Consider the following 56,788-nt stretch of genomic DNA (forward strand, 5'->3'; position numbering starts at 1 on the left):
TGGTTGTTGCGCACCACCACTTCCTTGCTGTCGATCAGTCGCCGCGCCGCCCGCCGCCAGGCCAGGCGTCGCGCCAGCCGCGGTGGCGCCGCCGCCGGTGCCGGCGCATCCGTTGATGGAACGCGCCGCCCGCGACACCGCGCAGCTGCGCAGCGACTTCAACGAGCTGCGCTCGATGCTGGAAGTGCAGCTGTCCAGCCTCGCCTGGAACGACATGGAGCGGCGCCAGCCGCTGCGCGCGCGCATCCTGCGCGAACTGACCCGGCTCGGCATCGAGGCCGGCGTCGCGCGCACCCTGGTGGACGAACTGCCCGAACAGATCAGCGCCGACCAGGCCCGCTACCTGCCGCTGGGCATGCTCAGCCGCAGCCTGGCAGTGAGCGGCCGCCAGCTATGCGCCGACGAACGCAGCGTCACCGCGCTGGTCGGCCCCACCGGCGTGGGCAAGACCACGACCATCGCGAAACTCGCCGCGAGGGCGGTGATGCGCCATGGCGCCCCCCAGGTGGCGCTGGTCAGCACCGACCACTACCGCATCGGCGCGGCCGCGCAGCTGGAGCATTACGGGCGCCTGCTGGGCGTGCAGGTCTACCCGGCCTACGATGCGCGCAGCCTGGGCAAGGTGCTGGAGATGCTGCAGGGCCGCCACACCGTGCTGATCGACACCGCCGGCATGGCCGGCTGCGACCCGCGGCTGGCGCAGCAACTGGAGATCCTCGCCGGCGCCGGCGAACTGCGTTCCTGCCTGGTGCTGGCCGCCAATGCGCAGGTGGCCTCGCTGGAAGAGGCGGTGGACGCTTATCATGCGCTGAAGCCGCATGCCTGCATCCTCACCAAGCTGGACGAGGCGCCGCGGCTGGGCGGCGCGCTGTCGGTGCTGATCCACCACCGGCTGCCGCTGGACTATGTGACCGACGGGCAGCGCGTGCCCGAGGACATCGCCACGGCCGACGCGCGCGAACTGGTGTGCCGCGCCGCGCGCTCGGCCAAGGCGAGCGCGAACCCTGACGACGATACGATGGCCGAACGCTTCGGCCTTGCCATGGCTGAAGCATGAATGGAGTGTCCGCGATGAACCAGGCTTGGGGGCTGCAACAGTTGTTGACCGCGATGGTCGTGCCGCCATCGCCGGCGACGGCGGCTGCATCCGGCCACCAGGCCGATGGCTTGCTGGCGGCAGTTCCGCCGACGCGGAGGTCGTGCCGCACGATCGCGGTGGCCGGCGGCAAGGGCGGCGTGGGCAAGAGCACCGTGGCGGTGAACCTGGGCGTGGCGCTGGCCGGTGCCGGCCACGAGACGATCCTGCTGGACGCCGACACCGGCCTGGCGAACGTGGACGTGCTGCTCGGCCTTTCGCCCCCGCAGCACATCGGCCACATGCTAGACGGCGAATGCACGTTGGAGTCGCTGCTGACGCCCGCGCCGGGCGGCCTGCAGATCGTGCCTTCCGGTTCCGGTGCGCGCCGGCTGGCGCAACTGGACAACAACCAGCTGGCGGCTATCATCCGCGCCTTCGACGACTTGCCGCAGCCGCCCGAATACCTGCTGGTGGACACCGCCGCGGGCCTGTCAGACAGTGTGACGATGTTCGCCGCTGCGGCGGCCGAGGTGATCCTGGTGGTGTGCGACGAACCCGCTTCCCTGACGGACGCCTACGGATTGGCCAAGGTACTCAGCCGCGACTTCGGCGTGCGCCGCCTGCGCATGGTCGCCAACATGGTGCGCAACGAGGGCGATGCGCGGCTGCTGCACCAGAAGCTGGCCCGGGTCAGCGACCGCTTCCTCGACGTGGCCATGGAGTTCAGCGGCTGGATCCCCCACGACGAACGTCTACGCCAGGCGATCAAGCGCCAGGCTGCCGTGGTAGAAATGTGGCCGTCGAGTCCGTCGGCCAGGGCATTCAAGAAACTGGCCGAGTCGGTCGATAAATGGATCGAGCCCGGTCGCGCGGGTCTCGATCGCATCTCCTTCTTCGGTGGCCGGGATGGTCCGGCCGGGGGAAAACCGGGATGAGCGCGACTTCGGAATATCTACAACTCTCCCGCGAAAGTGCCGACGAGCTCGTTCGTCGGCACGCGCCGTTGGTACGGCGGATCGCCTATCACCTGATGGGGCGGTTGCCGGCCAGCGTCGACGTGGGCGACCTGATCCAGGCGGGGATGATCGGTTTGCTCGAGGCAGCGCGCCATTTTGCCAACGACAAGGGAGCCAGCTTCGAGACGTTTGCGGGCATCCGCATCCGTGGTGCGATGCTGGACGAGCTGCGGCGCGCCGACTGGACGCCGCGCTCGGTGCACCGCAAGACCCGCGAAGTGGCCGAGACCATCCGCCAGATCGAGGCCGAGACCGGCGCCGAGGCGGATGGCGCCGAGGTGATCCGCCGGCTCGGCATCAGCGCGGAGGAGTACCACCAGGTGCTCGCCGATGCGCTTTCCTCGCGCCTGCTCAGCCTCACCTCGTCGGACGACGGCGAGGAAACCGGCGTGCTCGACGTGGCGGACGAGAACAGCCTGGCCCCCGACGAGGGCATCGAGCACAGCGGCATGCGCGAGGCGCTGATCGAGGCCATCGTCGACCTGCCCGAGCGTGAGCAGCTGGTGATGTCGCTGTACTACGAGCAGGAATTGAACCTCAAGGAAATCGGCGCCGTGCTCGGCGTGAGCGAGTCGCGCGTGTGCCAGATCCACGGCCAGGCCGTGATCCGGCTGCGCGGCAAGCTCTCCGGCTGGCGCACCTGAGCGCCGTCACCCCGCATAACCCCAGGCACAACGCAAAGCACGCGGAGCATTCGTTTGGACAAGAACATGAAAATCCTGGTGGTGGACGATTTCTCCACCATGCGGCGCATCGTCAGGAACCTGCTGGTGGAGCTGGGCTTCACCAACACCCTGATCCAGGAAGCCGACGACGGCAACAACGCGCTCACCATGCTGCGCGGCCAGCCGTTCGACCTGGTGGTGACCGACTGGAACATGCCCAACATGACCGGCATCGACCTGCTGCGCGCGATCCGCGCCGAGCCCGCGCTGAAGGGCCTGCCGGTGCTGATGGTGACGGCCGAGAACAACCGCGACCAGATCATCGCCGCCGCCCAGGCCGGCGTGAACGGCTACGTGGTCAAACCCTTCACTGCGGCCACCTTGCAGGAGAAGCTCACCAAGATCTTCGAGCGGATCGCCGCCAGCGGAGCGAAAGCATGAGCACCTTGATCCCACTGGCCGCCGACGAGAACCTGCCGTCCGAGCTGCGCGACCTGCTGAACAGCCCGGAAGGCCCGGCCTTCGAGCATGCCCTGGACAGCATGGTGCGCCAGCGCGAGCAGCACCTGTTCCGCGCGCTGGGCCACCTGGCCCGCGAACTGCACGATGCCGTGCGCCGCCTCGGCGGCGAACTGGCGCAGGAAGGCGTGCCCGGCATCGTCGCCGACGCACGCCAGCACCTGCAGGACGTGCTGGAAATGAGCGCCAACGCCGCCAACCGCAGCATCGACTTCGCCGAGCGCCTGCGGCCGCAGGCCGATTCGCTGGCGCAGCGCGCCGACGACGTGCTCAAGCGCGCGGCGAACGACGAGCTGGCCGCCGGGCTGGCGCGCGAGGCGGCCGGCTTCGCCGAGAGCTGCCGCGCCGGCCTCGCCGACATGGTGGTGGCGCAGTCCTGGCAGGACCTCACCGGCCAGCGCGTCAAGAAGGTGTCCGCCTTCATCGGCACGGTCGAGACCTCGCTGCTGGAACTGGTGCGCCTCACCGGCGCGCTGGCCGGCGCCGAGGCGCCGGTCGACGTGGCCAAGGTGACCAGCCAGGAGGACGCCGACCGGCTGCTCAGCGAATTCGGCTTCTAAGGGACTTGGCGCAGTGAACGCGGATTTCGACAACGAGCTGCGCCAGGACTTCCTCGTCGAAGCGGGCGAACTCGTCGAGCGTCTCGGCGAGCAACTGGTGGGGCTGGAAGCGGCGCCGGGCGACGGCGACCTGCTGAACGCCGTGTTCCGCGCCTTCCACACCGTGAAGGGCGGCGCCGGCTTCCTCGCGCTGGAACCGATGGTGCAGCTGTGCCACAACGCCGAGGACCTGCTCAACCAGGCGCGCAACGGCAACCTGACGCTGGACGCCAGCTACATGGACGCCCTGCTGCAGACGCTGGACCGGCTGGTCGAGATGATGGCCGCGCTGGGCGCGGGCACGCCGCTGGCCATGCCGCCGCCGGAACTGCTCAAGGCGCTGCTGCCGCGCGGCGTCGCCGCACCCGTTCCCGCGCCTGCGCCGGCTCCCGTGCCGGCACCGGCCCCTGCGCCTGCCGGCGGCGCCATCGACGACAGCGAGTTCGAGGCGCTGCTCGACAGCCTGTACGGCACGGCGGCGCCCGGCACCATCGAGCCGGCTGCGATGCCGTCGGCGGCCGCGCCTGCGCCGGTCGCTGCAGGCACCATCGACGATGATGAATTCGAGGCGCTGCTGGATGCGCTGCACGGCACCGCCGGGCAACCCGGCGTGGCGGCACCCGCGCCTGCGGCCACGGAGCCAGCGCCGGCGCCGGCTCCGGTCGCAGTGGCGCCCGTGCAGGCCGCCGCGCCTGCTGCGCGCCAGGCCGCGCCGCCGACGGCCGAAACCACCGTACGCGTGGATACCGCGCGGCTGGACGTGCTGGTCAACCATGCCGGCGAACTGGTGCTGGCGCGCAACCGCCTGCTCAGCCTCGCCGCGCGCCATGGCAGCGAGGCGCTGGCCGCGGCGGCCGGCGAACTGGATCGCATCACCGACGAGCTGCAAGGCGCGGTGATGGGCATGCGCATGCAGCCGGTGGGGCGCCTGTTCCAGCGCTTCCCGCGCATCGTGCGCGACCTCGCCCGCCAGCTCGGCAAGGAGGTGGAGCTGGTGCTGGAAGGCGAGGGCACCGACCTCGACCGCAGCCTGGTCGAGGCCCTGGCCGATCCGTTGATCCACTTGCTGCGCAACGCACTGGACCATGGCGTGGAGATGCCCGCCGACCGCGAGCGCGCCGGCAAGGCACGCAAGGGGCGCGTGGTGCTGGCGGCCAGCCAGCGCGGCGAGCGCATCGTCATCACCGTGTCCGACGACGGCCGCGGCATGGATGCGGAGATCCTCAAGCGCAAGGCGGTGGAGAAGGGCGTGATCGACGCGGCGCAGGCCGCGCGGCTGTCCGAGGCCGAGTGCTACGAGCTGATCTTCCGCCCCGGCTTTTCCACCGCCGCCACGGTCTCGGACATCTCCGGCCGCGGCGTCGGCATGGACGTGGTGAAGACCCGCATCACCGAACTGGGCGGCACGCTGGCGGTGCATTCGCGCCTCGGCCATGGCAGCGAGCTCGAGCTCGCGGTGCCGCTCACGCTGGCGGTGGTGCGCGTGCTGATGGTGCGCGTGGGCAGCCGCCTGCTCTCCCTGCCGCTGGGCAACGTGGAGGAGGTGTTCGAACTGGCCGCCGGCCAGGACTGCCTGCTCGACGGGCGCCTGGTGGCCCGCCACCGCGGCCGCGCGCTGCCGCTGGTCGACATGGTCGACTGGGCCGGCGTGGCAGGCGAGCCCGTGCGCCACGTGGCGGTGCTGCACATCGGCCACCAGCGGCTGGGCTGCCTGGTGCACGAGGTGCTCGGCCGCGAGGACGTCATCGTCAAGCCGCTGGGCCACCTGTTCGCCGGCGTGCCCGGCGTGGCCGGCGCCACCGTCACCGGCGACGGCCGGCTGGCGCTGGTGATGGACCTGGCCGGCCTGGCCGACAGCGCCGCGCAGCCTTCCGTTCCCCTGGCGCAGGCCGGCTGAACCGCATGGACCTGATCAGCATCATCGGCACGCTGCTGGCCTTCCTGGTCATCATCGTCGGCACCATCCTCAAGGGTTCCACCGTCGATGCGCTGTGGAACCCCGCGGCCTGCGTGATCGTGTTCGCCGGCACCGCCGCCGCGCTGATGGTGCAGAACCAGGGCAAGGTGCTCAAGCACGCGCTGAAGATGATGTCGATGATCTTCAAGCCGCCGATGCACCGGCCGGAGGACCTCATCAGCCGCGTGGTGGGCTGGAGCGAAATCTCGCGCCGGCAGGGCCTGCTGGGGCTGGAGCCGCAGATCGAAGCCGAGCCCGACCCGTTCATCAGGAAGGGCCTGCAGATGCTGGTCGACGGCAGCGAGCCCGAGGCGATCCGCAGCGTGCTGGAGGTGGACATGGACACCCGCGAGGCCACCGACCTGGCCGCCTCCAAGGTGTACGAAAGCGCCGGCATCTTCTCGCCCACCCTGGGCATCATCGGCGCGGTGATGGGCCTGATGGCGGTGATGCAGAACCTGACCGATCCCAGCAAGCTCGGCCACGGCATCGCCGCCGCCTTCGTGGCGACGATCTACGGCGTGGCGCTGGCCAACCTGTTCATGCTGCCGATGGCTGCGCGGTTGAAGGGCCTGATCGGCAAGCAGAGCAGGATGCGCGAGATCCTGATCGAGGGACTGGTGTCGATCGCGCAGGGCGACAACCCGCGCCAGATCGAGGCGCGCCTGCAGGGTTACGTGTCGTGAGCCGACGGCACAAGCACGAGGATCACGTCAACCACGAGGCCTGGGCGATTCCCTATGCCGACCTGATGACCCTGCTGCTGGCCTTCTTCGTGGTGATGTACGCCGTCTCGGTGGTCAACGAGGGCAAGTTCCGCGTGATGTCCGAGTCGCTGATCGAGGCGTTCAACGGCTCCAGCCATGCGATCGCGCCGCTGCCGCCGACCAAGGTGCGTCCGCACAACGTCGACCCGTCCATCGCCACCCCGGAAGGGCAGGCGGGCGCGATGGTGCCGATTGCCGTGCCGATCCCGCCGCATCCGGTGGCGGTGCAGGGCGGCGACGGGCACAACATCGGCAAGGGCGTCGACGCCGGCAAGGGAGCCGGGGCGGCGACCCTCGGGCTGATCGAGTCCAGGGTGCGCAAGGCGCTGCAGCCGCTGATCGACAGCAAGGAAGTGGTGGTGCGCAACAACCAGCACTGGCTGGAGATCGAGATCCGCACCGACATCCTGTTCCCCAGCGGCGTGGCGCAGCTGTCCGTGCCGGCACAGGGCGTGCTGAACAACCTGGCGGCGGTGCTGGCCGGCTTCACCAATTCGCTGCGCATCGAGGGCTTCACCGACAACGTGCCGATCAGCACCGCGCTGTTCCCCTCGAACTGGGAGCTTTCGGCGGCGCGCGCCGGCAGCGTGGCGCGGCTGTTCGTGGACGCCGGCATCGCCCCGGACAGGCTGGGCATCGTCGGCTGGGGCGAGACGCATTCGGTGGGCGACAACGGCACCGCGGACGGCCGCAACGCCAACCGCCGCGTGCTGGTGGTGGTGATGGGCGAAAACTCGGCCCCGCAACGCGAACAGAGCGCCCTCGGCACGCTCGACCGACAGCCCGGCGTCGCTGCGGCGTCATCGGTGGGCAGCCTGCCCACCGTGCAGGTCGTCGAGCCCATGCCTGCGCCGGCGGGCGCGGCATTGCCGCAGGGTGCGGCCAAGGGTGCTGTGCAGCCGCAGGGCGTGCCCGCCAGGGATGCCACCGTTCCGGCGGACGGCCCGGCCACCCATGCCGGGCCGCGCGCAGGTGGTGCATCCACGCCGGCGCCGCCGGCCGGAGCCGTGCCATGATCCGGTGCCCAGCCCATGGAGACAACGCATGAATGCCCCGGTCGCAGGCCTGCTGTCGGAAGACCGCCAATGGCTGTCCTTCCGCATCGGCGCGCAGGTCTATGCCGCGCGGCTGGCGGACGTCAGCGAGGTGATCCGCGACGACGAGCTGACGCCGGTGCCGGGTTCCGCCACCGACCTGCTCGGCGTGCGCCACCTGCGCGGGCACATCGTGCCGGTGATGGACGGGCGCCGCCGGCTCGGCTTGCCGGAGCAGCCTGCCGCCGACCCGCATGCGGTGCGCATCGTGATGCTGTCGCATGCCGGGCAGTTGCTGGGCCTCAAGGTCGATGCGGTGGGCGAGCTGCTGAGCAGCGAAGGGTTGGACATCGCGCCGCCGCCGCCCGGGCGGGCCTGCCGCGACGATGATCCGGTCTGCGGCGTGATGTCGTGGCGGGACGGCTTCGTGGCCCTGCTCGACGCACGCCGCCTGTACCGGCTGGATGGGGGCGACGGCGATGTGGCTTGAGCTGGGCGTGCCCGCGTTGCTGCTGCTGGCGACAGGCCAGACGATCCTGCTGGTGAAGCTGTGGCGGCAGTCGCGCAGCCTGCAGCAGCGCGTCGACGCGCTGTGGCAGAACGCGGCCGGCGCCAGCACCGACGTGCCGACCTCGATGCTGGTGACGGTGCTGGGCCGGGTCGAACGCAAGCTCGGCCAGGTGGAGCGCCCGGTCTTGCCCGAGCGTTCCTGGGAGCTGGCCAAGCAGCTCGCGCGCGAAGGTGCCGACGTGGAACAGCTGGTGGCGTGCTGCGGGCTGTCGCGTGACGAAGCGCAGCTGATCCTCGCCATGCGCGCCTCGCTGGTGTGAGGCGGGCAAGCCGCGTGGTCCTGTCGCGGATTTCCTGAGCGCCTGTTCGAAACTCCTGCCCGCCCATGCCGGGAGCTGCACCGTCGCTCCCACGGGTGTTCCGCGCGCCTCGTCTTGTCCGCCCGGTGCCGGAACGACGGGCATGCAAGCCCGCGGTTCCAGATGCGGCCGTTCTGGAGGAGGCGTCGGCGGGAAGTCGATGCAAGCAGGCGGGCGCGGCCAGCCAGGCTTCGGGAGGATCCTCACTCAGCCCTGCGGTTCTTCCACCGCGTCGTAGACCGCGGCCAGCACCGAGGCCGCCGCGGCGTAGAGCAGCACCGGCACGTCGTCGCGCAGGCGCAGGCCGGCCAGCAGGGCGGCGATCTGCGGGTCGGGATGCAGCGGCAGGCCGAGGGCCTGTGCGCGTGCGCGCATGGCCTCCAGCGATTCGGGCGGTATCGCGCGGGACTCGCTGCTGCCGCCGCCGGACAGGCGCAGGGTCACCTTGCGGGCGGGTGGGAGGGCCGGCGGCGTGTTCATGCGGTGGCCTGCAGCAGCACGGCGCTGTAGCGGTTCGGCGGATCGGGCAGGCCGAGCTGGCAGCTCAGCTGGTCGAGCAGCAGGCCGCAGGCGGCCAGCCGGTGGCGCAGGGCGGTGAACTGGCTTTCCAGCCGCTGCACGGTGGCGGGCAGTGAGGCCCACAGGCGCACCGACAGGCGCGGTTCGCGCAATTGCAGCTCGCCCTGCACGGCGCCCAGCGTGGGCAGGTCGAGCGCGAAGCCCAGGTTCCAGCCGCGACTGCCGTCGCTGGCGTCATTGGCGTATTCCAGCTGCAGCTGCAGCACGTCGCGACCGTGCTCGCCCTGCAGCGGAATCTCGATCATCCACGCCGGCACCGGCCCGTTGCCCGATTCCAGCTGCGCCACCTCGATCCGCGCCAATGCGGCGCGCACGTCGCCCTGCAGGCGGTCCAGCAGGGGCTGCACGTTGTCGTCCAGCAGCGCCGGCGGCAGCTCGGCGCGTGGCTGCGCCTGCAGGCCGCGCTGCAGCAGCGGCGGCGGGGTGTCGCTGCGGCTGCTGTTCGGCACCGCCGGTGCGCGCGGGGCGGCGGCGTAGGCGCCCTCGTATTCGAGCGGGGCGTCGCCAGGATTGTTCGGAGCCGTATCGACACGGTCGAGCAGCACGCCGGCCAGGCGCAGCAAGGCTGCCTTCCAGTCGTCCTGCATCGGCGACGAGGTGAAGCTGTGCGGATCGGCGAGCAGGGATTCGAGGAACAGCCCGCTGCGTTCGATCGCCATGCGCAGGCCTTCGCCGCTGGCGATCTCAGCCGGGCTGTGCATGGCCTGCTCCAGCATGGCGAGCGCGCCGCGCAGGTCGGGCGGCAGCAGGCGCAGCACCGGCCGCTCCGCCAGCGCATCGAGCGTGGCCAGCAGGGGGGCGTAGCCATTCTGCTGCGGCAGGCTTTCGCGCAGGGCGCGCTGCATGGTGGCATCGATGGATTGCTGACCGACCATTTCCAGCTGCGGCAGGGAGCCCAGGCTCAGTATGCGTACCTGGAACTGCGAAGGCAGTTGCCCGCCCGCCACGTCCGTTTCCACCGTGATGTTGCCGATCTGCACCACCTGCATGCCCTGCGGGCTCACGCCCAGCGGCCGCGCCAGCAGCACGCTGCCGATGCGCCAACTCTGCGCCGCGCTGCCTGCGGCAGCACCGGCCCAGGTCAGGGCGGCAAGACTGGTCGGCTGGATGTTCAAGGCGGTTCCTACGGCTGGGATTGCAGGCGCGGTAAGGGTTGTCCCGTTGGGAATCGGCTGTCTGCGCAAAAACTTGAAGCCAGGCTTTTGTGATCCTGTTCACAAAACAAAGGGGCGCCTCGCGCCACCCCGGATGATCGCGAACGGGCTTTTGCCCCTAAAGCATGCCTGCTGGCGGTCGATAAGCCCACTTGTCAGCGCCATCAGGCGCGAGCGGAGCGAAAGGCATGGCCGGCAAGCGGGCTGCGAAGCGGGATGGGGCACCGGGCGACATGGTCACGGTGGTATTGCCGGTGGACTGCCGCATAGGCGCCCAGGCCGCATTGCAGGCCGAATTGTCGGAGGCGCTGCAAGGCTGCGCGGTGGAGCTCGACGGCAGCCAGGTGGAGCGCGTGGACACGGCCGCGCTGCAATTGCTGATGCTGTTCCGGCGCGCGTCCGACGCGCGTGGCGGCACGCTGTCCTGGCGCGCCGGCAGCACGGTTTTGAACGACGCGGCCAGCCTGCTTGGGTTGTCGCGGATTCTGGAACTGCCGGCCGTCGGGCCGGCTTAACGAGGTGGGAGCATGGCAAAGATCCTGGCGGTAGACGATTCGGCTTCGATGCGCGGCATGGTGGCCTTCACCCTGCGTGGCGCGGGCCACGAGGTGACCGAGGCCGAGAACGGCCAGCTGGCGCTGGACGCGGCCGCTGCGGGTGCGTTCGACCTGGTGCTGGCCGACGTCAACATGCCGGTGATGGACGGCATCAGCATGGTGCGCGCACTGCGCGCGAAGCCCGAGTACAAGGGCGTGCCGATCCTGATGCTCACCACCGAGTCGAACACCGAGAAGAAGATGGAAGGCAAGGCCGCCGGCGCCACCGGCTGGCTGGTCAAGCCGTTCGACCCCGAACAGCTGCTGGCGACCGTCAAGCGCGTGCTGGGCTGAGGAAAAGACACATGGGCGCGGTCGACCTGTCTCAGTTCCACAAGACCTTCTTCGAGGAAAGCCTGGAAGGCCTCGACGCGATGGAAGCGGCATTGCTGGCACTGGACTCGGGCTCGACCGACCACGAGCTGGTGCACACCATCTTCCGTGCGGCGCATTCCATCAAGGGTGGTGCGGCGACGTTCGGCTTCGCCGACGTGGCCGCGTTCACCCACGTGGCCGAATCGCTGCTGGAGGAAGTGCGCAGCGAGCGTCGCGCGGTGGACGCCGGCCTGACCGACCTGTTGCTGCGTTCGGTCGATTGCCTGCGCGCCATGCTCGACCGCACCGCCAAGGGCCAGCCCGCGGCCGACGCGGGCAGCGAGGCCCTGCGCGCCGAGTTGACGGCGTTGGTCGAAGGCGAGGCGGCGGCAACGCCCGCGGCCGCGAAGGACAGTGCCGCGCCGGTCGCCGGCTGGGAGATCCGTTTCGTCGCGCTGCCGCACCTGCTGCAGACCGGCAACGATCCGTTGCGCCTGTTCCGCGAGCTGCAGCAACTCGGCACGCTGGAAGTGGTGCGCGCCTTCGTCACCGACGCCGCACCCGCGGATTTCGCCGCGCTCGATCCCGGCCAGTGCTACATGGGCTGGGAGCTTCGCCTGCACGGCGCGGTGGCGCGCGGCGACCTCGACGCCGTGTTCGAGTGGCTGGATGGCGACTGCGAGCTGTCGATCGCCCCGCTGGCCGCGGCGCCAGTGGCGCAGGCCGCGCCGGCAGCCGCGCCTGCACCCATCGCCGCTGCGGCGACTCCCGCGACTCCCGCAGCGGTGCCCGTGCGCGAAGCCACCGCTTCCAGTGGTGGCGGCGAGGGTGGCTCGATCCGCGTGGGCATCGACAAGGTCGATGCGCTGATCGACATGATGGGCGAACTGGTCATCACCCAGTCCATGCTCAACAGCATCGGCGAGAACTTCGACCTGTCGCAGCTCGAACGGCTGCGCGAGGGCCTGGCCCAGCTCGAGCGCAACACGCGCGAGCTGCAGGACAGCGTGATGCGCATCCGCATGCTGCCGATCGGTTCCGTGTTCAACCGCTTCCCGCGGCTGGTGCGCGACCTCGAGCGCAAGCTGGGCAAGCAGGTGAAGCTGGAGCTGCAGGGCGAGCAGACCGAGCTGGACAAGACGGTGCTGGAGAAGATCGGCGACCCGCTGGTGCACCTGGTGCGCAACGCCATCGACCACGGCCTGGAGATGCCCGAGCAGCGCCGCGCCGCGGGCAAGTCCGAGGCCGGCACGCTCACGCTGGACGCACACCACGAAGGCGGCAACATCGTGGTGCGCATCAGCGACGACGGCGCCGGGCTCAACCGCGAGCGCATCCTGGCCAAGGGCATCGAACGCGGCCTGGTCAAGCCCGGCCAGTCGCTCAGCGACGACGAAGTGGCCGAGCTGATCTTCCAGCCCGGCTTCTCCACCGCGGCGCAGGCCACCGACCTGTCCGGCCGCGGCGTGGGCATGGACGTCGTGCGCCGCAACGTGCGCGACCTCGGCGGCAGCGTGGGCGTGAAGAGCGTGGCCGGCAAGGGCAGCACCTTCACCATCGCCCTGCCGTTGACGCTGGCCATCATCGACGGCCTGGTCACCGCAGTGGGCGAGGAACGCTACATCGTGCCGCTGATCTCCATCGTCGAATCGCTGCGCCTGCCGGCCGACGCCGTGCGCAGGATCGCCGGCGGCGGCGAGGTGTTCCAGTTCCGCGGCGAATACCTGCCGGTCATCCGCCTGCATCGTGCCTTCGGCTGCGCCGACGCCATCGCCGAGGTGGAGCGCGGCATCGTGGTGGTGGTGGAGGACGAAGGCCAGCGCGTCGGCCTGCTGGTCGACGAACTGGTGGGCCAGCAGCAGGCCGTCATCAAGTCGCTGGAAAAGCATTACGAGCGGGTGCAGGGCGTGTCCGGCGCCACCATCGTCAGCGACGGCTCGGTGGCTTTGATCGTCGACGTGGGTGGGGTGGTGCGCCTGGGCCGGCGCAGCAAGGCGGCCTGATCGCCGGCCGGTGGCCGGCATGCGGAAGGGGGAAGCCGAATGTTGTCCACGAAGTGGTCGTTCCACCGCCTGAGCGTCAACGCACGGACGGTGCTGGTGGTCGTGGTGGTGGTGGCCGGCCTGCTCGGCCTCACCGTGATGAACGCGTGGCATAGCCGCAGCAACCAGATGGCCGGCCTGCAGAACCTGTTGCGCAGCCAGATCGAGTCTGCGGTGTCGGTGGCGCAGGGCTTCCACGAACGCGCGCAGAAGGGAGAGTTCAGCGAGGCCGAGGCCGAGAAACGCGCGCTGGCGCAGATCCACGACATGCGCTGGAGCGGCGGCACCGGCTACATCTTCGTGTTCGCCGACGACTACACCCTGCTGATGCATCCGGTGCTGGCGGACCAGGTGGGCAAGAACGTGCACGACACGGCCGACAAGAACGGCGTGTTCATCTACCAGGCCATCCACGACATCGACGAGCGCGATGGCGGCGGCGTCACCTACTACGACTGGCCGAAACCGCCAGGCATGAAGGTGGTGGGCAAGATGGCCTACTCGCAGCCGTTCAAGCCGTGGAGCATGCATATCGGCGCGGGCGCCTACTTCGACGACATCGACGCGCAGTTCCACCGCGAGCTGCTGCTGGACCTGCTGTGGGCGGGCCTGGTGGGCGCGCTGGTGATCGCGCTGGTGTGGTTGTCGATGAACAGCATCCGGCGGAGCATCGGCGGCGAGCCGTCGTTCGCGGTGCGGATGACCGGGCGGATGGCGGACGGCGACCTGTCGCTGGACGGCGCGGAGAAGCTGGAGCTGGCGCCGGGCAGCATGATGCACGCGATGCAGCGTCTGCACGTGAAGCTGGTGGAGGTGATCGGCCAGGTGCAGCAGGGCTCGCAGGTGGTGAGCGGGGCGGCGCAGGAGATCGCGAAGGGCAACGACGACCTGAGCCAGCGCACGCAGGAGCAGGCGTCGAGCCTGGAGGAGACCGCGGCGTCGATGGAGGAGATGACGGCGACGGTGAAGCAGAACGCGGAGAACGCGAGCCACGCGAACCAGCTGGCGAGCGGGGCGCGGGAGCAGGCGGAGCGCGGCGGCAAGGTGGCGTCGGAGGCGGTGTCGGCGATGGCGGAGATCACGGCGTCGAGCCGGAAGATCGCGGACATCGTGGGGCTGATCGACGAGATCGCGTTCCAGACCAACCTGCTGTCGCTGAACGCGGCGGTGGAGGCGGCGCGTGCGGGCGAGCAGGGCCGCGGCTTCGCGGTGGTGGCGAGCGAGGTGCGCAGCCTGTCGCAGCGCAGCGCGGCGGCGGCGAAGGAAATCAAGGCGTTGATCGGCGAGAGCGTGGAGCGGGTGGAGGCGGGCGGGGCGCTGGTGGAGCAGACCGGGACGGCGCTGTCGGAAATCGTGGAGAGCGTGCGCAAGGTGACCGACATCGTGGCGGAGATCGCGGCGGCGAGCCAGGAGCAGTCGTCGGGGATCGACCAGGTGAACCGGGCGGTGATGCAGATGGACGAGGTGACGCAGCAGAACGCGGCGCTGGTGGAGCAGGCGGCGGCGGCGGCGCAGGCGATGCAGGAGCAGGCGGCGTCGCTGCGGCGGCAGACGGCGTTCTTCCGGCTGGACGGGAGCCCGGCCGTGGCGGCGGTGGAGACGCAGGCGGTCCGGCCGGTGCCGGTGGCGCGCAAGGCGTCGGCCTCGCGCGAGCTGGCGCGCCCGGCCCGACCGGCCCCGACGGCCGCACCCGCCGACGGCGGCTGGACCGAGTTCTGAAACGGTTGCCGGCGCGCCCGATGCCGGGGCGGCGCGGTCGGCAGTCATGCGATGACGTGAGGTTGCAGCGGTGGATAGCAAGAAGTGGTCGTTCGGTCGCCTGAGCCTGCGTGCCCGCGTGGTCGTCGTGATCGTGGTGGTGCTGGCCGGCCTGACCGCGCTTACCGTGATGAACGCCTGGCAGAGCCGGTCGATGCAGATGGCGGACCTGGAGCATCGGCTGCAGGGCCAGATCGAGTCCGCGGCGGAAATAGCGCAGGCCTACCACGCACGCGCGGGCAAGGGCGAGTTCGACGAGGCCGAAGCCCGGAAGCGGGCGCTGGCGCAGATCGGCAACATGCGCTGGGACAAGGGTAGCGGCTACGTCTTCGTGTTCGGTACGGACCTGGTGATGCGCATGCACCCGTTGCGCCCGGACTGGACCGGCAAGGACATCAGCGCCGAGACCGACGCCAAGGGCATGCCGCACTACCGGATGATGTCGGAGGCCGACGTCAGGGACGGCCACGACCTGCTCCGCTACACGCAGAAAATGCCCGATGGCGGCAGCAAGGACAAGATCACCTATTCGCAGTTGTTCAAGCCGTGGGGCCTGAACCTGGCGGCCGGCGCCTATTTCGACGACATCGACGCGAAGTTCCGCCACGACCTGCTGGTGAACCTGGCCTGGGCGGGCCTGCTCGGCGCGCTGGTGATCGCGCTGGTGTGGCTGTCGATGAGCAGCATCCGGCGCAGCATCGGCGGCGAGCCGTCGTTCGCGGTGCGGATGACCGGGCGGATGGCGGACGGCGACCTGTCGCTGGACGGCGCGGAGAAGCTGGAGCTGGCGCCGGGCAGCATGATGCACGCGATGCAGCGGCTGCACGTGAAGCTGGTGGAGGTGATCGGGCAGGTGCAGCGGGGCTCGCAGGTGGTGAGCGGGGCGGCGCAGGAGATCGCGAAGGGCAACGACGACCTGAGCCAGCGCACGCAGGAGCAGGCGTCGAGCCTGGAGGAGACCGCGGCGTCGATGGAGGAGATGACGGCGACGGTGAAGCAGAACGCGGAGAACGCGAGCCACGCGAACCAGCTGGCGAGCGGGGCGCGGGAGCAGGCGGAGCGCGGCGGCAAGGTGGCGTCGGAGGCGGTGTCGGCGATGGCGGAGATCACGGCGTCGAGCCGGAAGATCGCGGACATCGTGGGGCTGATCGACGAGATCGCGTTCCAGACCAACCTGCTGTCGCTGAACGCGGCGGTGGAGGCGGCGCGTGCGGGCGAGCAGGGCCGCGGCTTCGCGGTGGTGGCGAGCGAGGTGCGCAGCCTGTCGCAGCGCAGCGCGGCGGCGGCGAAGGAAATCAAGGCGTTGATCGGCGAGAGCGTGGAGCGGGTGGAGGCGGGCGGGGCGCTGGTGGAGCAGACCGGGACGGCGCTGTCGGAAATCGTGGAGAGCGTGCGCAAGGTGACCGACATCGTGGCGGAGATCGCGGCGGCGAGCCAGGAGCAGTCGTCGGGGATCGACCAGGTGAACCGGGCGGTGATGCAGATGGACGAGGTGACGCAGCAGAACGCGGCGCTGGTGGAACAGGCGGCGGCGGCGGCGCAGGCGATGCAGGAGCAGGCGGCGTCGTTGCGGCGGCAGACGGCGTTCTTCCGGCTGGACGGGAGCCCGGCCGTGGCGGCGGTGGAGACGCAGGCGGTCCGGCCGGTGCCGGTGGCGCGCAAGGCATCGACCTCGCGCGAGCTGGCGCGCCCGGCCCGACCGGCCCCGACGGCCGCACCCGCCGACGGCGGCTGGACCGAGTTCTGACCCGGAGCGCGCGCCTGCGCGCTCAAGAGTTCCCCGGATCGGCCGATACCTTCCTCGCGTCCGGTGTCTCGGGACGACCATCACGAGGTAGACGATCCATGTACGAAGACAAGGCGGACACGGCGCCGACCGTGCAGCAGCTCACCTTCAGCCTGGCCGGCGAGGAGTACGGCGTCGAGATCCTGTCGGTGCGCGAGATCCGCGGCTGGTCGCGCGTCACCCGCATCCCGCAGGCTCCCGATTACCTGCTCGGCGTGCTGAACCTGCGCGGCGCGGTGGTGCCGGTGATGGACCTGCGCCTGCGCTTCGGGCTCGAGCGCGAAAGCTACGGCGACAGCACGGTGATGATCGTGGTGGCCGTGGCCGAGCGCCTGTTCGGCATCGTGGTCGATGCGGTGTCCGACGTGGTGGACGTCGACCCGGCCTCGATCAAGCCGGTGCCCGACATGGGCTCCATCGTCGATACCCGCTACCTGAAGGGCCTCGCCACCCATGCGGAGCGCATGGTGATGCTGCTGGACGTGGAGAAGCTCATGCGTCCCGAGGATGTTGAAACGCTGGACGCCGCGCTGCCGGAAGTCCGCGACGTCGAAGTTGCCGCCTGACACTGGAATGCTGATGAACATCAAGAAATTCGTTGCGGGTATCCGTTTCTCGAAGCTGAAGGACCTTTCCGTCAAGGGCCGCCTGGTCGGCATGGTCGGCCTGCTGTCGGCCATGCTGGTGGTGGGCGCAGGAGTGGGCCTGAGCGTCATGGCCTGGCAGAAGGAAGGCATGCGCATGAGCTACGAGAACGGCATGGTGCCCGTGAGCCTGATGGCGGAGCTGCGCGTCAGGTCATTGATGAACTTCATCGTGCTGGGCGAGGCGGCCACCGTGATCGGCAAGCCCGACCAGGTGAAGCAGAAGCTCGCCGAGTTCGACGCCAACGAGAAGGTCTTCCCGGAGCTGGCCAAGAAGCTGGCCGCCGTGCAGATGAGCGCGGACGTCGCCAAGCAGTACAAGGCCTTGAACGCCACCGAGGCGGACTACGCGAGCAGCCTGAACGACGTCCGCAGCGCCCTGGCGCAGGGCGACGACGGCGCGCACGACCTGCTGGAAATGGAGGTGCGCCCGGCCATGATGATGCGCATGGACCAGCTCAACAAGCTGATCAAGGCCCAGGTCGACGAGGTGAAGCAGGCGTACGACAACCAGTCGGCCCGCTACAGCAAGGTGCGCGCGCTGGTGCTGGCCGGCATGATCGCCGGCCTGCTCATCGCGGCCCTGGTGGCGGTCCTGCTGATCCGTTCGATCACCGGCGCGCTGAAGCGGCTGATGGAGGTGGCCAGCGCCATCGCCGAGGGCCGGCTGGGCCATGACATCAAGGTGCAGCGGCACGACGAACTGGGCAACCTGCTCGAAGCCTTCCGGGCGATGGACGAACGCCTCAGCGCCATCGTGGGCGAGGTGCGCCAGGGCTCCGATGCGGTCAACAGCGCGGCGCAGGAGATCGCGCGCGGCAACGACGACCTCAGCCAGCGCACGCAGGAACAGGCCTCCAGCCTCGAGGAAACCGCTTCGTCGATGGAGGAGATGACCTCCACCGTGAAGCAGAACGCGGAGAATGCCAGCCATGCCAACCAGCTGGCGCGCGGCGCGCGCGAGCAGGCCGAGCAGGGCGGCGAAGTCGCCGGCAAGGCGATCGCCGCGATGCGCGAGATCGACGCCTCCAGCCGCAAGATCGGCGAGATCGTGGGGCTGATCCAGGACATCGCCTTCCAGACCAACCTGCTGGCGCTGAACGCCGCGGTGGAAGCCGCACGCGCCGGCGAACAGGGTCGCGGCTTCGCGGTGGTGGCCAGCGAGGTGCGCAACCTGGCGCAGCGCAGCGCCAGCGCGGCGAAGGAGATCAAGGGCCTGATCGCCGAGAGCGCGGAGAAGGTGCGCGGCGGCTCGGAACTGGTCGACCAGTCCGGCAAGGCGCTGGCCGAGATCGTCGAAAGCGTGAAGAAGGTCACCGACATCGTGGCCGAGATCGCCGCGGCCAGCAACGAACAGTCCGCCGGCATCGACCAGGTCAACAACGCCGTGATGCAGATGGACGAGATGACCCAGCAGAACGCGGCCCTGGTCGAGCAGGCCTCGGCCGCCGCCCGCGCGATGCAGGAGCAGGCCGAGGACCTCACGGCGCAGGTGGGCTTCTTCCAGTTGCGGGGCCGCTCCGCGGCGGCGCACGCGAAGCCGGCGCAGGCGAAGGCGGAAGTGGCCAAGGCCACCGAGGCGGTGTTCGCCGCCGTGCGCAAGGCCCCGCCGCCGCGCGCCATCGCCGCCGAATCCGACTCGGGCGCCTGGAAGGAGTTCTGAGTATGGCCGCCGTCGCCAGCGCGTCCGGCAACAAGGCGCCGTCCGGCGACGACGCGGTCCTGCTGGGCGACGCCGAGTTCCGCTTTCTGCGCGACTTCGTGTACGAGCACCTGGGCATCTCGCTGGGCGAGCACAAGCGCCAGCTGGTGCAGGGGCGACTGGCGCGGCGCCTGCGCGCGCTGCGCCTGCCCGACTACGCCGCGTATTGCGAGCTGTTGCGCCACGACCCGACCGGCGAGCTGGGCGAGCTGGCCAGCGTCATCAGCACCAACGTCACCTCGTTCTTCCGCGAGCCGCACCACTACGAGCTGCTGGAAAAGCAGCTGCTGCCGCAGTGGATCAAGAAGAAGCGCGCCGAGGGCGGCCGCCTGCGGATCTGGTCGGCCGGCTGCTCCACCGGCGAAGAGCCCTACGCCATGGCGATGGTGCTGGCCGAGGCGCTGGAGCAGAACGGCGCCTCCAGCATGGATGCCAGGATCCTCGCCACCGACCTGTCGCCGCAGGCGCTGGAGCAGGCGCGCAACGGCGTGTACGCGCTGGACAAGCTCGGCGGCATCAGCGAAGAGCGCCGCCGCCGCTGGATGATGCGCGGCGCCGGCGAGTACGAGGGCTATGCCTGCGTGCACCCGCGCCTGCGCGAGATGGTGACGGTGCAGCCGCTGAACCTGCTGCACGACTGGCCGATGCGCGGGCCGTTCGACGCGATCTTCTGCCGCAACGTGGTGATCTACTTCGACCAGCCCACCAAGCAGAAGCTGTTCAGCCGCTATGCCGCGCTGTTGCCGGCGGGCGGCTACCTGTTTCTTGGCCACTCCGAGTCGCTGCACGGCATCAACGAGGACTTCGAACTGGTTGGCCGCACGGCCTACAGGAAGCGCGGCTGATGAGCACGCACCACCACCATCACCACTCTTCCATCCAGCGTCGGATCGAACGCCGCGTCGCGCCGGTGGAGACCAAGGCCCCGCCCGGCTACGAACACCTGAAGCGGTTCTGGGACCCGGTGCAGGGCTGCATGACCGTCAAGGTGCTGCCGGGCGAGTTCTACGTGAGCGCGCAGGAAGAGATGGTGAGCACCGTGCTCGGCTCCTGCGTGTCGGCCTGCATCCACGACCCGGTGCGCGGCATCGGCGGCATGAACCACTTCATGCTGCCCGAGTCCAAGGGCGGCAGCGACAGCTGGGCCTCCACCGTGGGCCGCGCGGCGCGCTACGGCTCGGACGCGATGGAGCACCTCATCAACGACCTGCTGAAGGCGGGCGCGCAGCGCGCCGACCTCACCGTCAAGCTGTTCGGCGGCGGGCGCGTGCTGGCGCAGATGAGCGACGTGGGCCAGCGCAACATCGAGTTCGTGCGCCGCTACATCACCACCGAGAAGCTCAAGGTGGTGGCCGAGGACCTGGGCGACATCTATCCGCGCCAGGTGCAGTTTTTCCCGCAGAGCGGCAAGGCGCGCGTGCGCCAGCTGCGCCGCACCGACGACGTGAAGCTGGTGGCCGGCGAGCGCACCTACCTCAAGCAGTTGGCGAACGATCCGATAAAGGGCGAGGTCGAGCTGTTCTGACGCCGGTGTCCGGTGCGGGGGTTCGCATAGCCAGGGTGAGCAATGGAAAGAGTGCGCGTACTTGTAGTCGACGATTCCGCATTGGTGCGCAAGCTGATGTCGACCATGCTTACCTGCGATCCGGAGATCGAGGTGGTGGGCACGGCGCCCGACCCTTACATCGCCCGCGAGAAGATCAAGCAGCTGAATCCCGACGTGCTCACGCTGGACGTCGAGATGCCGCGCATGGACGGGCTCACCTTCCTGGAAAACCTGATGCGGCTGCGGCCGATGCCGGTGGTGATGGTGTCCACCCTCACCACCGCCGGCGCCGACGTCACCCTGCGCGCGCTGGAGCTGGGCGCGGTGGACTTCTACGCCAAGCCGAACACCGACCTCGCCGCCAGCTTCGGCGACAGCGCGCAGGAGCTGTGCGCCAAGGTCAAGCACGCGGCGCTGGCCAGGCCCAGGGCGCGCACCGCGGTGCGCCCGCTGGAAGTGGCGCCGCGCCTGTCGGCCGACGCGGTGCTGCCGCGCTCGCAGGTGCCGGGCAGCCGCGGCGGCAGCCCGATCATCGCCATCGGCGCCTCCACCGGCGGCACCGAGGCGGTGCGCGTGGTGCTGGAAATGATGCCGCCTGACGCGCCGCCGATCCTGGTGACCCAGCACATCCCGGCCGCCTTCAGCGGACCGTTCGCCGCGCGCATGGACCGCTGCTCGGCGATGCGCGTATGCGAGGCGCAGGACGGGCAGCCGATCCAGCAGGGCACGGCCTACATCGCGCCGGGCAGCCACCACCTGCTGGCGATGTGGGACGGCGCCAGGTTCGTGTGCCGCCTGCACGACGGCCCGCCGGTGAACCGGCACCGTCCCAGCGTCGACGTGCTGTTCCGCTCGCTGGCGGCCACCGCCGGCGCCTCCACCATCGCCGCCCTGCTCACCGGCATGGGCGACGACGGCGCGCGCGGCCTGCTCGAACTGCGCCAGGCCGGCGCCGCCACCCTGGTGCAGGACGAACCCAGTTCGGTGGTGTGGGGCATGCCCGGCGCCGCCTGGAAGCTCGGCGCCGCGCCGGAAATGCTGCCGCTCGACCACATCGCGGGCCGCCTGCTCGCGCTGGCGCACCACACCCACCACGGCGCCAAGGGCGCCTGAGCCGGACCACGGACCATGCCATTCACTCCCGCCCAATTTTTCCGACGCCCGCTGGCCGGCTGGATCGCCAGCGCCGTCGCCCTGTTGCTGACCCTGCTGTGGCACCCCGCCTGGCTGGCGCCGCTGCTGGTGCTGGCCGTCACCGCGGCATGGTTCGCGGCGACGCGCGGCGAGGAACCGTCGGCGGCCATGCCGGCCGCCGCCCCTGCCGTGGCTGCGCCCGGCGCGAGCGCGGAGCCGGTGCGCGCGGCGATGGAGGACGTGCGCAGCGCGCTGGTCGACGAGCTCGGCCACGCCACCCGCGAGCTGCACCAGGGCCTGGACCTGCTGCGCGACGCGGTGTCCGAACTGGGCGGCGGCTTCGACGGCCTGTCCAGCAAGACCGCGCTGCAGCAGTCGCTGCTCAAGCAGATCATCGACGTGCAGGACGGCGGCGTGTCGGTGCAGGACTTCGCCGCCCGCACCGGCGACCTGCTGGAGCACTTCGTGGGCATGATCGTGCAGATGTCGCGCGAGAGCCTGCGCATCGTCTACCGCATCGACGGCATGGCGAAGGAAATGGACGCGGTGTTCGGCCTGCTGAAGAACGTCAACACCATCGCCGAGGAAACCAACCTGCTGGCGCTGAACGCCGCGATCGAGGCGGCGCGCGCGGGCGAATCCGGCCGCGGCTTCGCGGTGGTGGCTGGCGAGATCCGCAACCTGGCCAGCAACTCCAACCAGCTCAACGAGCGCATCGGCGGCCACGTCGAGCGCGCCCGCGCCGCGATGGAGCAGCTGCGCGGCCTGATCGGCGCGATGGCCTCGCAGGACCTCAACGTGGCGCTGTCGGCCAAGGGCGGCATCGACGCGATGACGGCGCACGTCACCGAGAGCGACGCGCGCACCAGCAAGGTGGCCGACCAGGTGGTCGAGATCAGCCGCGGCCTGACCAGCGACGTCTCCACCACGGTGCGCTCGTTGCAGTTCGAGGACATCCTGCGCCAGCTGATCGGCCAGACCCGCGAGCGCCTGGTGGACCTGCAGGAAATCACCAGCGAATGCACGCGCGACATCGAGGAGCTGGCCTGCACCCCGCTCGAGGCGGAGGCGCTGGAAGAACGTGCCCAGCGCGTGCGCAGCCGCCTGGCGATCCAGCGCGAGAAGGCGCGCCTGCGCTCGCGCGGCCCGGCGCTGCAGAACTCGATGGACGCCGGCGAGATCGAACTTTTCTGACCTTATGCGCCGGGAAAGTGCTCCTGCACTTTCCCGGCTCGCCCAAGTCCGGTACGTGCCCGGACTTGGCTCCGACAAATCAGGCACGTTGTGCCTGATTTGCGTGCGATCCATCCATGGATCGCATTCCTGACCCGGAGAACATTTCAAATGAGCCTGATGGTCCACCATGACGCCGAGCTCGACTGCCTCACCCTGCAGCTGGGCGAGCGCTTCGACTTCAGCATCCATCGCGACTTCCACGACGCCTGCCTCGGCGACGGCAAGCGCGCGCGCAGCTACGTGATCGACCTGGGCGAGGTCACCGGCATGGACAGCTCCGCGCTCGGCATGCTGCTGCTGCTGCGCGAGCACGCCGGCGCCGACCGCGCCGACATCCGCATCGTCAATGCCTCGGGCGAGCTGCGCAGCACCCTGCGCGTCGCCGGCTTCGACAAGTTGTTCGTGCTGCACTGAACGCAGGCGCGCCTGCACGCGGGTGCGCCCGCTGATGCGGTCGTTAAAGTTTTCCAGGGGCGGCCGATACAGGGGCATAGCGTTTTCCCCTCAGTCCCCCTGGAGTTTTTCATGAAAGCTTTTGTCGTCGCCGCTGCCCTGCTGCTGGCCCCGTTGGCTGCCCATGCCGCTTGCTCGGCCACCGACTTCGCGATCAAGGACTTCAAGCCGGTGCCCGCGGGCTCCCGCATGAGCCTGCGCGGCACGCTGGTCAACAACTGCGCCACGGCCGCTGCCGCGCAGATCCGCATCGACGGCAAGGATGAGACGGGCAAGGTGCTGCAGACCAAGCAGGCGTGGCCGGCGGGCACCTCCAACATCGCTCCCGGCGATTCGGTGAACTTCGACCTGGGCCGCATGTTCCGCCCCGATCCCCTGATGACCACGTTCACCGTCACCGTGGCGGACGTGCGCGCCTGGTAAGTCGCGGAACTTCCGCGGCGAAGGACGGCGGCGCGGCGGAAACGCCACGCCGCCGTTTTGTTGTCGGCGGCGGGCAGGCCGCAAGAGCCTGTTCATAGCCCCCCCGGCGCGGACCATGCGGGGACCTTGGGCAGGTTCTAAGCTTCGTGCGGCTTCCCGTGCATGAGGTGCCCCGTGGCAAAGCGATACATCCTGGCGCTGGACCAGGGCACCACCAGCACCCGGGCGATGCTGGTCGACGCGGCCGGCCGCGTGGCGGGCATGGCGCAGCGCGAGTTCGCCCAGGTCTATCCGCAGCCAGGCTGGGTGGAGCACGACCCGCGCGAGATCCTCGCCAGCGTGCAGGCCACCGTGGCCGAGCTGCTCACGCGCCTGCAGGTCGAGCCGGGCGACCTGGCCGGCATCGGCATCGCCAACCAGCGCGAGACCACGGTGGTATGGGACCGCCACAGCGGCCAGCCGATCCACAACGCCATCGTGTGGCAGTCGCGGCAGAGCGTGGCCATCTGCGAACGGCTGCAGGCGGACGGCTGCACGCCCATGGTGCAGGCCAGGACCGGCCTGCTGATCGACGCGTATTTCTCCGCCAGCAAGATCCGCTGGCTGCTCGACCATGTCGAGGGCGCCCAGGCGCGCGCCGAGCGCGGCGAGCTGCTGTTCGGCACGATGGAAAGCTGGCTGGTGTGGAACCTGACCGGCGGGCGCCTGCACGTCACCGACGCCAGCAATGCCGCGCGCACCCTGCTGTACGACATCCATCGTCGCGAATGGGACGACGGGCTGCTGCGCCTGTTCAAGGTGCCGCGCGCGATGCTGCCGCGGGTCTGCCCGTGCAGCGGGCATGTCGGCGACACTGATCCGGCGCGCTTCTTCGGCGCCGCGGTTGCCATCGGCGGCCTCGCCGGCGACCAGCAGGCGGCGTTGTTCGGCCAGGCCTGCTTCGAGCCCGGCATGGCGAAGAACACCTACGGCACCGGCTGCTTCATGCTGATGCACACGGGCGGGCAGGCGGTGCCGTCGCGCCATGGCCTGCTGACCACCATCGCGTGGGAGATCGACGGCAAGGTGGAATACGCGCTGGAGGGCAGCATCTTCGTCGCCGGCGCGGTGGTGCAGTGGCTGCGCGACGGCCTGCGCCTGCTCGAACGCGCCGCCGATTCGCAGGCGCTGGCCGAAGGCGTGGCCTCCAGCGACGGCGTCTACCTGGTGCCGGCCTTCGTGGGCCTGGGGGCGCCGTACTGGCGCAGCGAGGTGCGCGGCGCGATGTTCGGCATCACCCGCGGCACGCGCCGCGAGCACGTCGTGCGCGCGGCGCTGGAATCCATGGCCTACCAGTCGCGCGACGTGCTCGCGGCGATGGAGGCGGACGCGGGCATTCCGCTGAAGGAGTTGCGCGCCGACGGCGGCGCCAGCGCCAACGATTTCCTGGCGCAGTTCCAGAGCGACATGCTGGGCGTGCCGCTGCTGCGGCCCGGCGTGCAGGAAACCACGGCGCTGGGCGCGGCGTATCTCGCCGGACTGGCGCTGGGATTCTGGGAGGACCGCGCGCAGGTCGCGCGGCTGTGGCAGTTGGACCGCCGCTTCGAGCCGGGCATGCCCGTGGCGGAACGCGAGCGGCGCTATCGCGGCTGGCAGGCGGCGGTGCAGGCCGCCTGCGCCTTCACGCCGATGTAGGAGCGCCCCCTGTGCGCGATGGCCTTGTGCGCCGATCGAAGCGTCAGAGCTTTCGCGCACATGGTGCGCTCCTTACGGAAGGTCCTGGTCAGTCCAGCGAATAGCCGAACTGTTCCTTGAACTCGGCGGCGAACTGCGCGTAGTCGAAGTGCTGGTTCTGCGTGCCGGGATGCTCCACCTTCAGCGCGCCCATCAGCGAGGCCATGCGGCCCACGGTGGGCCAGTCCTTGCCGCGCATGATGCCGAAGATCAGGCCGGCGCGGTACGCGTCGCCGCAGCCGGTGGGGTCGACGACCTGGCGCTCGTGCGCCGGCGGGATCTCGTGCGTGGTGTCGCCAGCGTGGATCAGCGAGCCGCGCGGCCCCAGCGTGACGATGTAGGCCTTCACCCGGCTGGCGATCTCGCCGGCGCTCCAGCCGGTGCGCGTCTGCAGCAGCTGCGACTCGTAGTCGTTGACGATCACGTAGGTCGCCTTCCCGATCATCGCGCGGAACTCGTCGCCGCTGAACAGCGGCATCGCCTGGCCCGGGTCGAAGATGAAGGGCACGCCGCGCGCGGCGAACTCGTCGACGTGCTGCAGCATCGCCTCGCGGCCGTCGGGCGCCACGATGCCGAAGTCGATGTCGGGGATCTCGCGCACGTGGTTGTCGTGCGCGCTGGACATCGCGCCGGGGTGGAAGGCGGTGATCTGGTTGTTGTCCAGGTCGGTGGTGATGAAGCACTGCGGGGTGAACTGGTCGTCGAACACGCGCACGCAATCCAGCGGGATGCCGCACTTCTCCATGTGCGCGCGGTACGGCGCGAAATCCTGGCCCACCGCCGCCACCGGCAGCGGGTCGCCGCCCAGCAGCTTGAGGTTGTAGGCGATGTTGCCTGCGCAGCCGCCGAACTCGCGGCGCATCCGCGGCACCAGGAAGGACACATTCAGGATGTGCATCTGGTCGGGCAGGATGTGGTTCTTGAATTGATCCTGGAACACCATGATGGTGTCGTAGGCCAGCGATCCGCAGATGACGGCAGACATGGTTGCGTGATTGCCCCAAGCGTGGTGGAGGCTGCGCGAGGCGCGGCCGACGAACCCGGATCCGTGGATCCGGCCAAAGGTCCGCATCGTATCGTGAACGGGCGTTCATGGCGACTGCGCAAACCTGACGCGAAATCTCCGGAATGTGCGGAAAACGGCGATGTGGAAGGCTTTTTTAACGTCTTTCCGGTTGCGCCCGTGGGTGACGCTGACTAGACTGGTGAGCTTATTTTTTACTCAGGCCGGCGCGCGGCGGACCTCATGTTCAAGAAGTTTCGCGGAATCTTTTCCAACGACGTTTCGATCGACCTCGGCACCGCCAACACGCTGATCTACGTGCGCGGCCAGGGCATCGTGCTGAACGAGCCTTCGGTGGTGGCGGTGCGCCAGGACCGCGGCCCGGGCGGCCCGCGCGCGATCGCGGCGGTGGGCGGCGAAGCCAAGCGCATGCTGGGCCGCACACCGGGCAACATCGCCACCGTGCGCCCGATGAAGGACGGCGTGATCGCCGACTTCACCATGACCGAGGCGATGCTGCAGTACTTCATCAAGCGCGTGCACAAGTCGCGCCTGTTGCGCCCCAGCCCGCGCGTGCTGGTGTGCGTGCCCTGCGGCTCCACCCAGGTGGAGCGCCGCGCCATCAAGGAGTCGGCCGAAGGCGCCGGCGCCCGCGACGTGTTCCTGATCGAGGAGCCGATGGCCGCCGCGATCGGCGCCGGCATCCCGGTGCACGAGGCGCGCGGCGCGATGGTGCTGGACATCGGCGGCGGCACCTCGGAAGTGGCGGTGATCTCGCTCAACGGCATCGTCTACTCGCAGTCCGTGCGCGTGGGCGGCGACCGCTTCGACGAGGCCATCATCAACTACGTGCGCCGCAACCACGGCACCCTGATCGGCGAGTCCACCGCCGAGCGCATCAAGCTGGAGATCGGCTGCGCCTTCCCGCAGACCAACGTGAAGGAGATCGAGATCTCCGGCCGCAACCTCGCCGAGGGCGTGCCGCGCATGTTCACGATCAACTCCAACGAGATCCTCGAGGCGCTGCACGAGCCGCTGGCCGGCATCGTGGCCGCGGTGAAGTCGGCGCTGGAGCAGACCCCGCCGGAGCTGTGCTCCGACGTGGCCGAGCGCGGCATCGTGCTCACCGGCGGCGGCGCGCTGCTGCGCGACCTGGACCGCCTGATCTCCGAGGAGACCGGCCTGCACGTGCAGGTGGCGGACGACCCGCTCACCTGCGTGGCGCGCGGCGGCGGCAAGGCGCTGGAGCTGATCGACCAGCACGGCAGCGATTTCTTCGCCCCAGAGTGAGGTTGACTCGTCGTGGCGCGTCCGCGCGATGAGTCCTCGCCCCTGTTCGCCGGCAACGCCGCAGGCACCCTGCGGCTGATCGTCTACCTGGCCCTGGCCCTGGTGCTGATGGTGCTCGACCACCGCAACGGCTGGCTGTGGCGTGTGCGCAGCATGGCCTCGATGGTGGTGGAGCCGATGTACCGCCTGGCCGACCTGCCCAGCGCCGGCATGCGCACGCTCAGCGTGGCGTTCGCCGACCGCAAACGGCTCACCGAGCAGAACCAGCGCCTGCGCGAGGACCTGCTGCTGGCCAACGCGCGGCTCAACCGCATGGCCGGCGTGGCCGAGCAGAACCAGCACCTCAAGGAACTGCTGGACACCCAGCGCAGCCTCGACATCAACGTGCAGCTGGCGCGCGTGGTCGGCGTGGACCTGGGCGCCTGGCAGCAGCGGCTGGTGCTGAACCTCGGGGCGCGCGACGGCGTGAAGCCGGGCCAGCCGGTGATCGACGCGCACGGCGTGATGGGGCAGGTGGTCGAGGTGCTGCCGCGGACCTCGGTGGTGATGCTGGTGACCGATCCGGCGCACGCGATCCCGGTGGTGGTGGACCGTTCCGGCCTGCGCACCGTGGCCTATGGCGCCCGCGACGGCAGCGGCCTGGTGCTGCCCAACATCCCGCTGGCCGCCGACGTGCAGCCGGGCGACCGGTTGCTCACCTCCGGCCTGGGCGGGCGCTTCCCGCCGGGCTTCCCGGTGGGCAAGGTGGTGGCGGTGGCGCCGGGCGTTTCCGGCATGTTCCGGGTGGCACAGGTGCAGCCGGCGGCCGACATCGACCGCAGCGAGGACGTGCTGCTGCTGCACGACCAGGCCGAACCCGACGGCCCGCCCGTGCCGGTGGTTCCGGCCGGTCCGCCCGCCACGCTGGCGCCCGCGCCGGGTGCGGCGAACGGCGGCGCGCCCACGGCGGCGGCCTCCGCGAGCGCCGTGCGGCCGACCCTGCCGCGCGCCACTGCCAACCTGCCGGCCGCGGCCTCCGCCACCGCGCCTGCCGCGGCCGGGAGCACGCGATGAACCGCCAGCGCCTGTCCGCCTGGTGGTTCGCCGGCACGTTGCTGTTCGCGCTGCTCTCGATGCTGGTGCCGCTGCCGGCGCCGCTGGAGCCGTTCAAGCCGTACTGGCCCGCGTTGGTGCTGCTGTACTGGACGCTGGAGTCGGAGGACCGGGTCAGCCTGGGCCTGGCCTTCGTGCTCGGCCTGGGCGCCGACCTGTTCGATGGCGTGCTGCTGGGCGAGCAGGCGCTGCGCCTGTGCGCGCTGGTGTTCATCGTGCTGCGCTTCCGCTCGCGGCTGCGCTTCTTCCCGATGTGGCAGCAGGCGCTGGCGGTGCTGGCGCTGCTGGTGAACGACCGCATCCTGCTGCTGGTGGTGCGCCTGCTGTCCGGTGCGACGATGCCGCCGGCCAGCTGGTGGATCGCCCCGTTCGTGGGCGCCGCGCTGTGGCCGTTCCTGTTCCTGCTGCTGGACGACCTGCGCATGCGCTTGCGCCTGCAGTGAGCATGCGATGAAGCTGCGGCGCGCGATCAAGGATTCACGCAGCGAACTCGAGCTGTTCCGCCGCCGTGCGCTGGCGGGCTTCGCGCTGATCCTGCTGGGCCTCGCCGGCCTGGTGGTCCGTTACGCGACCCTGCAGGTGTCGCGCTACGACGAATTCGCCGCGCGTTCGGAGAACAATCGCGTCAAGCCCATCGCGATCCCGCCCGCGCGCGGCCTGATCTTCGACCGCAACGGCGTGCTGCTGGCCAACAACGTGCCCGCGTTCCGGCTCGAGGTGGTGCCCGAGCAGGTGACCGACATGCAGGCCATGCTGGAACGGCTCGGCCAGGTCATCCCGCTCGGCCAGGACGACCTCGACGCCTTCCGCAAGCAGCTCAAACAGAGCCGCCGCTTCGAGAGCGTGCCGCTGAAGATGCGCCTCAGCGAGGACGAGATCGACCGCTTCGCGGTGAACCGCTGGCGCTTCCCCGGCGTGGACGTGGTGCCTTACCAGAACCGCCGCTATCCGCTGGGCGAACTGTTCGCGCACGTGATCGGCTACGTCGCGCGCATCGACGCGGACGACCTCGACCGGCTCGACCCGGCGAGCTACAAGGGCACCACCCATGTGGGCCGCATCGGCGTCGAGCGCTCCTACGAGGACATGCTGCACGGCACGCCGGGTTACGAACTGGTGGAAGTGAACGCGGACGGCCGCACCCAGCGCGTGTTGCAGACGCATCCGGCCATCGCCGGCAAGAACATCTACCTCAGCATCGACGCGCGCATCCAGAAGGCCGCCGAGCAGGCGCTGGCTGGCCAGGTCGGTTCGGCGGTGGCGATCGATCCGCGCAACGGACAGGTGCTGGCGATGGTCAGCGTGCCGAGCTTCGATCCCAACCTGTTCGTCGATGGCATCAGCCAAGTCGATTACCGCAGCTTGAACACCGCGCCGGACAAGCCGCTGCTCAACCGCGCCCTGCGCGGCGTGTACCCGCCCGGCTCCACGGTGAAACCCTTCCTGGCGCTGGGCGGCCTGGAACTGGGCCTGCGCACGCCGGCGGACAGCGTGCTTTCCACCGGCACGTTCTGCGTCCCCGGCACCACGTTCTGCCGGCGCGACGACCGCCGCGGCGGCTTCGGCACGGTGAACCTGCGCATGGCCATCATGTGGTCGGTGAACACCTACTTCTACAAGCTCGCGCTGGACATGGGCATCGACCGCTACGACGACTGGATGAGCCGCTTCGGCTTCGGCCAGCCCAGCGGCATCGACCTCAACGGCGAATCCAGCGGCATCCTGCCTTCGCGCGCATGGAAGACCAGGCGTTACAAGACGCCGTGGTTCCCCGGCGAAACCATCATCGCGGGCATCGGGCAGGGCTACTGGACGGTGACGCCGATGCAGCTGGCGCACGCCTTGTCCATCCTCGCCGGGCACGGCGTGCCGTACGCGCCGCGGCTGGTGATGGCCACGCAGACCGACGTGGATGCGCCGAAGCAGCCGCTGCCCAATCCGCCCAGCGGCCCCTCCGTCATCAAGAGTCCCGCCGACTGGCAGGCCGTGGTGGACGGCATGCAGATGGTGGTGAACGACCCGCGCGGCACCGGCTACGGGCTGGGCAAGGGCTTCCCGTACACCATCGCCGGCAAGAGCGGCACCGCCGAGATCTACTCGCGCCACACCGACGCGTACAACGAGAACACCAACCTCGCCTACCTCGCCAGCCGCCATCGCGCGTGGTTCGAGATGTTCGCGCCGGCGGAGGAGCCGCGCATCGCGGTGGTGGTGTCGCTGGAGAATGGCGCCTGGGGCGCCTCGTCGGCCGGCCCCATCGCGCGCAAGATCCTCGACGCGTGGCTGGCCACCCAGCCGGACGCGCCGCCGGACACGCCGCTGCAGCCGGGCAGCCTGTCCTCCCCCGATGTGGTGTCGAGGGCGCCGCCGAACGCGCCGGCATCAGGCGCGTCGGCGCCCGACGCGGCGACGGATGCAACGCCGGACGCGCCGCAGGACGAACCCGCGAACGCGTCGTCGCAGGAGAACCCGCCATGATCGAGATGCTGCATGTGCGGATGAAGCGCCTGCTGCGCCGCGTGCTGACGCGGCCGCGCATCGACCTGCCGCTGGCGGCGGGCCTGCTGCTGCTGGCGGTGGCGGGACTCTGCACGCTCTACAGCGCGGCCGCCGGCGATGGCGGCACGACCAGCGGTCAGGTGGTCGGGCAGGCCATGCGCTTCGTGCTGGGTTTCGTGCTGATGCTGCTGATCTCGCGCATCCCGCCCTCGGTCCTGCGCAACTGGACGCCGTGGCTCTACGCCGGCAGCACCCTGCTGCTGGTGGTGGTGTCGGTGCTGGGCGAGGGCCGCGGCGCCGACCGCTGGCTGAACCTCGGCGTGATGCGCTTCCAGCCGTCCGAACTGGCCAAGCTCACCATGCCGATGATGGTGGCGTGGTACCTGCACCCGCGCCAGTTGCCGCCGCGCTGGAAGGACATCGCGATGGTCGGCGTGCTGATCGCGGTTCCCGCCTACCTGATCGGCAAGCAGCCGGACCTGGGGACGGCCCTGCTGGTGGCGGCGGCCGGCAGCTTCGCGCTGTTCCTCTCGGGCATGGCGTGGTGGCGCATCGGCCTGCTGCTGGCGGCCGCGGCCGGCATGGCGCCGGTCGCCTGGCACTTCATGCACGGGTACCAGCGCGGCCGCATCCTCACCATGCTCAACCCGGAATCCGACCCGCTCGGCAACGGCTGGCACATCATCCAGTCGCAGATCGCGGTGGGTTCCGGCGGCGCGTTCGGCAAGGGCTGGATGCACAGCTCGCAGGCGCAGCTGGATTTCCTGCCCGAGCACACCACCGACTTCATCTTCGCGGTGTTCTCCGAGGAGTTCGGCCTGCTCGGCGTGTGCCTGATGATGGTGCTGTACGCCTTCATCATCGGCCGCTGCCTGTGGATCGCGATGGAGGCGCGCGAGACCTACTCGCGCCTGCTCGCCGGCGCGATCGGCATGAGCCTGTTCGTCTACGTGTTCGTCAATGGCGGCATGGTCTCCGGCATGCTGCCGGTGGTCGGCGTGCCGATGCCGATGGTGAGCTACGGCGGCACCTCGGCGGTAACCCTGCTGGTGGGCTTCGGCATGCTGATGTCGATCCATGCGCACCGCAAAAGGCACGACTGAATCGCCGCCCACGCGTTTTCGCTTTTCCGTAAGATCGGGCTCGATCGTGAGCCGTTCGGCGGTGAATCATTGAGCCGGGTGAATCGCCCTTCACCGTTGTGCCATGCCGTGCCCGGGCTGGGCGCAGGTGCATGCTAGGCTTGCGGCGACTGCATACCTTGTGAGCCTTGCCGCTTCATGATCCCTGTTTTCGCATCGCGCTCGATTCGCCCCATCATCGCGGCGCTGGGCTTGTTCCTGTTGATGGCGGCCGTGCCGGTATTCGCCGAAACGCATCCCGGCCAGTCCGCGCTGGTGCAGGAGGTGGTGCGCGACACCGGCAAGGATCCGGCCATGCTCAACGCGCTGCTCGACCAGGCGCAGATGCAGCAGAGCATCCTCGACGCGATGAACCGGCCGGCGGAGTCCAAGCCGTGGAGCGCGTACCGGCCGATCTTCCTCACCCAGAAGCGCATCGACGACGGTGTGGCGTTCTATCGCGCGAACCGCGCCTTGCTGGAGCGCATCGGCCGGCAGTACGGCGTGGAGCCGCAGTACCTCGTGGCGATCATCGGCGTGGAGACGTTCTACGGGCGCATCACCGGCAAGTACAAGGTGCTCGATGCGCTGGTGACGCTGGGTTTCTACTACCCGAAGCGCGCGCCCTATTTCCGTCAGCAGCTGAAGACCTTGCTGGAGCTGCCGGACAACCACCTCGCCGGCCCGCTGGACACGCTCACCGGCTCCTATGCCGGCGCGCAGGGCTGGGGCCAATTCATGCCCGACAGCATCCGCGACTTCGCGGTGGACGAGGACGGCGACGGCCGCATCGACCTGCAGAATTCGCTGCCCGACATCCTCGCCAGCGTGGCGAACTACTTCGCCAGGCACGGCTGGATCGCCGGCGGCCCGGTGGCGGCGCGCGCGCAGCCGGATGGCGCGGCCAGGCCGCTGGGCGACTGGCAGGCGAAGCCGCAGTGGCCGCTGGAGCAATTGGAAGCCTGGGGCTATGCGCCGCTCCAGCACCTGGACCCGGGCGAGCCGACCAGCCTGCTGACGCTGGCCGGCGCGGGCGGGCCGGAGACGTGGTTCACCTTCAACAATTTCCAGGTGATCACCACCTACAACCGCAGCCCGATGTACGCGATGGCGGTGGACCAGCTGGCGCAGGCGATCATGGATGGCGTGCACGACGCGGACAACGCGGGCAGCGCGCAATGAGGTTGTGGCACGGCCTGTCGTTGCCGGCGGCGGTGCTGATCCTGACGGCTTGCGGCGGCCGGCCGGCCACGCGGCCGGTGACGTCGCCGACAGCGACATCAACATCGACGACTGGCGGCACGGCGTCGTCGTCCGGCACCGCCGCGCATCGCGGCTGGTTCCATCGCGGCGACGACACCAGCCTGCCGCAGGACCAGCGCTACGGCGACAGCAACGACAGTTCGCCCACCGGGGCGCCGCCGGCCTTCATCTACAGCCTGCCCGAGCCGGTGCCGCAGGCGGAACCGCGCTCGCGGTACGGCAACATCTCGCCCTACACCGTGCTGGGGCAGAGCTACAGCGTGCTGTCCAGCGCGCGCGGCTACGACGAGCGCGGCATCGCCTCGTTCTACGGCAACAAGTTCCACGGCTACAAGACCTCCAGCCTGGAGGACTACGACATGTACAAGTTCACCGCCGCCAGCAAGGTGCTGCCGCTGCCGAGCTACGCGCGGGTGACCAACCTCGCCAACGGCAAGAGCGTGGTCGTGCGCATCAACGACCGCGGGCCGTTCCACGAGAACCGCATCATCGACCTGTCCTATGCCGCCGCGGTGCGCATCGGAGTCTGGCCCAAGGGGACGGGGCTGGTCGAGGTGCAGGGCATCGATCCGGCCGCGCCGGGGCAGGAACCACCGCCGCCCGCGCCGGTCACAAGCCAGGGCGGGTCGCCGGGCATCTACCTGCAGGTGGGCGCGTTCTCCGATCCGGCCAACGCCGAGCGGGTGGCCGCGCAACTACGCCAGGCCAATTTTGCGCCGGTACAGCTTGAACAGGTTCAGATCAACGACCGCACCATCCATCGCGTGCGCGTGGGGCCGCTGGACAGCGTGGATCGCGCTGACGACGTGACCAACCGCATCGAGGGCATGGGGCTGCCGCGGCCGAAGGTCGCGGTAAACTGACGCACTTTCCATCGACGGTGCCCGCGGGCGCCGTCCAGCAACCTCCGGAACACGATCACGATGAGTTTCCTCCGCCGCATCCTGACCCCGCTGGCCGCCACCGCGCTGGTGGCTGGCGTCGCCGTCGCCCAGACGCCGCCGCACCCGACGACCCCGCCGCATCCCAGCGGCGTGCCCAGTCCCGTGGTGGCGCCGATGCCGGTGCCGCCGCCGCCGGACGTGGATGCGCAGAGCTGGGTGCTGATGGACTACGCCACCGGCCAGATCCTCGCCTCGAAGAACCCCGACGACCGCCGCGCGCCGGCCTCGCTGACCAAGGTGATGACCGATTACGTGGTCTCCGCCGAGATCGCCAACGGGCGCGTGCACCCGAACGACACCGTGACCATCAGCGAGCACGCCTGGCGTTCCGGCGGCGCCGGCACCGACGGCTCCACCAGCTTCCTGAAGCTCAACAGCCAGGTGCCGCTGGAGGACCTGCTCAAGGGCATGATCGTGCAGTCCGGCAACGACGCGGCGATCGCGCTGGCCGAGCACACCGCCGGTTCCGAGGACGCGTTCGCCAACCTGATGAACGCCTACGCCAGGCAGCTCGGCATGGTGAACACGCATTACGCGAATGCGTCGGGCTACCCGGTGGACGACCACTATTCCACCGCGCACGACATCGCGACCCTTTCGCGCGCGCTGATCCATGATTTCCCCACCGACTACGCGATCTCCGCGATCAAGGAGTACGAGTGGAACGGCATCAAGCAGCAGAACCGCAACGAACTGCTGTGGCGCGACGCCACCGTGGACGGCATCAAGACCGGCCACACCGCCGCCGCCGGCTTCTGCCTCGATGCCTCGGCCAAGCGCGGCGACGAGCGCATGATCGCGGTGGTGCTCGGTTCCAGCACCAACAAGGGCCGCGCCGACGCGGCGATGGCGCTGCTCAACTACGGCTTCCGTTTCTACGAGACGCACAAGCTGTACGACGCCGGCAAGCCGCTGGTCAGCCCGCGCCTGTGGAAGGGACAGGCCAACACGCTGCCGCTGGGCGTGGCCGACGACGTGCTGGTGACGGTGAAGACCGGCCAGTACGACCAGCTCAAGGCCGCGATGGACATCCCCGCCATCCTGGTCGCGCCGTTCAAGAAGGGGCAGCAGGTGGGCACGCTGCGCATCACCATGGACGGCCAGCCGGTCCAGAACGTGCCGCTGGTCGCGCTGGACGATGCGCCGCAGGGCGGCTTCTTCTCGCGCCTGTGGGATTCGATCCTGCTGTGGTTCCACGGCAGCAAGAAGACCGACGCGGCCGCACCCGCGCCGGCCGCCGCAGCGAGCGCGAAGTGATGCACGAGATCGATTTCAGCCAGGCGAAGAAGGAAGGCAAGGGCTTCCATTTCCCCGGTGAGTTCGAGATCACCGCGGTGGGCAACGCCAGTGCCGGCCTGCCCACCCACGTGCCGCTGCTGCTCGAGCGGGCGGGCCTGCAGGTGCTGCACGAGACGGTGAAGCACCGCCATTCCGGCAGCGGCAACTACGTCTCGGTCACGGTGAGCTTCCGCTGCGACAACCGCGAGCAGTACGACAGCGCGCATGCCGTGCTGCGTGCGGATCCGGATATCCGTTACACGCTGTGAGAGCCGGGATTCGAGATACGGGATTCGGGATTCGCAAGAGCCGCGCCCCGGATCTCGTGGCAAATACGAATAACACGGCTCCCGTTCGAGAAAAACGCAAGGTAGCAAGCTGGCAGTGACCCCCGAATCCCGTATCCCGTATCCCGAATCCCGGCCCCTGGCCATCCGCCGCCTCGGCCGCCAGCCCTACGCGGCGACCTGGAAGGCGATGAGTGCGTTCACCGACAACCGCACCGCCGACACGGTGGACGAGTTCTGGCTGCTGGAGCACGACCCGGTGTTCACCCTGGGCCAGGCCGGCAAGATGGAGCACGTGCTGGCGCCCGGCGACATTCCGGTGGTCCCGGTGGACCGCGGCGGCCAGGTGACCTACCACGGCCCCGGCCAGATCGTGGGCTATCCGCTGATCGACCTGCGCCGCGCCGGGCTGGGGGTGCGCGAGCTGGTCAACAGGATCGAGCAGGCCATCATCGATACGCTGGCGCACTGGAACATCGTCGCCGAACGCCGCGAGGGCGCGCCGGGCGTCTACGTGGCCGAGGCCAAGGTGGCCGCGCTGGGCCTGCGCGTGCGCCGCGGCTGCAGCTTCCATGGGCTGGCCTTCAACGTGAACATGAACCTGGAACCGTTCCATCGCATCAACCCTTGCGGCTACAAGGGTTTGGCAGTGACGCAGGTGCTAGACTTGGGCGGCCCGTCGCGTTTGGCGGACGTGGAAGATGCGCTGGTGGAAGAGTTCTGCCGCCAGTTCGGTTTCCGCGCCGAACCGGCCGCTCCCGTCATCCCCGAACTCCCCGCACGCGAATCCGCATGAGCGACGCCTCCGCTTCACCCGTCAAGTCCATCCCGATCAGCGTCGTCAGCGGCGCGCCCGCGGGCGAAAAGCAACTCGGCAACGACAAGATCGCGCTGAACCGCGCCGGCTTCGACACCGGCACGCCGGTGCTGCGCAAGCCCAGCTGGATCCGCGTGCGCCTGCCGCAGGGCAACGCCGTGCAGCAGCTGAAGTCGCGCCTGCGCGAGAACTCGCTGGTGACGGTGTGCGAGGAAGCCTCGTGCCCGAACATCCACGAGTGCTTCAGCAAGGGCACCGCCACCTTCATGATCCTGGGCGAGGTGTGCACCCGCCGCTGCTCGTTCTGCGACGTGGCGCATGGCCGCCCGGCCGCGCCCGATCCGCTGGAGCCGGCGCGCCTGGCCGAGACCATCGCCGACATGCGCCTGAAGTACGTGGTGATCACCTCGGTGGACCGCGACGACCTGCGCGACGGCGGCGCCGAGCATTTCGCCGCCTGCATCCGCGCCACGCGCCACGCCAGCCCGAACATCAAGATCGAGATCCTCACGCCCGACTTCCGCGGCAAGGGCCGCATGGAGCGCGCGCTGGAAGTGCTCAAGGACTTCCCGCCGGACGTGTTCAACCACAACCTGGAAACCGTGCCGCACCTGTATCGCGAGGTGCGTCCGGGCGCCGACTACCAGTGGTCGCTGGACCTGCTCAAGCGCTTCAAGGCGCAGCATCCGGACGTGCCGACCAAGTCCGGCATCATGCTGGGCCTGGGCGAGACCATGGAGCAGGTGCTGGAGACCATGCGCGACCTGCGCGCGCACGACGTGGAAATGATCACCATCGGCCAGTACCTGCAGCCCACGCCGCACCACCACCCGGTGATGCGCTACTGGACACCCGAGGAATTCGAGGACCTGCGCAAGGAGGGCGAGGCGATGGGCTTCCATCACGTCGCCTCCGGTCCGCTGGTGCGTTCGTCCTACCACGCCGACCTGCAGGCCCACGCGGCCGGCGTCACCGAACTTTGAGAACCCCCATGACCTTTCGTCCCGCGCTGGCCCTGCTGCTGGGCTTGACCGTCGTCACCTGCGCGTCCGCGCAATCCGCCGCCGACCTCGGCGCCGGCAGCCATCGCAAGGCGGCCACGTGGCCGCTCAAGCCCGATGCGACGCAGGCGCAGGCGGCGCAGCTGTCCGCGCGCTTCCTCACCCGCTTCCACTACGACGCGCAGCCGCTGGACGACGCGATGTCGCAGAAGATCTACAAGGCGTACATCAAGCTGCTGGACCCGGACAAGGTGTTCTTCACCAAGCAGGACATGGACCAGCTCGCGCCGGACCAGACCAAGCTGGACGACGCGATCTGGAACCAGGACCTCTCGGTCCCGTTCGACATCTACAACAAGTTCCTGCAGCGCGCCGTGCAGCGCATGAGCTACGCGCGCGACCTGCTCAAGGGCAGCTTCGATTTCAACGGCGACGAGAGCTACCAGTACGACCGCAAGGACGCCGGCTGGGCGAAGGACGACGCGGCGCTGGACGACCTGTGGCGCAAGCGCACCATGAACGACTGGCTGCGCCTCAAGCTCGCCGGCAAGGGTGACGACGACATCCGCAAGACGCTGACGAAGCGCTACAACAACTACATCGAGCGCGTGAAGCAGCTGGACAGCGAAGACGCCTTCCAGGCCTTCATGACCGCCTACGCCAACACCACCGATCCGCACACCGACTACCTCAGCCCGCGCGCGGCCGAGGACTTCGCGATCCAGATGAAGCTGTCGCTGGAAGGCATCGGCGCGCAGCTGCAGTCGCGCGACGATTACACCATCGTCTTCACCCTGATACCCGGCGGCCCGGCGGAGAAGTCCGGCAAGCTCAAGCCCGGCGACCGCATCCTCGGCGTGGGCCAGGGCGACAGCGGGCCGTTCACCGACGTGATCGGCTGGCGCATCGACGACGTGGTCAACCTGATCCGCGGCAAGAAGGACACCACGGTGCGGCTGGAGATCCTGCCCGCCGACGCCGGTCCCGACGGCAAGCACGAGGTGATCAGCCTGGTGCGCAAGAAGGTCAACATCGAGGAGAGCGCGGCCAAGAAGAAGATCATCGACGTCAAGGACGGCGACGTCGTGCGCAAGATCGGCGTGATCGACCTGCCGAGCTTCTACTCCGACTTCGGCGCGCGCAGCGAAGGCGACAAGGACTTCCGCAGCGCCACCCGCGACGTGGCCAAGCTGGTCGGCGAACTGAAGACGGCCGGCGTGCAGGGCATCATCGTGGACCTGCGCAGCAACGGCGGCGGCTCGCTGGCCGAGGCCGATTCGATGACCGGCCTGTTCACCGGCAAGGGCCCGGTGGTGCAGGTGCGCGACGCGCGCGGCCAGGTGGACGTGCAGGGCGCGGACAACGCCACGCCGCTGTGGGACGGCCCGCTGGCGGTGATGGTGAACCGCGGCACGGCCTCGGCCTCGGAGATCTTCTCCGCGGCGATCCAGGACTACGGCCGCGGCCTGATCATCGGCACGCCCAGCTTCGGCAAGGGCACCGTGCAGACCCTGATCGACCTCGACCGCTTCAGCCAGAACCCCGACGGCAAGCCGCAGTACGGCGAGCTGAAGATGACCGTGCAGGAGTTCTTCCGCATCAACGGCGGCTCCACCCAGATCAAGGGCGTGACGCCGGACATCAGCTTCCCGGGCAACGGCGACGCCAAGGACTTCGGCGAGTCCACCTACGACAACGCGCTGCCGTGGACGCACATCGCGCCGGCCGACTACAAGACCGAGGGCGACGTGAAGGCCTACGTGCAGCAGCTGGACAGCCTGCACGACGCACGCGTGGCGACGTCGCCGGCGTGGAAGCTGATGCTGGACCAGCTGGCGCAGTACAAGACCATGCGCGACCAGACCTCGGTGTCGCTGAACTTCGCCAAGCGCGAGGCCGAGCGCAAGCAGCAGGATGCGATGCAGGCCAGCTTCCGCGAGCGCCAGAAGGCGATCGACGGCAGCGACGCCTACCTCAAGGACGAGGACAGCGCGCTGGACGACGGCCTCGACCCCAGCGAGCGCAGCCTGAAGACCGAGCTGCAGCAGCAGAAGGACGCCAAGGACGCGCCCGATGCCCAACTGCGCGAGGCCGCGCACATCGTGTCCGACGAAGTCGACCTGCTGAAGGCCGATCCCAAGGCGGCCGCCGTGATCCTGCCTCCCGGCAGTGATTACCTGGCCCAGCTGGCTGCGACGTCCGCGCAGAAGCCGGCCGCCGCAGCCGCCTCGGCCAAGCCCGCTGCAGCGGCATCCGCCACCGCGGCGCATTGAGGCCACCTGCAACACGGAAACGACCAGGGGCGCTGCGGCGCCCCTGGTCGTTTCCGTGCCGGCGACTTGACCTTGCGGCGGTGCTGCGCGAGCGTGTCGCCGTCCCGCCGGGAGGATTGCCATGGATCCACTGTCGAACGTCGCGCTGGCTGGTGGCCTGGCATGGGCCAGCGGGTTTCGCCTCTATGCCACGGTGTTCGTCGCCGGCATGCTGGGGCGGCTGGGCTGGGTGCACCTGCCGCCGGGGCTGGCGATGCTCACCGACACCTGGGTGCTGGCGGTGTCGGGCGTGCTGGCGCTGGGCGAGTTCCTGGCCGACAAGGTTCCCGCCTTCGACAGCGCCTGGGACGCTATCCACACCTTCATCCGCATCCCGGTGGGCATGCTGCTGGCATGGGGCGTGTTCAGGGATTCGGGCGCCGGCGCGCAGGTGGCGGCGGCCCTGCTGGGCGGCGCGCTCACCGCCGGCACGCACCTGGCCAAGACCGGCGCGCGCGCGCTGATCAACACCTCGCCCGAGCCGCTGAGCAACTGGACGGCCAGCGCCGGCGAAGACCTCACCTGGGTGGGCGGGCTCTACCTGATGTGGCACCACCCGCTGGCCTTGCTGGTGCTGCTGGCGCTGTTCGTGCTGCTGCTGTGCTGGTTGCTGCCCAGGCTGCTGCGCGGCCTGCGCACGCTGGGACAACGGCTGCGCCGGATCGGCGGTTTCCTCTCCGGCGCGGGTTGACCGCCCGCCGGCAGCGATCATTTCCGTAGGGGCACACCTTGTGCGCGATGGCTCCGGTGCCTGATCGAAGCAAGAGCCATCGCGCACAGGGTGCGCTCCTGCAGGCGCGGCCTCAGGGTTTCGCCGCCTTGCGCTGCTGCTTCAGCCACTGCCGGAACTCGGTGAAGCGCGGCTCGTCGCGCAGCAGCTTCGAATGCGGGTCTATCGTCACCAGCGCACCGGCGGGTACCGTGAGGCTGCCGTGGTTGCCGGTCATCGCCACGGTGTGCACGGCGTCGTCCACCTGCACGTCGACGGGCATCGGGAAGGGCAGGTTGCCAGGCGCCTGCCAGGCGAGGTCCAGCGTGTCGCCGCGGCGCTGCACGTCCAGCCTGGGCAGCGCGGCCTGGTAGAGGTACACCTTGAAGAACCAGTCGTAGTCCTTGCCGGTGACCTGGTTCACGATGCGCATGAAGTCGGCGCTGGTGCGGTATTGCGGCTGGAAGTTGCCCGGCTTCGGGTCGGGCCGGCCATACACCAGTTCGCGGATGCTGTCGTAGAACGCCTGCTCGCCGATCAGGCGATGCAGCGATTCGAGCATCAGCGCGCCCTTGTTGTAGATGTCCTGGCCGGGGCCGCCGCGCGCGTCCTCGTACACGGCTTCCTCGGTGCGCGGCGTGCCGGACACCACCGGGTGCCGGTCCGCGACCATCGTGCGCAGCTTGTCGAGCCAGCCGTAGTACGTGGCGTCGCCGTCGAGGTACTGCGCGTACAGCGGCTGCATCAGGGTGGCGAAGCCCTCGTGCAGCCACATGTCGTCCCAGTTCGCGTTGGTCATCTGGTTGCCGAACCACTCGTGCGCGAATTCGTGCTGCAGCAGGTCGTCGAAGCCGCCGCCGCTTTTCGCGTACTGGTTGCCGTAGGCGTTGATGGTCTGGTGCTCCATGCCCTTGTACGGGGTTTCCACCACGCCCATCTTCTCGTCGCCCCAGGGATAGGGGCCGATCTTCGCCTCGAAGAAATCCAGCATGCGCGGGAACTCGGCGAACAGCGCCTGCGCCTGCGCGTCCTCGCCGGCGAGGTACCAGTACTGCAGCGGGATCGTGTTGCCGTAGCGGCTCCTGTATTCGCCGGTGAGCTCCTTGTACGGGCCCACGTTGATCGAGATGGCGTAGGTGGTGGGATGCCTGGCGCGCCAGTGGTACGTGCGCGTGTCGCCGTCGTCGCTGACGCCGACCAGCACGCCGTTGCCCGGCGCCACCAGCGGCTTGGGCACGTTCACGTAGAGGTCGACGAGGTCGGGCTTGCCGTCGGGCTGGTCGATGCAGGGCCAGAACAGGTCGCAGCCTTCGCCTTCCACCGCGCTGCCCACCCAGGGCTGGCCATCCTTGGTGTGGCTCCATACGAAGCCGCCGTCCCAGGGCGCCATCTTCGCCACGTGCGGCTTGCCGCCGTAGGCGATGGTGGCGCTGACCTTGCCGCCCTTGGCCACGGCCTGCGGCAGTTGAATGCGCAAGCGGCCTTCGGGATTGCTCCACGCGCTGGCGGGGAGCGGCTTGCCGTCCACGCTGATCGCGCTCACCGGCAGGTTGCGGTCCAGGTCCACCATCAACACATCGGTGGCTTCCAGCGCGCTGAAGGTGAGCGTGGCGCTGGCGGCTATGCTCTGCGTGGCCGGTTTCACCGCGATGTGCAGTTCGGCATGGTCGAAATGCACGCGCTTCTGTTCGGCCGGCATCGGCGTGCCGGAATCCTTGGTCAACGCGGTGAGCGGCGGCTGGCCTGGTGCGGCATCCCGGGCCGGTGCCGGACCGGCGATGCCAAGGCCGAGGACGAGGCCAAGGGCGAGCAGGCTGTGGCGCATGGGCGATTCCTGTGCGGAAGTTCGATCCCGCACCATGCCACTTTGCGCGTCGGCACGACATCGCCGGAAGTCATGTGCCGGATGCTGTCTTGCGCGCGTGGGTCCCGGGGCCGCACGAACAACTGCGCCGTTCGCCAATGCCGCCGTGGGGCAAGGGCCGGCAAGGCGGAGTGACCCGGGTGCCGACAGGCGGCGGAAGCCGCGCAGGAATCCGCGGAGGCACCGGATGGACATGCCCCATCTTTCCGGCCCGTCACGGCAGTGTGGCCAAGGCCCCGTCGCACCGCGCGGAGTCAACCGGTGGCGCAGTGCTCCAGCAGCCACAGCCCCGCGAACAACTTGGGATCGATCGAATACCCTTCGGCAGCGCGCGCGAACAGCCATGCCCCCGCCTCGTGGCGCGGCACCTCGTGCACCACGATGTCCTCGCTGGCGTCGCCGCCGCCCGCGCCCACCTTCACCAGGTCGAAGGCGCGCACGTAGGCGATCATCTCGGTGCTCATGCCCGCGGAAGACGGCCCCTGGTGCAGCAAGGCCGCCCGCGAACAGCGCCAGCCGGTTTCCTCTTCCAGTTCGCGTTGCGCGGCCAGCAGGATGCCTTCGTCCTCCTGCCCGGCGAGGTCGCCGACCAGGCCCGCCGGCATCTCGATGGTGCGCGACTGGATCGCCACGCGGTACTGCTCGACGAACAGCACGCGGTCGCCGGGCGTCACCGCGATCACGATCGCCGCGCCGCCGGGGTTGTTGCGTTCGACGTACTCCCAGCGGCCGCGCCTGCGCAGGCTCAGCCAGCGGCCCTGGTACAGGGTTTCCACCGGCGCGTCGGCATCCGCGGGCAGGGAGTGGCCATGCGGGTCCATCAGAACGTGCGCTGCACCGAGTAGTCGGCCAGCGTGGCCAGCGCATCGCGGTAGGGCGAGGCGGGCAGCATGGACAGGGCGTCGTGCGCGGCGTTGGCGTGCGCCTCGGCGCGTGCGCGGGTGCGCTCCAGCGCGCCGGAGTCGTGGATCGCGGCGATGATGCGGTCCAGCGAATCCAGCCCGCCATGTTCGATGGCGTGGCGCAGCGAGGCCGCCTGTTCCGGCGTGGCGTTCTGCAGCGCATAGATCAGCGGCAGGGTGGGCTTGCCTTCGGCGAGGTCGTCGCCGATGTTCTTGCCCAGCGTGTCGGCGTCGCTGGTGTAGTCCAGCAGGTCGTCGGCGATCTGGAACGCGTAGCCCAGCTCCATGCCGTAGCGGCGCAGCGCGGCCACCTGTTCCGCGGGCAGCCCGCCGAGCAGTCCGCCCAGCTCGGTGGCGGCGGCGAACAGCACGGCGGTCTTGCGCTCGATCACCGCGAGGTAGGCGGCCTCGTCCACGTCGGCGTTGCCGATGTTGAGCAGCTGCAGTACCTCGCCCTCGGCGATGGTGTTGGTGGTGTCGGCGAGGATGCGCATGATGCGCATGTCGTCCAGCTCGACCATCAGCTGGAACGAGCGCGAGTAGAGGAAGTCGCCCACCAGCACGCTGGCGGCATTGCCCCACAGCGCGTTCGCGGTCTGCCGGCCGCGGCGCAGGCCGGATTCGTCCACCACGTCGTCGTGCAGCAGGGTGGAGGTGTGGATGAACTCGATCACCGCGGCCAGCTTCACGTGCTGCTCGCCGCGGTAGCCCGCCGCGCGCGCGGCCAGCGCGTGCAGCATCGGCCGCAGCCGCTTGCCGCCGCCGGCGATGATGTGTTCGGCGATCTGGTTGATCAGCACCACGTCGGAAGCCAGCCGCGCGCGGATCAGCGCGTCGATGCGGCGCATGTCGGCGTCGGCGAGTGCGCGCACGGTGGCGAAGTCGGCGGGGCGTGGAGCGTCGGCTGGGATCGAGTTCATGGGTGGTCGCGGTCTGGTTCGCCCGATTATAGAGGCTGGTCGCCGCGAACCCGCATCTGGGGGGAGATTGCAAGCCGCACTGGCCGGCCCAATGATGGTGCGGCGGCCCGTCGTTGCCGCCACGGGGTCCCGGTCCGATGGCACACGAAATCATTGCGTTGATCGCCCAGTACGGCCTGCTGCTGGTGTTCCTCAACGTGCTGGCGGCGCAGGCGGGCGTGCCGGTGCCGGCGGTGCCCACCCTGGTCGTGGCCGGCGCGCTGGCAGCAGGCGGCCGCCTGTCGCTGGCCGGCATCGTGGCGGCGGCCCTGGCTGGCAGCCTGATCGGCGACCTGGCCTGGTACCTGGCGGGGCGGCGCTATGGGGCGGGGGTGATGCGCACGCTCTGCCGCATCTCGCTGTCGCCGGATTCCTGCGTGAAGCAGTCGGAGCTGCGTTTCCAGCGCTGGCGCGGCCAGGTGCTGCTGGTCGCCAAGTTCGTGCCGGGGCTGTCGCTGCTGGCGCCGCCGCTGGTCGGCGCGATGGGCCTGCCGCCGCGGAACTTCGTGCTGCTCGACGGCCTGGGCGCACTGCTCTGGGCGGGTGTGTCGCTCGCGCTTGGCTACGCTTTCGCGGGCGAAGTCGATCGCGTGCTGGACGCCGTCGCCCATGCGGGCACGGCGACGGTCGAGGTGGGGGCGGCGCTGCTCGTGGCCTATGTGCTGGTCCGATGGTGGCGGCGCGAACGCCTGCTGCGGTCGCTGCGGATGGCCCGCATCGGTGTCGAGGAACTGGCTCGCGCGATCGCGGCAGGCCACGCGCCCGTGGTGATCGACGTGCGTTCGACGGTGGCGCGGCAACTGGACGACCGGGTCATTCCCGATGCGCTGCTTGCCGAGATCGATGGCGTCGTGCAGGTGGTCGAGGCGATACCGATCGACCGCGAGCTGGTGGTGTATTGCAACTGCCCGAACGAGGTCTCCGCCGCCTACGCAGCGCAGGCGCTGATGGCGCGCGGCTATCGCCGCGTGCGACCGCTGCGGGGTGGACTGGACGCCTGGGATGCTGCCGGCTACACGGTGCATCGATTGGCTGAGGCTGGTGCGGGGCAGGGCGTGGACGATTCCGCGCCGACGGCGGCCTGAGGTCGCAAACAAGTTCCAGCCGTGCGGCTCCCCGGCAGAAATCTTTACGAGAAATATATGCGGCAGCGGTTTTCCGCTATCCGCCCGTTATGCCCGCAAGCCTAGATTGCGCACCTTGCCGCGCCGCCTTCCCGGCGCGGTTCCACGGAGGCATGCAATGGGCTGGGCAATGGTGTTGGGCGGCGTGATGGCCGCGGGTTTGTTCGTCTACCTGTTCTACGCGCTGTTCCGTCCGGAACGGTTCTGAGGGCGGCACGATGAGCGATTTCATTTTCGTGGGACTGGTGGCGGTGTTCTTCATCGGCCTGGTGCTGTACATCGCCGCGCTGGAGAAGATCTGAATGAGTACGGACCTTCTCTACTTCGTGCTGATGCTGGCGTGCATGACCGCATTGGCGATACCGATGGGCAAGTATCTGGCGGGGGTGTTCACCGACGCCGGGCACGCGTTGCCCGAGCGCGTGACCTATCGCCTGCTGGGCGTGGATCCGGACCACGGCATGCGCTGGTCGCAGTACGGCCTGGCGCTGGTGCTGGCGAACGCGGCGATGCTGCTGCTGGGCTACCTGCTGCTGCGCGTGCAGGCGTGGCTGCCGTGGAACCCCCTGCACCTGCCGGGGATGTCGCCGGACCTGGCGTTCAACACCGCGGCCTCCTTCATCACCAACACCAACTGGCAGTCGTACTCGGGCGAGAACACCTTGTCCAACTTCAGCCAGATGGCGGCGCTGACCTTCTTGATGACAGTGAGCGCGGCCACCGGCCTGGCGGCGGGCGCGGCTTTCATCCGTGCGCTGGGCCACGCCGAGAAGCCGGAGATCGGCAATTTCTGGGTGGACCTGACGCGCATCGTCTGGCGCGTGCTGCTGCCGGTCTGCTTCGTGGTGGCGCTGGTCTGCGTGTGGCAGGGCGTGCCGCAGACGCTGGCCTCGGATGCCGTGGCGACCACGCTGGAAGGCGCGAAGCAGCACATCATCCTCGGCGCGGTTGCGAGCCTCGAGGCGATCAAGAACATCGGCACCAACGGCGGCGGCTTCTTCGGCGCGAACGCGGCGCATCCGTTCGAGAATCCCACGCCGTTCACCAACTCGCTGGAAATCCTGTCGATGCTGCTGATCCCCTCGGCGCTGACGGTGACGTTCGGTTGCATGCTGACGCGCAAGCGCCAGGGCTGGGTGTTCTTCGGCGCGTTCCTGGTGATGTTCGTCGGCTTCCTCGCCATTGCGTATCCGGCGGAGCGGGCGGGCAATCCGCAGTTCACCACGCTGGGCGTGGCGCAGCAGCACACGGTCACCCAGCCGGGCGGCAACATGGAAGGCAAGGAGATGCGCTTCGGCATCGCCGGCAGCAGCCTGTTCGTCACCTCAACCACCGCCGCGACCACCGGTGCGGTGGATGCGATGCACGATTCGCTGACCCCGCTGGGCGGCCTGGTGCCGCTGGGCGAGATGATGTTGAACTGCGTGTTCGGCGGCAAGGGCGTGGGCCTGATCAACCTGCTGCAGTACGCGATCCTCGCGGTGTTCCTGATCGGCATGATGATCGGCCGCACGCCGGAGTTCCTCGGCAAGAAGATCGAGGCGCGCGAGATCAAGCTGGTGATGCTGGCGGTGCTGGCGCATCCGATCTGCATCCTCGGCTTCACCGCGCTGGCGGTGCTGTGGCCGCACATCGCCGATTCGCTGGGCAACACCGGCCCGCACGGCTTCAGCGAGATCCTCTACGCCTACACCTCGGCCACCGCGAACAACGGTTCGGCGTTCGGCGGGCTCAGCGTGAACACGCCCTTCTACAACACCACCATCGGCCTCGCGATCCTGATCGGCCGCTACGGCACCTTGCTGCCGATGCTGGCGGTGGCGGGCCTGCTGGCCGGCAAGAAGACGCTGCCGGAAACCGCCGGCACCTTCCCCACGGCCACGCCGCTGTTCATGGCGCTGACCGTGCTGGTGACCCTGGTGGTGGGTGGCCTCACCTTCCTGCCGGCGCTGGCGCTGGGACCGCTGGTCGAGCACATCGCCATGCTGCACGACCAATTGTTCTGAGAGAAACCCATGAACGATACGAACACTTCCATCCGCAGCCTGCTGCGGCCGGCGATCGCGTCTGCCGTGCTGTTCATGCTGCTCACCGGGCTGGCCTATCCGCTGGTCACCACCGCGGCGGCGAACCTGCTGTTGCCGTGGCGCGCGCAGGGCAGCCTGGTGCAGCACGACGGCCGGGTGATCGGCTCGGCCCTGCTGGGCCAGGCCTTCACCGCGCCGCGTTATTTCCACCCGCGCCCCAGCGTCACGCAGGCCGCGGATCCGAAGGACCCGAGCAAGACCGTGGACGCGCCCTACAACGCGGAGCTGAGCGCCGCGAGCAACGACGGCTCGACCAATCGCAAGCTGATCGATGCTGTGGCCGGACGTGCACGCGCCTATCGCAGCGAGAACGGCCTGGCCGCGAACGCACCGGTTCCGGTCGATGCGGTCACCGCCTCCGGCTCGGGGCTGGATCCCGAGATCTCGCTGGCCAACGCAGAGCTGCAGCTGCCCCGCGTGGCGGCGCAGCGCGGCCTGCCGCAGGCCGAGGTGGAGCGCCTGTTGAACGAGCACACCGCAGCGCGCGTGTTCGGCCTGTTCGGCGTGCCGCGGGTGAACGTGCTGGAACTGAACCTCGCCCTCGATACGCTCGCGCGTGAGGGTCAACACGGAACGAAGTCATGAGTGGCAAGCAGCTACCCCTGTTCGACCCGGCCCTGCTCGGGCCGGCCTGCCTCGATGCGCTGCGCAAGCTGTCGCCGCGCACGCAGTGGCGCAACCCGGTGATGTTCGTGGTGTGGCTGGGCAGCCTGCTGGTCAGCCTGTTGTGGCTGCAGGCGCTGGCGGGCCACGGCGAGGCACCCGCCGGCTTCATCCTCGCGGTGGCGCTGTGGCTGTGGTTCACCGTGCTGTTCGCGAACTTCGCCGAAGCGCTGGCCGAGGGCCGCAGCAAGGCGCAGGCCGCCAGCCTGCGCGGCATGCAGCGCAGGATCGTGGCCAAGAAGCTGGTGGAGCCGAACCACGCCAGCCGCTGGCTGCCGCTGGACGCCAGCGAGCTGCGCAAGGGCACCGTGGTGCTGGTGGAAGCCGGCGACTGGGTGCCGCTGGACGGCGAGGTGATCGAAGGCGTGGCCTCGGTGGACGAGAGCGCGATCACCGGCGAATCCGCGCCGGTGATCCGCGAGGCCGGCGGCGACTTCTGCTCGGTCACCGGCGGCACGCGCGTGCTGTCCGACTGGCTGGTGGTGCGCATCGGCGTGAACCCCGGCGAGTCCTTCCTCGACCGCATGATCGCGATGGTGGAAGGTGCCAAGCGGCAGAAGACGCCGAACGAGGTGGCGCTGACCATCCTGCTGGTGGGCCTCACCATCGTGTTCCTGCTGGTGGTGGTCACCTTGCTGCCGTTCTCGATCTTCGCGGTCGCGATGGGCGGCGCCGGCAAGGTGGTGACGCTGACCGCGCTGGTGGCGCTGCTGGTGTGCCTCGCGCCCACCACCATCGGCGGCCTGCTGTCGGCGATCGGCGTGGCGGGCATGAGCCGGATGATGCAGGCCAACGTGGTCGCCACTTCCGGTCGTGCGGTCGAGGCGGCCGGCGACGTGGACGTGCTGCTGCTGGACAAGACCGGCACGATCACCTTCGGCAACCGCCAGGCGACCGCATTCCATGCCGCGCCGGGCGTGGCGGAGCGCGATCTCGCCAGGGCCGCGCTGCTCGCCTCGCTGGCCGACGAGACGCCGGAAGGCCGCAGCGTGGTGGCGCTGGCGCAGTCGGGCTTCGGCCTGCAGGCCGAGTCATTCGACACCGGCAACGCCGAGTTCGTGGCGTTCACCGCGCAGACCCGCATGAGCGGCGTCGACCTCGGCACGCGGGCGATCCGCAAGGGTGCGCTGGATGCGGTGCGCCGCTACCTCGACGAGAACGGCAGCCACCTGCCCGAACTGCTGTTGCGCGCGGCGGAGGAGATCGCGCGCCGTGGCGCCACGCCGCTGCTGGTGGTGGACGCCAACCGCGCGATGGGCGTGATCGAGTTGAAGGACGTGGTGAAGCCCGGCATCAAGGAACGCTTCGCCGAGCTGCGCCGCATGGGCATCCGCACCGTGATGGTCACCGGCGACAACCCGCTCACCGCCGCGGCGATCGCCGCCGAGGCCGGCGTGGACGACTTCCTCGCCGAAGCCACGCCCGAGGCCAAGCTCAAGCTGATCCGCGACTACCAGGCGCACGGCCGGCTGGTGGCGATGACCGGCGACGGCACCAACGACGCCCCCGCGCTGGCGCAGGCCGACGTGGCGGTGGCGATGAACTCCGGCACGCAGGCCGCGCGCGAGGCCGGCAACATGGTGGATCTGGATTCCAATCCCACCAAGCTGCTGGAGATCGTGGAAACCGGCAAGCAGCTGCTGATGACGCGCGGCTCGCTCACCACCTTCTCCATCGCCAACGACGTGGCGAAGTACTTCGCGATACTGCCGGCGATCTTCGTCACCACCTACCCGCAGCTCGAAGCGCTCAACGTGATGCGCCTGCACAGCCCGGGCTCGGCGATCCTGTCGGCGGTGATCTTCAACGCGCTGATCATCATCGCGCTGATCCCGCTGGCGCTGAAGGGCGTGCGCTACCGCGCCATCGGCGCCGCCGCGCTGCTCAACCGCAACCTGCTGGTCTACGGCCTCGGCGGCCTGCTCGTGCCCTTCGTCGGCATCAAGCTGATCGACATGCTGCTGGTTGCCTGTGGCCTTGTATGAGGATTGATCCATGAACGCACAACTGAAACTCTCCGTGAACCTTCCCGACGACCAGCACGAACAGATCGAGGTGGTCGTTTCCACCGGCGAAGGCCACGACGTGGTGATCGCGCTACCGGTGCGGCAGAACGCCCCGGCGCACGTGGCCACCGCGGCCGAGCGCGAGCAGGACGACTACGTGCTTGGCGGCTATGCCGGCATCTGACGAGCCTGCGCTCTTGCTCGTCATTCCGGCGAAAGCCGGACAAGCGCAGCGCGCAGAATGCCCGAAGGGCGGCCCCATAGGAGTGAGCGCAGCGAATCATCCAGCGACTTTGCGCTTGATGGCTTTCAATCACTGGATCCCAGCTTGCGCTGGGATGCCGAGCGACAAGTTCATCGCTTCACGAAAGCGGCCGTTGCGGGCCGTGAAACAAGGACAGACATGACACACAAGAAACTGGTTCCGCTGGCGCTGCTGCTGGCGATCCTGCCGGTTGGGCGCGCGCTGGCCGACACCACCGCGGCCGCGCCGCTGGCCGATCCGCAAAGCGCCATCTCGACGCCGGCACCCGCGATGGAGGTGCAAAGCTCCGACTGCTCGCACGGCTTCCTCTCGCGCTTCGCCGCGGCGTACCGCGAAGACGCGCAGCCGGCCGACCCGAACGCACCGGCGACCAAGCGCCGCGCGATGGACGCACCGCTGGACTCGCCGCCGTTCCCCTCGTCGGAATGGCAGCTCGGCGGCGTGCCGGCGCCGATCGGCGTGCCGGACACCAACTCCACCTATCCGCTGGAAAAAGCTCTGGTCTGCACCGCGCTGGGCCAGTGGATGCAGCGCAACCGCATCGAGATGTTCGGCTGGGTCACGCCGTCGGGGAACCTCAGCACCTCCAGCAAGAGCAACGCGCCGCTGTCGTACAACACGCGCGCCAACCGCCTGGAGTTCGACCAGTTCGTGTTCAACCTCACGCGGGTGGAAGACACGGTGCAGACCGACCACCTGGACTGGGGCTTCGACATCTCCAACCTGTACGGCTACGACTACCACTACACGGTGATGAAGGGCGTCTTCAGCAGCCAGCTGCTGAACAACCCGTCCAGCAACGAGCCGCAGAACGGCAAGGTCTACGGCGACGACCCGATGCTGTTCTACGCCGACCTCTACATCCCGTGGGTGGCCGAGGGCATGGTCGTGCGCGTCGGCCGCTATCTTTCGCTGCCGGACATCGAAGCGCAGTTCTCGCCGCAGAACTATCTGATGACCCACTCGATCCTCTACACCGAGGACCCGTACACGCAGATGGGCGTCATGACCACCACGCGCCTGAACCAGCAGTGGACGTTGCAGCTCGGCGTGAACGCCAGCAACGACACCGCGCCGTGGAACCGCTCCGCGCGCCCCACGTTGCAGGCCTGCGTGCGCTGGGTGTCGGCCGACAACAACGACATGCTGTACCCCTGCATCAACAGCCTCAACCACTCCGACTACAACTACAACAACGTGCAGATGTACGTGATGACCTGGGGCCACCGCTTCAGTGAGCGCGTGCACATCCTCACCGAGGCCTACCGCATGTTCGGCCGCGACGTCCCCGGCTTCGGTCCGGGCGGCATCCCGGGCGAGCCGGGCACCTCGGCGCTGCCGGGCAATGCGGGCGCGTTCGGCGCGGTCAACTACCTCAACATCGAGCTGGACGCGAAGAACATGCTGTCCATCCGCAACGAGTTCTACGACGACGAAAGGGGGCAGCGCACCGGCTATGCCACGCGCTACAGCAGCCATACCGTCGGCATCACGCACTGGGTGTCGCAGGATCTGGAGATCCAGCCGGAGTTGCGTTACGAGAAATCGTATGACGTCGATGCTTATGACGGCGGGCGCAAGGACTATCAGGCGGTGGCGTTGCTGGATGCGATCATCCACTTCTGATGTTTGCTTTCCTTTCGCTATTGCTGCGATGGCCTGCATTTCCCCTCTCCCGCTTGCGGACGCGGGGAAGGGCCATGGATGGCCCTGCTTTGAGGAGCGAGGAAGAGGGGTAGGGGAGAGGGGCTTTTGCTTGTGTGTTTGCCGCAAGTTTCAAAGCGGGTTCGTGCGCCTGTCGGCGCCCGAGTTACTTCTCTTTTGCGTGCCCAAAAGAGAAGTAACCAAGAGAAAAGGGCACCCCGCGGCGACGCTTTTCGCCCATCCATGGGCGAAAAGTCCGTGAGGCGTGGCCGGGCTTTTCGGCCGGACTCCTGTCCGGTCGAAAAGGCGAGTCCATCCATGGACTCGCCCGCTGCGCGGCCTTGTCGTCCACACCTCACCGTCGCCGAGGGGCCCCGAAGAGCAGCGCGCTCCTGCGCGCAGAAGCAACAACCAAAGCAAAGAAAAAAACGTGAGCGGTATTCGTGCTTCTGCTCGTCATCCCGGCGAAGGCCGGACAAAAGCGAGCTACGCGAGCGTTGAACAGCCGAAGGCTCGCCCCTTCGGGGCCGCCCTGCGGGCGTTCTGCGCGCTTCGCGCTTGTCCGGCCTTCGCCGGGATGACGAGTGTGTGGGTGCTCGCGTGCCTCGGCTTCCAGATACGGCGCGGCATGGCGGCGGCGGAGGTCGTGTCGCGGGATATAGTTCCAACATCCTCGAAACAGCCGGCTTGTAATCCCGGCGGATTAAGCAAGGCCATTTCTCTTGGTTACTTCTCTTGACTCCGGGCATCCTGCCCTCCGCCCTGCGGGCCGGCTTCGCCGTTCGCCACCGCTCCCGGCGGTGGCGTGGGCCAGCAAAGGGAAGTGACTCGAGCGCCGGCAGGCGATCGAAAGCCCGCCGCAGGCGAGCCAAGCTGCGGGAGCAAACGGTTGTCGCGAACACTCAAACCAAGAGCAGCATCATCCAAGACCTCCGGCGCATGTCCATGAACTCCCCCTCCCGCGAAGCCCGCGCCAACGCCCTCCTCGACGTCGCCAACGGCGAGCGCAAGCGGCTGAAGATCTTCCTCGGCGCCGCCCCCGGCGTGGGCAAGACCTGGGCCATGCTGTCCGCCGCGCGCGAGTTGAAGAAGCAGGGCGTGGACGTGGTGGTGGGTCTGGTGGAGACGCACGGCCGCGCCGAGACGGCGGCCCTGCTGGAAGGGTTGGAGGTGCTGCCGCGCCGCCGCGTGGGCTACCACGGCCGTGACTTCGAGGAGTTCGACCTCGACGCCGCGCTGGCGCGCAGGCCGCAACTGCTGCTGGTGGACGAGCTGGCGCACACCAATCTCCCCGGCGGCCGCCACGAGCGCCGCTGGCAGGACATCGCCGAGCTGCTCGATGCCGGCATCGAGGTCTATACCGCGCTCAACGTGCAGCACCTGGAAAGCCTCAACGACCAGGTCCAGCGCATCACCGGCGTGGCGGTGCGCGAGCGCGTGCCGGACGCCTTCCTCGACCGTGCGCGCGACATCGTGCTGATCGACCTGCCGCCGCGCGAGCTGATCCAGCGCCTGAAGGACGGCAAGGTCTACGTGCCGGAAACCGCGTCGGCGGCGCTGGATTCGTTCTTCTCGCCGACCAACCTCGCCGCCTTGCGCGAGCTGTCGGTGGACACCGTGGCCGGCCACGTGGAGAGCGACCTGCGCGGCGCGATGCTGGCGCGCGGCGGCGCGATGCCGGTGCGCCGCCGCGTACTGGCGGCCATCGACGGCCAGGCGCAGAGCGAATACCTGGTGCGCGTGGCGCGGCGCATCGCCGAGCGGCGCGGCGTGCCGTGGGGCGTGGCCTTCGTGGACACCGGCGCAGGCATGGACGCGGCGCGGCACGAGCGGCTGGATGCGGCAATGCGTTTGGCGCGCCGCCTCGGCGGCGACGCCGTGGTGCTGCGCGGCCACGCCATTGCCGACGAGCTGCTGGCGCATGCCGACCGCGAGGGCGTGGGCCAGATCCTGCTGGCGCGCACGCGCGAGCGCCTGTTCGCGCGGATGTTCGGCCGCTCGCTGACGCAGCAGCTGCTGAGCCGCGGCGCGCACCTCGAACTCACCATCGTCGCCACGCCGACCGAGCGCGCGGCCTCGCGCCGCCGCCAGCGCCTGCCCAGCGTGCCGGGAGGCATGGGGCGCGGCGGCGAATACGTCTACGCCACCTCGGCCACGCTGGTGGCGCTGGCGCTGGCCTTCCTCGGCCAGCGTTACCTCGCGGTGGCCAACCTGTCGCTGATCTTCCTCACCGCGGTGCTGGTGGTGGCGGTGCGCACGCGCATGGCGGTGGCCGTCTACACGGCCACCCTGTGCTTCCTGTCCTACAACTTCTTCTTTGCGCCGCCGATCTACTCGCTGACGATCTCCAGTCCCGACGACGTGCTGGCGGTCTGCCTGTTCCTGGTCGCGGCGCTGGTGTGCAGTCGCCTGGCCACGCGGCTGACGCAACAGGTGGAGTCGTTGCGCGCGACGCACGTGCACGCGCGGGCCTTGCTCACCCTGGGGCAGCGGCTGACCGCCAGCGCCGACGCGGCCGGCGCGCGCGCGGTGGGGGCCGCGGCCCTGGCCAAGGCGCTTTCCTGCGAAGCCGTGCTGCTGGCGCGCGACGTCGCCGGTGCGCTGCAGGCGGTGGCGAGCGAGCCGCCATCGCTGCAGTTGCAACCGCAGGACATCGCCGCCGCCGATTGGTGCGAGCGCCACGCCGCGCCGGCGGGCCGCTACACGGACACCTTGAACGCCGCGCCGTGCTGGCTGCTGCCGCTGGGCAGCGAGGAGCAGCGGCTGGGCGTCGCCGCGCTGCGCTTTCCCTCCGGCGACGGCGACCTCGATCCGGACCGCCGCAGCCTCACGCTGGCGATGGTGCAGGACATCGGCCAGGCGTTGGCGCGCGCGCGGCTGGCCGAGGAGCTGGAAGGCGCGCGCGTGCAGGGCGAGACGGAACGCCTGCGCAGCGCGCTGCTGTCCTCGGTGTCGCACGACCTGCGCTCGCCGCTGTCCTCGATGATCGGCGCCGCCGGCACCCTGGTCGATTACGAGGACCGCCTGCCGCCCGCCGAACGCCGCGAACTGCTGGAAGCCATCCTCGGCGAAGGCCAGCGGCTGGACCGCTACATCCAGAACCTGCTCGACATGACCCGGCTCGGCCACGGCACGCTCAAGCTCAACCGCGACTGGGTGGACGTGGCCGAAATCGTGGGCGCCGCGGTGGCGCGCCTGCGCAAGCTGTTCCCCGCGCTGCGCGTGGATATCGCGTTGCCGCCCGACACCGTGCTGCTGCACGCGCATCCCGCGCTGATCGAGCAGGCGTTGTTCAACATCCTCGAAAACGCCGCGCGCTTCTCGCCGCCGGACCAGCCGGTGACGGTGGGGGCGCACACCGAAGGCGGGCGCCTGCTGCTCGACGTGGGCGACCGCGGCCCCGGCATCCCCGAGGAGGAGCGCGCGCGCATCTTCGACATGTTCTATTCGGTGTCGCGCGGCGACCGTGCCACGCAGGGCACCGGGCTGGGCCTGGCGATCTGCCGCGGCATGATCGGCGCGCACGGCGGCAGCGTGGAGGCCTTGCCGCGCGAAGGCGGCGGCACCACCATCCGCATCAACCTGCCGCTGCCCGAGCCACCCGCCGCCACCGCATGAATGCCGCATCGCCCCGCATCCTGGTGATCGACGACGAGGCGCAGATCCGTCGCTTCCTCGACATCGGCCTGCGCGCCGAGGGCTACCAGGTGCTGCTCGCCGCCAACGCGGCCGAGGGCCTGGCGCAGGCCGCCACAGGCAGCCCGGACCTGGTGATCCTCGACCTCGGCCTGCCCGACCGCGACGGCCACGAGGTGCTGGCCGAGCTGCGCCAGTGGAGCCGCGTGCCCGTGCTGATGCTGTCGGTGCGCGACACCGAAACCGAGAAGGTGCGCGCGCTGGACGCCGGCGCCAACGACTACGTCACCAAGCCCTTCGGCATTCAGGAGCTGATGGCGCGCCTGCGTGCGCTGCTGCGCCAGCGCCCGGCCGGCGAGCCGGAGGCGCCGCCGCGCTGGGACGACGGCCGCCTCAGCGTGGATTTCCTGCGCCGCGAAGTACAGCTGGACGGCGCC

At 69.4% G+C, this 56,788-nt stretch carries 53 protein-coding genes (1 of these 53 cut by a window edge); 47 read left to right on the forward strand and 6 right to left on the reverse strand.

Features of this window, described 5'->3' with window-relative positions:
* Window positions 1–115 precede the first annotated feature (115 nt).
* The 10 genes from flhF to IHE47_RS01220 are packed head-to-tail and all read left to right on the forward strand — an operon-like array spanning window position 116 to window position 8,465.
* The gene (gene flhF / locus IHE47_RS01175) at window positions 116–1,057 is read left to right on the forward strand and encodes a flagellar biosynthesis protein FlhF (protein ID WP_225561544.1); all 942 of its coding nucleotides are present in this window, start codon (window positions 116–118) and stop codon (window positions 1,055–1,057) included.
* Window positions 1,058–1,071: 14 nt separating this feature from the next.
* A complete protein-coding gene (locus IHE47_RS01180; protein WP_192103379.1) occupies window positions 1,072–2,013 on the forward strand; it encodes a P-loop NTPase in 942 nt (313 codons plus the stop codon).
* Window positions 2,010–2,738, forward strand: coding sequence for an RNA polymerase sigma factor FliA (locus IHE47_RS01185; protein ID WP_192103381.1), 729 nt, complete (start codon window positions 2,010–2,012; stop codon window positions 2,736–2,738). The genes IHE47_RS01180 and IHE47_RS01185 overlap by 4 nt, the downstream gene beginning before the upstream one ends.
* 54 nt (window positions 2,739–2,792) lie before the next feature.
* Window positions 2,793–3,200 carry a chemotaxis response regulator CheY gene (cheY, locus tag IHE47_RS01190; RefSeq protein ID WP_192103383.1) on the forward strand — a complete coding sequence of 136 codons (408 nt, stop codon included), beginning with the start codon at window positions 2,793–2,795 and terminating at the stop codon, window positions 3,198–3,200.
* The gene (locus tag IHE47_RS01195) at window positions 3,197–3,838 is read left to right on the forward strand and encodes a protein phosphatase CheZ (RefSeq protein WP_192103385.1); all 642 of its coding nucleotides are present in this window, start codon (window positions 3,197–3,199) and stop codon (window positions 3,836–3,838) included. The genes cheY and IHE47_RS01195 overlap by 4 nt, the downstream gene beginning before the upstream one ends.
* Window positions 3,839–3,851: 13 nt before the next feature.
* The gene (locus tag IHE47_RS01200) at window positions 3,852–5,774 is read left to right on the forward strand and encodes a chemotaxis protein CheA (protein ID WP_192103387.1); all 1,923 of its coding nucleotides are present in this window, start codon (window positions 3,852–3,854) and stop codon (window positions 5,772–5,774) included.
* A gap of 5 nt (window positions 5,775–5,779) precedes the next feature.
* Window positions 5,780–6,520 (forward strand): flagellar motor protein, encoded by a 741-nt coding sequence (locus tag IHE47_RS01205; protein ID WP_192103389.1) that lies wholly within the window; start codon window positions 5,780–5,782, stop codon window positions 6,518–6,520.
* Window positions 6,517–7,617: a flagellar motor protein MotD gene (gene motD / locus IHE47_RS01210; RefSeq protein ID WP_192103391.1), complete on the forward strand. Its 1,101-nt coding sequence runs from the start codon at window positions 6,517–6,519 to the stop codon at window positions 7,615–7,617. The genes IHE47_RS01205 and motD overlap by 4 nt, the downstream gene beginning before the upstream one ends.
* A 28-nt stretch (window positions 7,618–7,645) precedes the next feature.
* Window positions 7,646–8,125, forward strand: coding sequence for a chemotaxis protein CheW (locus IHE47_RS01215; protein ID WP_192103393.1), 480 nt, complete (start codon window positions 7,646–7,648; stop codon window positions 8,123–8,125).
* Entirely contained in the window at window positions 8,115–8,465 is a 351-nt protein-coding gene (locus tag IHE47_RS01220) for a DUF2802 domain-containing protein (protein WP_192103395.1), read from the forward strand. Before IHE47_RS01215 ends, IHE47_RS01220 begins: the two co-directional genes overlap by 11 nt.
* Window positions 8,466–8,711: 246 nt before the next feature.
* On the opposite strand, the gene IHE47_RS01225 is transcribed toward IHE47_RS01220, so the two are convergent.
* Both IHE47_RS01225 and IHE47_RS01230 read right to left on the reverse strand, forming a co-directional pair.
* Window positions 8,712–8,984, reverse strand: a complete 273-nt coding sequence (locus IHE47_RS01225) for a flagellar biosynthesis protein (RefSeq protein WP_192103397.1) — start codon at window positions 8,982–8,984, stop codon at window positions 8,712–8,714.
* Window positions 8,981–10,198 (reverse strand): flagellar hook-length control protein FliK, encoded by a 1,218-nt coding sequence (locus IHE47_RS01230; RefSeq protein ID WP_192103400.1) that lies wholly within the window; start codon window positions 10,196–10,198, stop codon window positions 8,981–8,983. The genes IHE47_RS01225 and IHE47_RS01230 overlap by 4 nt, the downstream gene beginning before the upstream one ends.
* 227 nt (window positions 10,199–10,425) lie before the next feature.
* Here IHE47_RS01230 and IHE47_RS01235 point away from each other — a divergent pair, with 227 nt between their 5' ends.
* The 14 genes from IHE47_RS01235 to glpK all read left to right on the forward strand — a co-directional run bounded on the left by IHE47_RS01235 (window position 10,426) and on the right by glpK (window position 25,546).
* Window positions 10,426–10,752, forward strand: a complete 327-nt coding sequence (locus IHE47_RS01235; protein WP_192103402.1) for an STAS domain-containing protein — start codon at window positions 10,426–10,428, stop codon at window positions 10,750–10,752.
* A gap of 12 nt (window positions 10,753–10,764) precedes the next feature.
* Window positions 10,765–11,127 (forward strand): response regulator, encoded by a 363-nt coding sequence (locus IHE47_RS01240; protein WP_192103404.1) that lies wholly within the window; start codon window positions 10,765–10,767, stop codon window positions 11,125–11,127.
* 11 nt (window positions 11,128–11,138) lie between these two features.
* Window positions 11,139–13,151: a chemotaxis protein CheA gene (locus IHE47_RS01245; protein WP_192103406.1), complete on the forward strand. Its 2,013-nt coding sequence runs from the start codon at window positions 11,139–11,141 to the stop codon at window positions 13,149–13,151.
* Window positions 13,152–13,190: 39 nt separating this feature from the next.
* Window positions 13,191–14,909 (forward strand): methyl-accepting chemotaxis protein, encoded by a 1,719-nt coding sequence (locus IHE47_RS01250; RefSeq protein WP_192103408.1) that lies wholly within the window; start codon window positions 13,191–13,193, stop codon window positions 14,907–14,909.
* 70 nt (window positions 14,910–14,979) lie between these two features.
* Window positions 14,980–16,695, forward strand: a complete 1,716-nt coding sequence (locus tag IHE47_RS01255) for a methyl-accepting chemotaxis protein (protein WP_343227418.1) — start codon at window positions 14,980–14,982, stop codon at window positions 16,693–16,695.
* 98 nt (window positions 16,696–16,793) lie between these two features.
* The gene (locus IHE47_RS01260) at window positions 16,794–17,300 is read left to right on the forward strand and encodes a chemotaxis protein CheW (RefSeq protein ID WP_192103410.1); all 507 of its coding nucleotides are present in this window, start codon (window positions 16,794–16,796) and stop codon (window positions 17,298–17,300) included.
* 13 nt (window positions 17,301–17,313) lie between these two features.
* On the forward strand, window positions 17,314–19,041 hold the full coding sequence (locus IHE47_RS01265; RefSeq protein WP_192103413.1) for a methyl-accepting chemotaxis protein: 1,728 nt from the start codon (window positions 17,314–17,316) through the stop codon (window positions 19,039–19,041).
* 2 nt (window positions 19,042–19,043) lie between these two features.
* Entirely contained in the window at window positions 19,044–19,925 is an 882-nt protein-coding gene (locus IHE47_RS01270; RefSeq protein WP_192103415.1) for a protein-glutamate O-methyltransferase, read from the forward strand.
* Window positions 19,925–20,605 (forward strand): chemoreceptor glutamine deamidase CheD, encoded by a 681-nt coding sequence (cheD, locus tag IHE47_RS01275; protein ID WP_192103417.1) that lies wholly within the window; start codon window positions 19,925–19,927, stop codon window positions 20,603–20,605. The genes IHE47_RS01270 and cheD overlap by 1 nt, the downstream gene beginning before the upstream one ends.
* A gap of 42 nt (window positions 20,606–20,647) precedes the next feature.
* Window positions 20,648–21,739 carry a chemotaxis response regulator protein-glutamate methylesterase gene (locus IHE47_RS01280; protein ID WP_192103419.1) on the forward strand — a complete coding sequence of 364 codons (1,092 nt, stop codon included), beginning with the start codon at window positions 20,648–20,650 and terminating at the stop codon, window positions 21,737–21,739.
* A gap of 15 nt (window positions 21,740–21,754) precedes the next feature.
* The gene (locus IHE47_RS01285) at window positions 21,755–22,954 is read left to right on the forward strand and encodes a methyl-accepting chemotaxis protein (RefSeq protein WP_192103421.1); all 1,200 of its coding nucleotides are present in this window, start codon (window positions 21,755–21,757) and stop codon (window positions 22,952–22,954) included.
* A 156-nt stretch (window positions 22,955–23,110) separates the two neighbouring features.
* Window positions 23,111–23,410 (forward strand): STAS domain-containing protein, encoded by a 300-nt coding sequence (locus IHE47_RS01290; RefSeq protein ID WP_192103544.1) that lies wholly within the window; start codon window positions 23,111–23,113, stop codon window positions 23,408–23,410.
* A 111-nt stretch (window positions 23,411–23,521) separates the two neighbouring features.
* Window positions 23,522–23,872 carry a hypothetical protein gene (locus tag IHE47_RS01295; protein WP_192103423.1) on the forward strand — a complete coding sequence of 117 codons (351 nt, stop codon included), beginning with the start codon at window positions 23,522–23,524 and terminating at the stop codon, window positions 23,870–23,872.
* A 174-nt stretch (window positions 23,873–24,046) separates the two neighbouring features.
* Window positions 24,047–25,546 carry a glycerol kinase GlpK gene (gene glpK / locus IHE47_RS01300; RefSeq protein WP_192103425.1) on the forward strand — a complete coding sequence of 500 codons (1,500 nt, stop codon included), beginning with the start codon at window positions 24,047–24,049 and terminating at the stop codon, window positions 25,544–25,546.
* 88 nt (window positions 25,547–25,634) lie between these two features.
* Here glpK and IHE47_RS01305 read toward each other — a convergent pair whose 3' ends face one another.
* On the reverse strand, window positions 25,635–26,570 hold the full coding sequence (locus tag IHE47_RS01305) for a carbohydrate kinase family protein (protein WP_192103427.1): 936 nt from the start codon (window positions 26,568–26,570) through the stop codon (window positions 25,635–25,637).
* 261 nt (window positions 26,571–26,831) lie between these two features.
* On the opposite strand from IHE47_RS01305, the gene IHE47_RS01310 reads away from it, so the two are divergent.
* The 13 genes from IHE47_RS01310 (at window position 26,832) to IHE47_RS01370 (ending at window position 41,183) form a co-directional block, all read left to right on the forward strand.
* Window positions 26,832–27,878, forward strand: a complete 1,047-nt coding sequence (locus tag IHE47_RS01310) for a rod shape-determining protein (protein WP_192103429.1) — start codon at window positions 26,832–26,834, stop codon at window positions 27,876–27,878.
* A gap of 12 nt (window positions 27,879–27,890) precedes the next feature.
* Window positions 27,891–28,931, forward strand: coding sequence for a rod shape-determining protein MreC (gene mreC, locus IHE47_RS01315; protein WP_192103431.1), 1,041 nt, complete (start codon window positions 27,891–27,893; stop codon window positions 28,929–28,931).
* Window positions 28,928–29,413, forward strand: a complete 486-nt coding sequence (gene mreD / locus IHE47_RS01320; RefSeq protein ID WP_192103433.1) for a rod shape-determining protein MreD — start codon at window positions 28,928–28,930, stop codon at window positions 29,411–29,413. The genes mreC and mreD overlap by 4 nt, the downstream gene beginning before the upstream one ends.
* A 7-nt stretch (window positions 29,414–29,420) precedes the next feature.
* Window positions 29,421–31,448 (forward strand): penicillin-binding protein 2, encoded by a 2,028-nt coding sequence (mrdA, locus tag IHE47_RS01325; RefSeq protein ID WP_192103435.1) that lies wholly within the window; start codon window positions 29,421–29,423, stop codon window positions 31,446–31,448.
* The gene (gene rodA / locus IHE47_RS01330) at window positions 31,445–32,572 is read left to right on the forward strand and encodes a rod shape-determining protein RodA (protein WP_192103437.1); all 1,128 of its coding nucleotides are present in this window, start codon (window positions 31,445–31,447) and stop codon (window positions 32,570–32,572) included. The genes mrdA and rodA overlap by 4 nt, the downstream gene beginning before the upstream one ends.
* A 177-nt stretch (window positions 32,573–32,749) precedes the next feature.
* Complete coding sequence (gene mltB / locus IHE47_RS01335) at window positions 32,750–33,772, forward strand: lytic murein transglycosylase B (protein ID WP_192103439.1); 1,023 nt, start codon at window positions 32,750–32,752, stop codon at window positions 33,770–33,772.
* Window positions 33,769–34,716 (forward strand): septal ring lytic transglycosylase RlpA family protein, encoded by a 948-nt coding sequence (locus IHE47_RS01340; RefSeq protein ID WP_192103441.1) that lies wholly within the window; start codon window positions 33,769–33,771, stop codon window positions 34,714–34,716. The genes mltB and IHE47_RS01340 overlap by 4 nt, the downstream gene beginning before the upstream one ends.
* Before the next feature lie 60 nt (window positions 34,717–34,776).
* Window positions 34,777–36,054: a D-alanyl-D-alanine carboxypeptidase family protein gene (locus IHE47_RS01345; RefSeq protein ID WP_192103443.1), complete on the forward strand. Its 1,278-nt coding sequence runs from the start codon at window positions 34,777–34,779 to the stop codon at window positions 36,052–36,054.
* Window positions 36,054–36,344: a DUF493 family protein gene (locus IHE47_RS01350; protein WP_192103445.1), complete on the forward strand. Its 291-nt coding sequence runs from the start codon at window positions 36,054–36,056 to the stop codon at window positions 36,342–36,344. Before IHE47_RS01345 ends, IHE47_RS01350 begins: the two co-directional genes overlap by 1 nt.
* A gap of 115 nt (window positions 36,345–36,459) precedes the next feature.
* On the forward strand, window positions 36,460–37,158 hold the full coding sequence (gene lipB, locus IHE47_RS01355) for a lipoyl(octanoyl) transferase LipB (RefSeq protein WP_343227419.1): 699 nt from the start codon (window positions 36,460–36,462) through the stop codon (window positions 37,156–37,158).
* Window positions 37,155–38,162, forward strand: a complete 1,008-nt coding sequence (gene lipA, locus IHE47_RS01360) for a lipoyl synthase (protein WP_192103447.1) — start codon at window positions 37,155–37,157, stop codon at window positions 38,160–38,162. The genes lipB and lipA overlap by 4 nt, the downstream gene beginning before the upstream one ends.
* A gap of 8 nt (window positions 38,163–38,170) precedes the next feature.
* Entirely contained in the window at window positions 38,171–40,453 is a 2,283-nt protein-coding gene (locus tag IHE47_RS01365) for a carboxy terminal-processing peptidase (protein WP_192103449.1), read from the forward strand.
* 121 nt (window positions 40,454–40,574) lie between these two features.
* Window positions 40,575–41,183, forward strand: a complete 609-nt coding sequence (locus IHE47_RS01370) for a DUF4126 domain-containing protein (RefSeq protein ID WP_192103451.1) — start codon at window positions 40,575–40,577, stop codon at window positions 41,181–41,183.
* 112 nt (window positions 41,184–41,295) lie between these two features.
* On the opposite strand, the gene IHE47_RS01375 is transcribed toward IHE47_RS01370, so the two are convergent.
* From IHE47_RS01375 to IHE47_RS01385, 3 genes are all read right to left on the reverse strand, one after another.
* A complete protein-coding gene (locus IHE47_RS01375; RefSeq protein WP_192103453.1) occupies window positions 41,296–43,026 on the reverse strand; it encodes a M1 family metallopeptidase in 1,731 nt (576 codons plus the stop codon).
* Window positions 43,027–43,319: 293 nt separating this feature from the next.
* Window positions 43,320–43,886: an NUDIX hydrolase gene (locus IHE47_RS01380; RefSeq protein ID WP_192103455.1), complete on the reverse strand. Its 567-nt coding sequence runs from the start codon at window positions 43,884–43,886 to the stop codon at window positions 43,320–43,322.
* Window positions 43,886–44,887, reverse strand: coding sequence for a polyprenyl synthetase family protein (locus IHE47_RS01385; protein WP_192103457.1), 1,002 nt, complete (start codon window positions 44,885–44,887; stop codon window positions 43,886–43,888). The genes IHE47_RS01380 and IHE47_RS01385 overlap by 1 nt, the downstream gene beginning before the upstream one ends.
* 149 nt (window positions 44,888–45,036) lie before the next feature.
* Here IHE47_RS01385 and IHE47_RS01390 point away from each other — a divergent pair, with 149 nt between their 5' ends.
* From IHE47_RS01390 to IHE47_RS01435, 10 genes are all read left to right on the forward strand, one after another.
* Entirely contained in the window at window positions 45,037–46,011 is a 975-nt protein-coding gene (locus tag IHE47_RS01390; RefSeq protein ID WP_192103548.1) for a VTT domain-containing protein, read from the forward strand.
* A 157-nt stretch (window positions 46,012–46,168) separates the two neighbouring features.
* Window positions 46,169–46,258 (forward strand): K(+)-transporting ATPase subunit F, encoded by a 90-nt coding sequence (gene kdpF, locus IHE47_RS01395; protein WP_192103459.1) that lies wholly within the window; start codon window positions 46,169–46,171, stop codon window positions 46,256–46,258.
* Between the two features lie 94 nt (window positions 46,259–46,352).
* A complete protein-coding gene (gene kdpA, locus IHE47_RS01400) occupies window positions 46,353–48,056 on the forward strand; it encodes a potassium-transporting ATPase subunit KdpA (protein WP_192103461.1) in 1,704 nt (567 codons plus the stop codon).
* Between the two features lie 9 nt (window positions 48,057–48,065).
* Window positions 48,066–48,722, forward strand: coding sequence for a potassium-transporting ATPase subunit KdpC (gene kdpC / locus IHE47_RS01405; RefSeq protein WP_192103464.1), 657 nt, complete (start codon window positions 48,066–48,068; stop codon window positions 48,720–48,722).
* Window positions 48,719–50,785 (forward strand): potassium-transporting ATPase subunit KdpB, encoded by a 2,067-nt coding sequence (gene kdpB, locus IHE47_RS01410; protein ID WP_192103466.1) that lies wholly within the window; start codon window positions 48,719–48,721, stop codon window positions 50,783–50,785. Before kdpC ends, kdpB begins: the two co-directional genes overlap by 4 nt.
* 10 nt (window positions 50,786–50,795) lie before the next feature.
* On the forward strand, window positions 50,796–50,990 hold the full coding sequence (locus IHE47_RS01415; RefSeq protein WP_192103468.1) for a hypothetical protein: 195 nt from the start codon (window positions 50,796–50,798) through the stop codon (window positions 50,988–50,990).
* A gap of 219 nt (window positions 50,991–51,209) precedes the next feature.
* The gene (locus tag IHE47_RS01420; protein WP_192103470.1) at window positions 51,210–52,697 is read left to right on the forward strand and encodes an outer membrane beta-barrel protein; all 1,488 of its coding nucleotides are present in this window, start codon (window positions 51,210–51,212) and stop codon (window positions 52,695–52,697) included.
* 448 nt (window positions 52,698–53,145) lie between these two features.
* A complete protein-coding gene (locus IHE47_RS01425) occupies window positions 53,146–53,454 on the forward strand; it encodes a hypothetical protein (protein ID WP_192103472.1) in 309 nt (102 codons plus the stop codon).
* A 206-nt stretch (window positions 53,455–53,660) separates the two neighbouring features.
* Entirely contained in the window at window positions 53,661–56,333 is a 2,673-nt protein-coding gene (locus tag IHE47_RS01430; protein WP_192103474.1) for a sensor histidine kinase KdpD, read from the forward strand.
* On the forward strand, window positions 56,330–56,788 hold the 5' portion of the coding sequence (locus tag IHE47_RS01435; RefSeq protein WP_192103476.1) for a response regulator transcription factor. 234 nt of this gene lie beyond the right edge of the window; only the first 459 of its 693 coding nucleotides appear in the window; it begins with the start codon at window positions 56,330–56,332; its stop codon lies off the right edge, out of view. The genes IHE47_RS01430 and IHE47_RS01435 overlap by 4 nt, the downstream gene beginning before the upstream one ends.

Origin of the sequence: Rhodanobacter sp. DHB23 (assembly GCF_014842975.1) — a bacterium.
In the GTDB taxonomy this organism is placed as follows: domain Bacteria; phylum Pseudomonadota; class Gammaproteobacteria; order Xanthomonadales; family Rhodanobacteraceae; genus Rhodanobacter_A.

What these genes read in the sequence shown, in the direction of transcription:
- flhF (WP_225561544.1), top strand. Translation starts at nt 116, where the DNA reads ATGGAACGCGCCGCCCGCGACACCGCGCAGCTGCGCAGCGACTTCAAC.
- IHE47_RS01180 (WP_192103379.1), top strand. Translation starts at nt 1,072, where the DNA reads ATGAACCAGGCTTGGGGGCTGCAACAGTTGTTGACCGCGATGGTCGTG.
- IHE47_RS01185 (WP_192103381.1), top strand. Translation starts at nt 2,010, where the DNA reads ATGAGCGCGACTTCGGAATATCTACAACTCTCCCGCGAAAGTGCCGAC.
- IHE47_RS01195 (WP_192103385.1), top strand. Translation starts at nt 3,197, where the DNA reads ATGAGCACCTTGATCCCACTGGCCGCCGACGAGAACCTGCCGTCCGAG.
- IHE47_RS01205 (WP_192103389.1), top strand. Translation starts at nt 5,780, where the DNA reads ATGGACCTGATCAGCATCATCGGCACGCTGCTGGCCTTCCTGGTCATC.
- IHE47_RS01215 (WP_192103393.1), top strand. Translation starts at nt 7,646, where the DNA reads ATGAATGCCCCGGTCGCAGGCCTGCTGTCGGAAGACCGCCAATGGCTG.
- IHE47_RS01220 (WP_192103395.1), top strand. Translation starts at nt 8,115, where the DNA reads ATGTGGCTTGAGCTGGGCGTGCCCGCGTTGCTGCTGCTGGCGACAGGC.
- IHE47_RS01225 (WP_192103397.1), bottom strand. Translation starts at nt 8,984, where the DNA reads ATGAACACGCCGCCGGCCCTCCCACCCGCCCGCAAGGTGACCCTGCGC.
- IHE47_RS01235 (WP_192103402.1), top strand. Translation starts at nt 10,426, where the DNA reads ATGGCCGGCAAGCGGGCTGCGAAGCGGGATGGGGCACCGGGCGACATG.
- IHE47_RS01240 (WP_192103404.1), top strand. Translation starts at nt 10,765, where the DNA reads ATGGCAAAGATCCTGGCGGTAGACGATTCGGCTTCGATGCGCGGCATG.
- IHE47_RS01245 (WP_192103406.1), top strand. Translation starts at nt 11,139, where the DNA reads ATGGGCGCGGTCGACCTGTCTCAGTTCCACAAGACCTTCTTCGAGGAA.
- IHE47_RS01250 (WP_192103408.1), top strand. Translation starts at nt 13,191, where the DNA reads ATGTTGTCCACGAAGTGGTCGTTCCACCGCCTGAGCGTCAACGCACGG.
- IHE47_RS01260 (WP_192103410.1), top strand. Translation starts at nt 16,794, where the DNA reads ATGTACGAAGACAAGGCGGACACGGCGCCGACCGTGCAGCAGCTCACC.
- IHE47_RS01265 (WP_192103413.1), top strand. Translation starts at nt 17,314, where the DNA reads ATGAACATCAAGAAATTCGTTGCGGGTATCCGTTTCTCGAAGCTGAAG.
- IHE47_RS01270 (WP_192103415.1), top strand. Translation starts at nt 19,044, where the DNA reads ATGGCCGCCGTCGCCAGCGCGTCCGGCAACAAGGCGCCGTCCGGCGAC.
- cheD (WP_192103417.1), top strand. Translation starts at nt 19,925, where the DNA reads ATGAGCACGCACCACCACCATCACCACTCTTCCATCCAGCGTCGGATC.
- IHE47_RS01280 (WP_192103419.1), top strand. Translation starts at nt 20,648, where the DNA reads ATGGAAAGAGTGCGCGTACTTGTAGTCGACGATTCCGCATTGGTGCGC.
- IHE47_RS01285 (WP_192103421.1), top strand. Translation starts at nt 21,755, where the DNA reads ATGCCATTCACTCCCGCCCAATTTTTCCGACGCCCGCTGGCCGGCTGG.
- IHE47_RS01295 (WP_192103423.1), top strand. Translation starts at nt 23,522, where the DNA reads ATGAAAGCTTTTGTCGTCGCCGCTGCCCTGCTGCTGGCCCCGTTGGCT.
- IHE47_RS01305 (WP_192103427.1), bottom strand. Translation starts at nt 26,570, where the DNA reads ATGTCTGCCGTCATCTGCGGATCGCTGGCCTACGACACCATCATGGTG.
- IHE47_RS01310 (WP_192103429.1), top strand. Translation starts at nt 26,832, where the DNA reads ATGTTCAAGAAGTTTCGCGGAATCTTTTCCAACGACGTTTCGATCGAC.
- mreD (WP_192103433.1), top strand. Translation starts at nt 28,928, where the DNA reads ATGAACCGCCAGCGCCTGTCCGCCTGGTGGTTCGCCGGCACGTTGCTG.
- mrdA (WP_192103435.1), top strand. Translation starts at nt 29,421, where the DNA reads ATGAAGCTGCGGCGCGCGATCAAGGATTCACGCAGCGAACTCGAGCTG.
- rodA (WP_192103437.1), top strand. Translation starts at nt 31,445, where the DNA reads ATGATCGAGATGCTGCATGTGCGGATGAAGCGCCTGCTGCGCCGCGTG.
- mltB (WP_192103439.1), top strand. Translation starts at nt 32,750, where the DNA reads ATGATCCCTGTTTTCGCATCGCGCTCGATTCGCCCCATCATCGCGGCG.
- IHE47_RS01340 (WP_192103441.1), top strand. Translation starts at nt 33,769, where the DNA reads ATGAGGTTGTGGCACGGCCTGTCGTTGCCGGCGGCGGTGCTGATCCTG.
- IHE47_RS01345 (WP_192103443.1), top strand. Translation starts at nt 34,777, where the DNA reads ATGAGTTTCCTCCGCCGCATCCTGACCCCGCTGGCCGCCACCGCGCTG.
- IHE47_RS01350 (WP_192103445.1), top strand. Translation starts at nt 36,054, where the DNA reads ATGCACGAGATCGATTTCAGCCAGGCGAAGAAGGAAGGCAAGGGCTTC.
- lipA (WP_192103447.1), top strand. Translation starts at nt 37,155, where the DNA reads ATGAGCGACGCCTCCGCTTCACCCGTCAAGTCCATCCCGATCAGCGTC.
- IHE47_RS01365 (WP_192103449.1), top strand. Translation starts at nt 38,171, where the DNA reads ATGACCTTTCGTCCCGCGCTGGCCCTGCTGCTGGGCTTGACCGTCGTC.
- IHE47_RS01370 (WP_192103451.1), top strand. Translation starts at nt 40,575, where the DNA reads ATGGATCCACTGTCGAACGTCGCGCTGGCTGGTGGCCTGGCATGGGCC.
- IHE47_RS01375 (WP_192103453.1), bottom strand. Translation starts at nt 43,026, where the DNA reads ATGCGCCACAGCCTGCTCGCCCTTGGCCTCGTCCTCGGCCTTGGCATC.
- IHE47_RS01380 (WP_192103455.1), bottom strand. Translation starts at nt 43,886, where the DNA reads ATGGACCCGCATGGCCACTCCCTGCCCGCGGATGCCGACGCGCCGGTG.
- IHE47_RS01385 (WP_192103457.1), bottom strand. Translation starts at nt 44,887, where the DNA reads ATGAACTCGATCCCAGCCGACGCTCCACGCCCCGCCGACTTCGCCACC.
- kdpF (WP_192103459.1), top strand. Translation starts at nt 46,169, where the DNA reads ATGGGCTGGGCAATGGTGTTGGGCGGCGTGATGGCCGCGGGTTTGTTC.
- kdpA (WP_192103461.1), top strand. Translation starts at nt 46,353, where the DNA reads ATGAGTACGGACCTTCTCTACTTCGTGCTGATGCTGGCGTGCATGACC.
- kdpC (WP_192103464.1), top strand. Translation starts at nt 48,066, where the DNA reads ATGAACGATACGAACACTTCCATCCGCAGCCTGCTGCGGCCGGCGATC.
- kdpB (WP_192103466.1), top strand. Translation starts at nt 48,719, where the DNA reads ATGAGTGGCAAGCAGCTACCCCTGTTCGACCCGGCCCTGCTCGGGCCG.
- IHE47_RS01415 (WP_192103468.1), top strand. Translation starts at nt 50,796, where the DNA reads ATGAACGCACAACTGAAACTCTCCGTGAACCTTCCCGACGACCAGCAC.
- IHE47_RS01420 (WP_192103470.1), top strand. Translation starts at nt 51,210, where the DNA reads ATGACACACAAGAAACTGGTTCCGCTGGCGCTGCTGCTGGCGATCCTG.
- IHE47_RS01430 (WP_192103474.1), top strand. Translation starts at nt 53,661, where the DNA reads ATGAACTCCCCCTCCCGCGAAGCCCGCGCCAACGCCCTCCTCGACGTC.